The following is a 55,319-nucleotide window of genomic DNA, read 5'->3' as shown; positions in this document are numbered from 1 at the left end:
GCTATCTGGCGCGCTCGCGCAACGAGATTACCGACTTCGGTAAATTCTTGGACCCCATCGCCGACAAGCTGCTCGTGTTCTCGGCCTTGCTGCTGTTCTTGGACTTTGGCGCCGTGTCGGTTTGGTCCGTGTTCATCATCTTGTTCCGCGAGCTGTTGGTAAGCGCCCTGCGCATGGTTGCGAGTGCCGCCGGCGTGGTCGTTGCCGCCGATAAGCTTGGCAAGTACAAGACGGCGACCACGATGGTCTCCATCTGCGGTTACCTGTGCGTCTTTGCGATGGCCGGCTTGCACCTTGGCCCGCTGGTGCTGACGCTCGGCATCTACTCGGTGTCGCGCTTCCTGTATGCCGTTGCCGTTGTCCTGACCGTTATCTCGGGCGCCCAATACTTCTGGAACTGCCGCAAGATCGTCTTTTCGGTCTAGGTCCTGGTGGGTATGACGGACTCTTTTGAGCAGATTTCCGCACATAACGAGGAGCTGGCGCGTCATATTGTCGAGCGCGCGAGCGCTCGGGGCGTGACGGTTTCGACGGCTGAGTCGCTGACAGCGGGTATGATCGCCTCGACGATTGCCGATATCCCGGGCGCCTCGGCGGTGCTGCGTGGCGGTGCGGTGACCTACTGCGATGAGATCAAGCATCGCGTTTTGGGTGTTGATCAGGAGACGCTCGACCGCTATACCGCGGTGTCGCATCAGACCGCGCGCGAGATGGCGGCGGGTTCGCTGGAGCTGTACCAGAGCGATATTGCAGTGAGCGCAACGGGTTATGCCGGCCCCGGCGGCGGCACTGAGGACGATCCGGCTGGCACTTTCTATATTGGCTGGGCGTATCGCGCGGCTGATGGGGAAGTGCCGGTCGTGGACTCTGTGCGCTGCCACTATGAGGGCGACCGTTCGTGTGTTCGTGCCCATGCGGTCGCGGAGGCATTGGGACGCATTGCCCTTTTGTTCAACTCTATGGAATAGACGTGTTTTTCAGGGGCCTTAGGGCCCCTTAATTGTGGAGATAGGGACCCCTGACGAATTTAGCGTTTGCGCTGGTTATAGGTGTATTCTTGCCTTCTTTGTTCTTATTCGGCCCTTTGTGGTCAAGCATTTGGTCAGTGTTTGGTCGGCGTTTGGTTGGGTTTTGGAAAGACTGCCTGTATATGATTGGCCTGAACGGTTGACCACGAACAGCCGTTCGTTTACTATCAATGCAGGTTGTTAAGAGGAGGGCTATTCATGGCCAAGAATTCAGGTCCCGTACGTACCGTTCATGCTCGCACGACGGGTAAAGAGCGCGATGAGATGATCGCCACCACCAAGGCAGAGATCGAGAAGAAATTCGGCCAGGGTTCCATCATGAGGTACGGCGACGGTGGTCCCGAGCTCGAGGTCGAGGCCATTCCCACGGGCGCTCTGGCCCTCGATGCCGCTCTGGGTATCGGCGGTGTGCCGCGCGGCCGCATCGTCGAGATTTACGGTCCTGAGTCCTCCGGTAAGACGACGCTTTCGCTCGAGATCCTGGCCGAGGCCCAGGCTATGGGCGGCGTTGTGGCATTTATCGATGCCGAGCACGCGCTCGATCCCACGTATGCCGCGCGCATTGGCGTGGATATCGACGAGGTACTGATTTCCCAGCCCGATACGGGTGAGCAGGCGCTCGAGATCGTTGACATGCTCGTGCGTTCCGGCGCCATCGATGCCATCGTCGTCGACTCCGTCGCCGCGCTGACCCCGCGTGCCGAGATCGAGGGAGAGATCGGCGACACTACGGTCGGTCTTCAGGCTCGCCTGATGAGCCAGGCGCTCCGCAAGCTCGCCGGTTCGCTGTCCAAGTCCAACACGACGTGCATCTTCATTAACCAGCTGCGAGAGAAGATCGGCGTCATGTTCGGCAACCCCGAGACCACGACGGGCGGCCGCGCCCTTAAGTTCTTCTCTTCGGTGCGTATCGACATTCGCCGCATCGACAGCATTAAGCTTAAGGATGAGGTTATCGGTAACCGCGTGCGCGCCAAGGTCGTTAAGAACAAGGTGGCAGCTCCGTTCCGTTCTGCTGAGTTCGACATCATGTACGGTACGGGCATCTCTAAGGAGGGCTCGATTCTGGACATGGCTGTCGAGTGCGGCATTTGCAAGAAGATGGGCTCCTGGTTTGCCTATGGCGAGGACAAGCTCGGCAACGGTCGCGAGGCCGCCAAGGCGTTCCTGCGCGAACACCCCGATTGCGCCGACGAGATTGAGCATAAGGTCCGCCTTGCCTGCGGGCTTGAGTTTGATGACGATGCTCCGTCCGAGGTCGAGCTGACCGATCAGCCTGCGCCTGAGGAGTTTGACGAGCTTTACGCCATCGATGGTTCCGCCATGCTCGATGATGACGACGAGTAGCGGTTACGCTCATGTCGTATACGGTGACCGAGGCCACGGTCGTCTTTCCCGATAAGAAGGCGGCCTCCTCGTTCTCGAGCGGGTATGCGTCCAAAAAGCCTTGCGCACAGATCGATTGTGAGCTTGAGGGCGGTTTTGAGCGGTCCATTTGGATTCCCGTGCGGGTCGCGCGCCTGTATGTCAAAAATCGCCCCGATCTTCCCTGTGATTGGGATAACTTTCGTGAAGCGGTGCAGCTCATCGAGCGTAAATGTGCACTTACCATGGTGACCGAGATGCTATCGCGACGCGACCATGCGACGGGTGAGGTCCGTGACAAGTTGGCACGCTACGGCTTTCGCCAGCCCGCGATCGATTTCGCCGTCGAGCGCGCCACCGAGTATCGCTTTTTAGACGAGAACCGCTTTTGCTCGTACTTTATCGAGGAACGCAAGCGGCGCGGTTGGGGACAGCGTAAAATCGAGACCGAGCTCAAGCGCCGTCATGTCGTGCTCGATGACATTCCCGGTTATCCCGAGGATTATTTTGCCGTCGAAGACGATTTGGCGCGTGCGTCAGCCCTGCTCGCCAAGCGGCGTGTTCCAGAGACGCGCGGATTCGAAAAACTGGTTCGGTTTTTGATGGGCAAGGGCTTCTCGTATCACATCGCCGCCGATGCCGTTAAGGCACGTCTCGATGCCGAACGTGAGGAATGTGCGGTTTAGGCGTATGCGTTTTGTGGCCCTGCCGTTCACCGCGTTTTAGCCGCCGTGCTGGGGCCATTTATTTGACAGTTGTTGTGGTTCAACGTACGATAAACACTGTCATTTGCTTTGTGATATGTGCTCATCTGTGATGAGTTTGTTTATATGTTTATCTGTATCCGACCCGCATAAGCTGCGCCCATATTACTCAAATGTCGCGAGCCGTTCGTAAGGACGGTTCGCTTTGTTGTGTAACGAATCCATAAAAAGGAGTGAGCATGCCTATCATCGCAGCGCTCGTTGGCATCATTTTGGGTGCCATCGCCGCCATTGCCTACATGCGCACCGCCAAGCAGGGTAGTCTTCACGAGGCCGACGAAAAGATCCAGTCGGCACACGCACAGGCTGAGTCCCTGATCGGTGATGCTAAGCGTCAGGCCGAGACCCTCAAAAAAGAGGCTCTGCTCGAGGCTAAAGAGGAGATCATCAAGAACAAGCAGGCCGCCGAGGCCGAGGACAAGCAGCGTAAGAACGAGATTCGTACGCTCGAGAACCGCGTGATGCAGCGCGAGGAATCCCTCGATCGCCGCAACGACGCTCTCGACAAGCGCGAGCATCAGCTGTCCAGCCAGGCCGGTCAGGTCGAGAAGCGCTCCCGTGAGCTCGAGGAGCTCTGCGCAAAGCAGACCTCCGAGCTCGAGCGTATCGCCGACCTTACCCGCGAGGACGCCCACAAGGAGCTCCTCGATAAGGTTCGCGGCGAGGTCACCCACGAGGCCGCCACGATCATTCGCGAGTCCGAGCAGCAGGTTCGCGCCGAGTGCCACAAGACCGCCCAGGAGATTCTGTCTCTGGCGATTCAGCGCTGCGCTGCCGACCACACTGCCGAGGTCACCGTTACCTCCGTGCACATTCCCTCTGATGACCTCAAGGGCCGTATCATCGGTCGCGAGGGTCGCAACATCCGGACCTTCGAGCAGGTTTCCGGCGTCAACCTCGTGATCGACGACACGCCCGAGACCGTCGTTCTTTCGAGCTTCGACCCGGTCCGTCGTGAGACCGCCCGTGTCGCCCTCGAGAACCTAATCGCCGACGGCCGCATTCACCCTGCCCGTATCGAGGAGATGTATCACAAGGCCGCCGACCTGGTTCAGCAGCGCGTGCGCGAGGCTGGCGAGCAGGCTGCCTTCGATACCGGCATCCACGATCTGCACCCCGAGATCGTCAAGACCCTTGGTGCCCTGCGCTACCGTACCTCGTTTGGTCAGAACGTGCTTCAGCATTCCCTCGAGGTCTCTGATCTGTGCGGCGTGATGGCTTCCGAGCTTGGCCTGGACGTTGTGACCGCCAAGCGCGCCGGCCTGCTTCATGACCTGGGCAAGGCAATCGACCACGACGTCGAGGGCCCGCATGCCGTCATCGGCGCCGAGCTTGCCCGCCGTTATGGCGAGAAGCCCGTTATCGTCCACGCTATTGAGGCTCACCATGCCGATGTCGACCCCAACACGGTGCTCGATGTCCTGGTGCAGGCCGCCGATGCTGTCTCTGCCTCTCGCCCCGGTGCCCGTCGCGAGTCTGCCGAGAACTACATCAAGCGTCTTGAGAAGCTCGAGGAGATCGCCAACTCCCATGACGGCGTCGAACGTACCTATGCCATGCAGGCCGGTCGCGAGGTCCACGTCATGGTCCAGCCGGACAAGATCTCCGATGCCCAGTCCACGGTTCTGGCTCACGATATCGCCCATCAGATCGAGGAAGAGATGGAGTATCCCGGTCAGGTGCGCGTCGTCGTGATTCGCGAGAGCCGCGCTGTCGATATCGCTAAATAACATGAGCGACGCGAACGAGCTCATCTCATTTATCGCGTCGATGTCGGGGGAGGGCAACCTTCGCGTCGAGGAGAACCTTGGCGAGGGGTATGTCCGCCTCCGCGTTTCGGAGGCCGAGCGGCGCCAGGCTAAGCACGACATTCAGCATGTCGAGGACATCGTCATCGAAATGCTCCGTAATGCTCGCGATGCCGGCGCCGACAAGGTCTATCTCGCCACGACCAAGGAAGATGGCGTCCGCACGCTTGTCTTTCTGGATAACGGTTCTGGCGTTCCGCAGGATATGCAAGAGCGAATCTTTGATGCCCGCGTTACCTCCAAGCTCGAGAGCATGAAGATGGACCGTTGGGGCGTTCACGGTCGTGGCATGGCATTGTTTTCGATTAAGCAGAACACCGACGAGGCCCGTGTGGTCACGTCCGGCGTCGATCTTGGTTCAGCCTTCAAGGTGAGCGTTGCGGTCGACCGCCTCAGTGAGCGTGCCGATCAGTCCAGCTGGCCCCAGGCCGTCAAGGATGAGGATGGACGTTATGTCTGTGCTCGCGGTCCGCATAATATTATTCGCGCTGCATGTGAGTTTGCGCTCGAGGAGTTGCGTGGTTGCGATGTCTATCTTGGTTCTCCGTCTGAGATTGCCGCGACCCTTTATGCTCAGGCGTCAAGCCGGCTTGATACGTCTCGTCTCCTGTTCATTGATGACGAGAGCGAGCTTCCGGTTGTCGATCGTTTAGGCCTTGCTTCTGATGCCGAGGACTTTATCCGTATCTGTTCGGGTTTGGGTCTTGAGATGTCCGAGCGCACGGCCCATCGCATTTTGGCAGGGCAGATTAAGCCCGTTCGCGGTGTGACCGCGCGCCTGCTGCGCGAGCGTGATTCGTCCTCGCATGTGCCGGCTCCTGTCGATCTCGCGAAGGATCGTCGCGGGCTACGTATTGCCAAGGATGACATGGCACAGTTTTCGCGTGCTGTGGAGCGCGACTTTAATGACCTTGCTGCCCGGTACTATCTCAACCTTTGCGGCGACCCAAAGATTCGCGTTTCGCGTGATCGAATCACAGTGACCTTCGATCTTGCCAAAGAGGAATAGTGCCTTTACCGAGTCCACTCGGTACGATACAGTTATTGCAGTTAAAACGTACTTTTAAATGCAGGAGTTTCTTCATGGATTGCCTGAAGGTATCAAGCAAATCATCGCCCGCGTCCGTTGCCGGCGCCATCGCCGGCATGGTCAAGGATGGTGTACCCGTCAACATCCAGTGTGTCGGCGCCGGCGCCGTCAACCAGGCCATTAAGGCCGTTGCTATCGCGCGCGGTTTTTTGATTCCAACCGGTTTTGATATTTCCTGCGCGCCAGTGTTCTCCGACATCCTCATTAACGGGGAGTCGCGCACGGCCATCCGCCTTTCTATCTACGTTCACCAGATCAATCGAGCTGCTATGGATAACGTCGTCATGGATGATGTTAAGCCTGTGGCATAGCTTCTGCTTGCCTTGTTTCGCTCCCCATCGTTAGGACTTATGCACATGGACCAGCGTTCCGTACGCGATATTCTTGCCGGTAAAACCTACTTTATCCGCACCTTTGGCTGCCAGATGAATCAGCACGACTCCGAGCGTGTGAGCGGTCTGCTTGATTCGTATGGCTGCCTCATGGCGCTCGATCCCGCGCATGCCGATATCGTTGTCTTCATGACGTGCTGCGTGCGCGAGGCCGCCGATACTCGCCTGTACGGTCAGTGCAATTCCTGCAAAAGCCTGCCGCCTTCGCCTTCGGGCAAGCGCGTGGTTGCCGTTGGCGGTTGCATCGCGCAGCGCGATGGCGAGGGCCTGCTCACCAACGTCGATAACGTCAATGTCATCTTTGGCACGCATTCCATTGCACATGTGGCCGAGCTCATTGCCGAGGCGTTCCTTGATGGTAAACGTCATATCCGCACCAATGAGCATGAGGATACGGACGCCATGAGCATGCCGTGGCATCGCGAGACCCAGTATCACGCCTGGGTGCCCATCATGACAGGCTGCAATAATTTCTGCACCTATTGCATCGTGCCGTACGTACGCGGTCGCGAAAAGAGCCGCCCCTTCGAGGAGATTGTCGACGAGGTGACCGGTCTGGTGCGCCAGGGCGTGCGTGAGATTACGCTGCTGGGCCAAAACGTTAACTCATATGGTCGCGATCTGTTTGGCAAGCCGCGTTTTGCCGATTTGCTGCGTGCCGTGGGCGATACGGGCGTGGAGCGCATCTTCTTTACGTCTTCGCATCCTAAGGACCTGCTGCCCGAGACCATCGACGCCATGGCCGAGACACCTGCCGTAATGCCGCAACTGCACCTGGCCGTCCAGTCAGGTTCGACGCGGATCCTCAAAGAGATGAATCGCCGTTATATACGCGAGGACTATCTGGGCCTGGTCGATCGCATTCGCAACCGCATGCCCGATATCGCGCTCTCGACCGACATTATCGTTGGCTTCCCGGGCGAGACTGAAGAAGACTTTGAGCAGACGCTCTCACTTGCCGAGACGGTCCGCTATGCTCAGGCCTATACCTTCATCTATTCCAAGCGCGCCGGTACCCCGGCCGCCGAGATTGACGATCCTACGCCGCATGAGGTTATTCTCGAGCGTTTCAATCGCCTGGTTAAGGTTATCGAGACCACGGCACACGAGTATAACCAGGGTGAGCTTCATACTGTGGTTCCCGCGCTCATTGAGGGAACGAGTAAAAAGAACGATGCGGTCCTGCTGGGCAAGAGTCCCAAGAATCAGACCGTGCATGCGCCTATCCCCGAGGGTTACAGCATCGATCAGCTTGTTGGCAAGATCGTTGATGTTAACGTTGACGTTGCCAAGACCTGGTATTTGTCCGGTTCCGTTGTGGGCGAGCCGCGCTAATGGTTTCTCCCGGGGCAGGCCTTTCCGCCGTTGCGATCGTCGGTCCGACGGCGGTTGGTAAGAGTGATGTTGCCGACCGTTTGGCAGCTCGTCTTTCGTCCGAAGTGCTGTCGTGCGATGCGATGCAAATCTATCGCGGCATGGACATCGGTACCGCAAAGATGGTGCCCGATGAGTGTACGGCGCCGCTGCGTCTCGTCGACATTGTAGAGCCGGGTGTAGCATATTCTGCTGCGCTTTATCAGGCTGACGCTCGCGCGCATGTTGAACGTCTCCTTGGTTCGGGTTGCCTGCCGGTTTTTTGCGGAGGTACGGGGCTGTATCTCAAGGCTGCCCTTGATGAGATGGACTTTCCCTCGGGTGAACTTGAGGACGATCGCCGTGCGGCCTATCAGGAGCTTGCCGAGCGTATTGGCGAGGAAGAACTGCATGCCCTGCTTGCCGAGCGCGATCCAGAATCGGCTGCTGTTATTCATCCCCATAACGTGCGCCGTGTGATTCGTGCGCTCGAGATGCATGATGATGGTATCTCCTATGCACAGCAAAAAAGTCAGTTTAGTGTTCCGCGCGAGCATTATCATGCCCTATGGTTTGGTCTGACGCGTAATCGCGAGGTGCTCTACGAGCGCATTAATCTGCGCGTCGATCTGATGTTTGAGCAGGGTCTTGTCGATGAGGTCCGCGGTCTTATGGCCCAGGGTCTGGGAGATGCCCTGACGTCGATGCAGGCAATTGGCTATAAAGAGATCATTGATGCTTTCAATGGCGTGATGAGCATGGATGAGGCCCGAGAACTCATTAAGATGCGTTCGCGTCGTTATGCCAAGCGTCAGCTTTCGTGGTTTAAGCGCGATGACCGTATCGTGTGGTTTGATATGGATGAATGTACGATCGATGAGGTCGTTGAGGATATCCTGCATCGTATTGAGGCTGCCTAATGGCCCGTTTCCCCCTTGTTCCCACGGCACCCGAGCCCGAGCGTGCCATTTTAGTTGGTGTTGAGTGGCGCGACAATGCATGGCCGCTCGATCGCTCGCTTGATGAGCTGAAGCGTCTTGCCCACACAGCTGGTGCCCGGTGCGTGGCACGCTTGTCGCAGCGTTTGGTAAAGCCGTATCCTAAATCGTTTATCGGTTCCGGTAAGGTTGAAGAGCTGTGCGGCCTGGTGCATCGCATGGATGCCGATGTCGTTATTTTTGACGACGACCTCACCCCCTCGCAGCAATCCTATTTGGAGAAAGCCGTGGGCGAGCCGGTAAAGATTATCGATCGTACAGCACTGATCCTGGATATCTTTGGCCTGCATGCTCAGACGCGTGAGGGACGCCTGCAGGTACAGCTGGCACAGCTTCAATATTTGCTGCCTCGCCTGCGTGGCATGTGGAGCCATCTCGCCAAGGAGCAAACGCGCGGCGGCATCGGCTCACGTTTTGGTCAGGGCGAAAGTCAGCTCGAGGTCGACCGTCGCCTCATTCGTAATAAGATCGCTGCGCTTCGTCGTGAGCTCAAGCAGGTTGAACGGCGTCGCGATGTTCAATCCAAGAGTCGCATTGAGTCACCGGCGTTTCGCGTCGCGTTAGCCGGTTATACCAATGCCGGTAAATCGACGTTACTCAATCGTCTGACCGGCTCTACGGTACTTTCGCAGGACAAGCTGTTTGCTACGCTCGACCCGACGACGCGTTCGTATCGTCTGCCCGGCGGTCGCGGCATGACGATTACCGATACCGTCGGCTTTATTCAAAAGCTGCCCCATGGTCTGGTCGATGCCTTTAAATCGACGCTGTCCGAGGTTTTGGGTGCCGATCTAATTCTCAAAGTCGTAGATGCGTCTGACGAGGACTATGAGCGGCAGCTGGAGGCTGTCGACCGCGTGCTTGATGAGATCGGCGCCGGAGAGCGTTTAACGCTGACCGTATTCAATAAAATCGATCTTCTCGATAGCGTCGATCGATTGAGTTTCCGTCGTCGCTATCCGGAGGCCGTTCTGTTCTCGGCCCAAACGGGCGAGGGGCTCGACGATCTCGTCGACCGGATTGCTCGCGAGGCAGCTGCCACCGATGTGTTGCTCTCCGCTGATATCCCGTATCGTGAGGGCGCTCTCATCACGCTGGTGCATGAGCAGGGAACCCTTCTGCATGAGGAATATCTCGAGGACGGCGTTCGCATTGTGGCGAAGTTGCCGGCTCGTATTGCACCGCGGCTCGAGCGTTATCGCACCGAGTAGACGAGCTCTAAAATGCCCAGAATGATGGGCTGATGCAGCAGATAAAAGGGGAGAGCGTGACGTCCAAGGCTGGCGAGCGCCGGCAGGGGGTTGGCGTAGGCCCAGCTAGGGACGGTCTTATCGATTCCCTGCGCTATGTGTGCGGCGAAGTATCCTGCAAGATACATAAAGATAAACGGGATGATGGGGTAGTAATCACCTGAGATAAACCCAGGGCTCGGAAATCCCAGCCACGCCAGGTAGGGGACAGGGTAGATCGTTTTGGGGATGCTCAAGGTGATTGCGAACAACATAAGGCATAGGGGCATGCCCCATCTCGCCGTTATCTTCTTAAGGACGGGATCGGTCAACGCTACGATGCCGGTGCATGCGGCCATGCAGTAGATGATGCCAAAATTAACCGAATCGTCGACTGAGACAAGTGTTGTTGCCAACCAGACAACGAGTGCTGCTAAGGCGTATTTGGCGGCACGTTTGAAATTGTTGCGCGAAAGGGTGCACATCCAACCGGCGATAAACAAAAATACCCAGCTGATGCTGGCGCGCCAGATGTCTTGAAAGACTGACTGGGTAAACCAGGGCATATCCCAGCCGTACAGGTAGGCGAGATCATAGCAAGCGTGAAAACCTGCCATAGAAATCATCGTAAACCCGCGGACGGTATCAAAGATGGTTATGCGTTTTTGCATTACGAGAACCGGCGCATCAAGCCGACGACTTTGCCCAGGATAACGGGATTCGGTGCATAGATAGGTTCCATGGTGTCGTTCTCGGGCTGCAAGCGCACACGCCCCTGCTCCTTGTAGAACGTCTTGACGGTCGCCGAACCATCAATCATGGCCACGACAATTTCGCCGTTCATGGCACTCTTTTGTTCACGGACGATGATGTAATCGCCATTGAAGATGCCGACATTGATCATTGAGCTCCCATGCACCTCAAGGATAAAGGAACCCTGATCAGTGGCGATTTCGGTCGGGATAGTAAACGTGTCTTCGATATTCTGCTCGGCCAGAATGGGAATCCCAGCCGCGACGCGACCAACGAGCGGTAGCGAGACCGTTCCGCGAGGTGCGGTGGGCTCGTCAGATTTAGAAATTGAGACAGAGGAACCATCCTCGTTAAAGAGTTCCAGGGCGCGCGGTTTGGTGGCATCGCGCTTGAGTAGCCCGCGCGCCTCCAGGGCAGAGAGATGGGCGTGCACGGTGCTGGGGGAGGAAAGGCCCACGGCAGAAGCCATCTCGCGCACGCTGGGCGGATAACCCTTCTCCTGCTGATATTCCTTGATGAAGTCGTAAATTTGCTGCTGACGCTTGGTAATTTTGCGAGCCATCAGGGCATCCTCTCTACCCATGTCAAACAAATGTTCGAATTTTGCTTGACAGGAACAACTGTTCGAAGATAATAATAACCGAACATTCGTTCTCGCGCTAGACATTTTTGTCCGCGCGGCTTGATAAAACTGTTCTCAGCAAAACACGCGAGAGGAGAACATGATGAACGTAACGAATATGGTCCAGGGAAACCTCGCCCTTAAGCTCGAGACGCCTGCAGAACCCACTTTTACGGTTGTTCAGGGTGGCCGCTCCGGCTTTCAGCCTTTGACCGTAAAGCCTGCGCGCAATCAGCAGGCTGTAGTCGCGCCGGCCCGCGTTGCCCCGAAGGTTCCGACGATTGTCGCCGTCGCCGTTGCGCTTACGCTCTTCTTTGTCCTCGCTATGTCGGTCTTTAGCGCTCGTCACGCCGCGTATGCCGAGTCCGTTTCCAACATTACCTACGAGACCATTCGCGTTCAGCCTGGCGATTCTCTTTGGTCGCTTGCCGAAGAATATCCAATCGAAGGCCTTTCCACGCAAGAGACTTCCGACATGATCCGTAGCGTCAATCATCTGGAGCATGGTTCGCTCGCCGCCGGTGCGCATCTTAAGGTTCCTGATCGTTCGTAATCATTATCGCGCTGCGCATGGTACCCTTATTATCGTTTAAGAGGAGGTACCATGCGCTGTCCCAAATGCGGCAAGGCACATACCCGCGTCGTTGATTCCCGTATGCAGGAGTCAAATAACACCATTAAGCGCCGTCGCGAATGTTGCTCGTGTAACTACCGCTTTACAACGTTTGAGCGATGCGAGGACCCTATCGAGGTCATTAAGTCAGATGGAACCAAGCAGCGGTTCGATCGCAATAAGCTTCTTGTCGGCTTGATGCGCGCCACCATCAAACGCGATATTGACACTAAGAAGCTCAATGAGATTATCGACGACATCGAGGTCGAGTTGCGCTCTCGCACACTGACGGCCGTCACGTCCCATGAGTTGGGTGACATGGTGCTCAAGCGTTTGGCCAAGATTGACAAGGTGGCCTACATTCGCTTTGCCTCGGTCTACCGCGATTTCAAAGACGTCGATGAGTTTCTGCAAGAGCTCGACAAGCTAAGGTGATTCCATGTCCAACATTACCGTCAACATAAAGCGTCTCGATCCCACCGTTGAGCTTCCCAAATACGCCCATCCCACTGATGCCGGCTTGGATTTGCGCTCCAACGAGGACTGCGTCCTGAAGCCCTTCGAACGCCGTCTGGTCTCTACTGGGCTGGCCATCGCTCTGCCCGATGGCTACGCCGGCTTCGTCCAGCCCCGCAGCGGCTTGGCCATCAAGCAGGGCCTGTCTATAGTCAACACGCCGGGCCTCATCGACGCTCACTACCGAGGAGAACTCAAGGTTATCCTCATCAACCTGGATCCCTCCAATAACATTCAAATCAATAAAGGCGACCGCATAGCCCAACTCGTCATCCAAGAAGTCCCCACGGTCAATCTCATAGAAGTAGAAGAACTAGACGAAACCGACCGAGGCAAAGGAGGCTTCGGCTCCAGCGGCATCGCCTAGGGCGCCCGTATCCCTCCCGCCCGGGGCTTACCTATATCATTCCATGCTCAACCATTCTCGCGTCGCTTCGCTCGCTGCGAAACTGCGCGTGGAACGATATAGGTAAGCCCCGGGCGGGCGGCTACTCGCTTGAAACAATATTTACTTTTCTAGTAAGTCGATGCGATGAAGGGACGCCTCCTTTGTCGCATCGACTTACTGTATTTATATTTTCTGGTTCCCCTCTGCAGATTCTACTGGTGGGGAATCTGGTATAGCCGCTGGTACGTTAACGCAGCTTACCTGCGGGAGGCCCCTATATATCGTCCCGCGCGCAGTTTCGCAGCGAAGCGAGAATGTTTGAGCACGGGATGATATATAGGGGCCTCCCACAGGAAAGCGGACATTAAGACGCTACCTGATATGCGCAGGTTTTTCGCCCCAGTAGAAGCGGCAGAAGGCTCGTTTGCGCTTTTGGGGTTTGCCTACGAGCTCCATGGTTGCGATGGCTATGTCTTCGGCTGCGTGGGGGCGGCGTAGTACTTCGCCGTTGATGAGCAGTGCCTTGAGCGACTCAGGATGATCGTGGAGATGACGCAACGTCACGATGAGCTCTCGTGCGGTGGTGACATGCATGCTGGCGCCCATGCCGGTGAGCATGGTGGTGTTGGCCTTTTCCTGGCCATAGGACTTGCCCAGCAGGATCATCGGCAGGTGTGCGCACAGGCATTCGGTGACGGTGAGTCCGCCCGATTTGAGAATTGCCAGGTCGCAGCCGTGCATGAGGGCCGCCATGTCGTCGACATAGTCCAGCACCGTGACATTTTCGAGCTTCATGGCATCGAAGAGTGTCTTGAGGCGGGCGGCGTATTCCTTATCCTTGCCCGGCAAAAAGACAAAGTGCATGTCTTCGAAGCTGCGTAGGAAGGGGAGGGTGCGGTCCATCTCCGCGCGAAAGCGAACGTACGGTTGAGGCAAGCTGGCACCGGCCATTACCAGCACGACGGTCTTGTCGGTGGGGAGGTTGAACTTAGCTAGCTCTTCTTCGCGATCATAATCCGTGTCGAATCCGGCGCGAATAGGAATGCCGGTAATGCGAATCTTTGTTTCGAGCACCTTGCGCGGACGCAGCGTTTCGGCCATAAATTCGTTGGCAACACAGAATAAATCGGTGTCCTTGTGGGGCCACCATCCCTCGACTTCGTAGTCGGTCGGTACGCAGATGACCGGATAATCGATACCCGTAATTACGCGGGCGCCCACGGCAACATTGGCTGCTGTGATGTGCGTTGCAACCACGGCTATGGGCCTGCGGCTACGAATATATTCGTTGAAGGCGGGGAACATAATTCGCGACCATGCCGTTCCGCCACCCCAGAGAAGATGTCCCGTAAGCGTATATCGCCAGGTCAGGTCGTAAATGGGGCGCGTGGCTCCCGTAAAAGAAGCCGCGGTCTTATTGCCGTCGAATTTAATACGTCCAAAATCAAGGATATCGAGCACTTCAATCTCAATATCCTCGGGGATGCCATTGGTGCCGCGGATGAGGTCGAATGCCTGCGCAATCGCATTTGCGGCGGCCTTGTGGCCCGAGCCAACGGAGGCGTGCACGATGGTCACGAGAGGTTTTTGCTGAGCCAGGAGCGTGGTTTGCTCCGATTGGGGAGTGCTGTGCGTGAGCAGGGGAGCGTCGTCACTCGTCTGCGCCTGGTCCATCGATAACTCCCCTTCAGCTTTGTAATACGGATTTATCATTGTAGTGCATGAGTGTCACGTTCACGTAAATTTGGGTATGAGCGCAAAGAACGACAACGTTTCGACGAAAGGACGCTTCATGACTACCGATAAGCCGATCGATGTTGCGATTATCGGTGGCGGCCCCGCGGGCTATGCTGCCGCCATTTATGCTGCGCGTGCTAACCTGACGACGACCGTGATTGAGCAGGGCATGTCGGGAGGGCAGATCGCCACAACCAATGAGGTCGAGAACTATCCGGGTATCTCGCTCCTGAGTGGCGCCGAACTCGGCGAGCGTTTTCAGCAGCATGCAGAGGGCCTGGGAGCACAGGTTGCATGGAGCATGGTTACGGGTGTCGATTACGATGCCGATGCAGCGTTGTTTACGGTGCATCACGATATGGGCGATACGCTGGCCCCGAGCGTTATCGCTTGCATGGGTGCCACGCCGCGTCCGGCAGGTTTCGCAGGCGAGGATACGTATCGCGGTCGTGGCGTTTCATATTGCGCAACATGTGACGGCATGTTTTTCCGCGGCAAGCAGGTTTTTGTAATCGGTGGTGGCAATTCGGCATGCGAAGAGGCTCTGTTCCTGTCCGACATTGCCAACAGTGTGACCATCGTGCTGCGCCGCGACCAGTTCCGTGCGCCCGATGGTGTTGTTCAGAAAGTACTCGCAAAGGACAATATTACAGTTAGGTACCAAACTAGTATTGTGGAGCTATCGGGCGAAGCCATGCCAACGACGATTACCTTTAAGGACAATGCATCCGGCGAGACTCATACCGAGTCATTTGAGCCCGGCTCGTTTGGCATCTTTGTTTTTACCGGAACGCAGCCCCATACCGAGCTTGTTGAGCATCTAGTCGATCTGGCGCCTGATGGCGGCATTGTCACCGACGATTCGATGGCCACCCGTACACCTGGTCTATTTGCCGCTGGCGACATCCGTTCCAAGCGCTTACGCCAGGTTGTGACCGCCGTTTCTGATGGAGCCATAGCGGCAACGAGCGCATACGCGTTTCTCCGTGGATAAGTACGATAATATATCTTATGTAAGGTTGCTATCTTTAAACATAGTGGTTGGACAGTGCATCAATGTGCCGTCCAACCACTTTTACTTTGCGGCTATGTAGTATGCAAAACTATATAACCTAGAATACAATATAGAAAACGAACGGGGGCCTCTTATGAACCATGCTAAACATGTTATCCCGATGTCCGATACGTCGGTCAGCATTAAGCCTGAGGATATTCAGCCGACGGTTCTGCCGGATGCATTTATTCAGTCCGATATGGTGGGTAAACTCAACGCGTTGAGCCTGCCACGCTATGACCAGCTGCCCAACGTAACGCTCTATCGCGATCAGGTTATTGAATATGTTGCGCTGTGGATGGAGCCGCTTTCGATTTGCGTAGAGCAACCCGTTATCACGCCATCGATGATCAATAACTACGTAAAGGTCGGCCTCGTTCCTGCTCCGGTTAAAAAGCAGTATGGCCGTGAGCAGATTGCGCGTCTCATCGCCATTTGTATCTTTAAGCAGGTGCTGCCCATCGCTGCGGTTCAGGCGCTCTTTAATATTCAGCGCTTGAGCTACGACGCTCCCACGGCTTTCGATTATGTTGTCGATCAGCTCGAGGCATCGATTCGTGCGGCGTTTTCTGTTGAGCAGACTCCCGTGCCCGATACCGCACATCAGGTTACGCGCGAATCGTTGCTCGTGCGCAGTGCGGTATCGTCCTTCGTTTCGAAGGCGTATCTGATGAGCTATCTCAAGTTCAATGGGTTTAATAGCTAACCGAGGTATAAGATGGGCGGGATAAAGAGCCAATGGCTCCTTATCCCGCCCATACGTTTGTCTAGTTGGATATTATCGGCCCGACGCCACGCCCATACCGTAGCCGATAATGAGGCCGTGCATCTCGGCATAGTATGAATCTAGCCCGTTACAGGGCATGATAATCGTCTTGGAGCCGGGCCAATGCTCCACAATGCGGCTGGCAAGTGCTTGGGCGCCCGCCTCATTCTCGACATGGTCGATAACGACCTCGCCGCCGGTAAAGCCTGCGGCCTCCATGGTGTCGACAATCTTGGTGAGCATCTTCTTTTCGCCGCGGGTGTGCCCAACGAGTTCAATTTTGCCCGCTTCGCTCGCCGTGCCCAAAATGCGGATATTGAGCTTGTTGGCAATGACGCCGGCTGCCTTAGGGATACGTCCGGCTTTGGCCAGGTTTTCGTAATTGCACAAGCTGAAGAGGATTTTGCTGTTCTGCTCAAGGCTATTGAAGTATGCGCAAGCGTCCTCGAATGAGACATCCGGATTGCTTGCAAGATACCGGTCGAACAGCAGTAAGATCAGGTCCATTTTGCCGCCGGCTCCGCGTGAATTGACCAAATGAATTTGACGGTTCGGCTCCTCGGCAAGAACCAAATCGCGTGCCGTGGCGGCGGCGTTATAGCTCCCCGATACGCCCTCCGAGATGGGCATACAAATCGTCTTGTCGGCAAGCCTAAAGAGTTCGGTCCACTCGCCTACGCTCGGACAGGCGCTCGAAGAAGCGCTCGACTCCGCCTGCACGGCGCAATTGAGTTCGTGAACGTCGAGCGTGAGGTCATCGACGAACTCGCGCTCCCCCACTCGAATTTTGAGGGGTGCAAATGCAAAGGTGGTATGGGGCGCGGTCGGTTGCCAATCGCGGAGGTTACAGCTCGAATCGGAGATAAGTGCCCAGCTCATAGAGGGTCCTTTCTATATGCTTCTCAATCATTATAGCTATATTGCTCACCGATGAAGCGTGCATCTAGTATTGAAAACTAGCACATTAGGATCATGTATGGAGCACGGTCATAAATAAATGAACCTCGCAGCTCAAAGGCCACGAGGTTCACCTTCGTTCGCTATACAGAGTGACTTAGTAGCGCACGAAAATGTAGTTGTTGTTCATACCGGCTGCGACGGAACTGATGATGACGCCCGTTTTGTAGTCGGAAGCATGGATCATCTGACCATTACCGATATAGATGCCGGTATGGTAGGAGTTAACCACAACATCGCCGGGTTGCGGATCGGACACACGGGTCCAACCCATGAAGTCGACCGTGGTGCCCAGACGGCAGTAGCGTCCCGTGAGGCAATAGCCTACAAAACCGGAGCAGTCAAAGCTGTTCGGCCCAATGCCACCCCAAGAGTAAGCGTATCCGAGCTTGCTATAGGCACGCGAAACAACGGAACCGCCGTCAACGGACTGGCTCGGTGCGGAAGGCGTCGGAGCCGGAGCCGGAGCCGGAGCGGGCGTCGGGGGCTGCGGAGTGGGAGCGGGCGCGGGCGTGTTTCCGCCGCCGTCGTTGGTCGTACCGCCACCCTTGTTGGTGTTCTCGCTCGTACCGGCGGTGTCGTTGCTCACCGTGGCCTTTTCGGCGGTGCTAGCATTTATGCCAGCCTGCAGCGCGGCGTTGGCCTGGGCCTCGGCAGCAAGCTCGGCCTGCAACTGTGAATCCAGGGAGTTCACGACACTCTGGGCTTCAGCCTGCTGGGCGTTAAGCTCATCGACCTTCTTTTGCGTGGTGGCGACGTTCTTCTCCTGCTCGGCCTGCTTATCGGTGAGCTGCTGCTTAAGCTCCTTGACCTCTTGAATGGTCTGAGCCTGCTTATCGGAAACTTTGCCGTAGTAGAACAGACGGTTGAGCATATCGCTCAGGTCATCGACGCCGGTCAGAACCTGAAGCAGGCTCAGACCGCCGGTTTTGTACTCGCCGGCGACATAGGTCGAGAGCTTGGCCTGACCGTCAGCGATCTCCTGCTGCTTTTGCGTGATCTCGCCAGCAGTCTGATCGAGCGCCTGCGTCTGCGTGGCGAGATCATCGTAAATCTGCTGGGTTTGGGTACCGATCTGCTCGAGCTTCGTACGAGCAGCGGCAAGGTCGGATGCGGTATCGGCGTAGGCAGGAGCCGCGAGGCCCAAGCCCAAAACACAAGCGAGGGTTGCCGTAGCAGCGCAGCGTGCCATGTTTTTGTGCGTGTTTGCTGTGCGCATGTAGCTTCCTTTCCAGTAACTAAGGGTAACGGCTAGTCCACCGTCACCAGGCTAAAGAGCTCAACATCGTCGTCAGTCGGCGTGAGCTTCTCGCGCGGGTTGAGAAACGCAAGCTCAAGGATACACCCGTAGCCCACAAGCTTTGCGCCCATATCTCGCACAAGTTTACCTGTTGCCTCGACGGTTCCGCCCGTCGCGACCAAGTCGTCCAGAATCAACACGGTATCTTTAGAGGTAATGGCATCGGCATGGATCTCGATAGAGTCGGTGCCGTATTCGAGCTCATAGCTCTGGCTCACCGTCTTGCGGGGTAGCTTGCCCGGTTTACGTGCGGGAACAAAGCCGGCACCAAGGGCCACAGCCACCGGTACGCCAACCATAAAGCCACGGGCCTCGGGACCCACGACCTTGGTGATCCCCATGCCGGCAAAGTGCTCGGCGAGGGCATCGGTCATGGCTTTGAGCGCCTCGGGATTGCCAAAGAGCGGCGTAATGTCTTTGAAGATGACTCCGGGCTCGGGATAGTCGGGGATGTCGACGATTTGAGATTCGAAGTCGTACATTGCATGACCTTTCAATGGGTTGCCGGATAAGCGGTAGCTGTTATTTGCCCGCGGTGACAGTGTCGGATTGCGAAGGGGCGACAACCTTGAGCGGCTTTACGAGAGAATCCTCGTGTGAAGCCGGCGCGGCAGTTTCTTCGTTTTTGGCCTTGGTGGACTCGGAGCGAGCGATTTCTTCATCGAGTGCATCGATGTCGGCATCCTCGACCACGGCGTTGAGCGACTCAAAAACGCGGTTCTTGAGCAGTGCCGTATGCACACCCTCGGTGAGGTCGTGAAGCTTCTTAAACGCACGCTCGAGCTTGGCGTCGCGCTCGTCATCGGAGGTATCCATTCCGAGCATGCTCACGAGCACCTGCTCAAACATCGAGGACTCGCGGTTGGCGGAAGACACGTACTGACGCAGGTTGCGCGGCTCGATATGGAAGCGTGACAGCTCGGAGCAGTAGCGGATGATTGGAAAATCGCGACCATCGACGAGCTCACGGTTCTGCGGACTCTTGATGATGCGAATGAGGTCGTTCTCGGCGAGCGAGCGGATAAACGAGATCTCGACGCCCAACATATCGGGAATGGTCTCGATGGGATGCAGCTTTTGTTTAGTCTCCTTGGGCTCCGTCTTGAGCGGAACATCGGACAGCAAGCCCACCTCGTAGGCGAGCGTTGACAGGTCCGTGGCGTTTTCCAAGCGCTGCTTAATCACGTTGAGCGGCATGTAGCGAGTCTTCTGCAGGTGCAGAATGACCTCCAGGCGATCAACGTCCTCCTTGGAGTACTGACGGTATCCCTTAGGCGTACGATGAGGGGTAATGAGCCCCTCATCTTCTAGAAATCTAATTTTTGAGTTCGAAAGATCGGGGTATGCGCCTCGAAGTAGGTTGACGACTTGGCCGATACTCAGATAGTTGCGTTCGGCCATGCCCTACTCACCGGTTTCGATGCGCTCCGGCGTGCTCTCGTGGTAGATGAGCGTAAACGTACCGATCTGAACGGAAGAACCGTCGTGCAGCGGGGCCGCGTTGACAATGGCACCGTCGACCCAGGTGCCATTGAGCGAGCCCAGGTCCTCGATGCGGGCGCCGAGGCCCTCGCGAATAATGCGCGCGTGGCTGCGCGAAACGGTCATGTCATTGAGGAAGATGCCGTTCGCAGGATCGCGGCCGATGGTGGTCACGTCGTCCTCGAGTTCAAAGGCGGCACCAGTCTGCGGACCCTTGACGATGGACAGAACGGGGGCGGTGATGCGCACGTTGGCCATGAGGTCGGGAACGGTGACGTCGCTTGAAGGCACGCGGAATACGCAGGTAGCGTCAGCAGTCTTATCATTCTGAGGCATATTGTTAACCATGTTGTCCATGACAACCCCTAACTTATCGCGGACGTGCCGCAAATAATGAACCGTACGTAATCATACCCCAACGAATCAGTCTTCGATTTCGGGGTTCAGAAAGTCGATGTCCTCGTCCTCGGGATGCGCGAGAGCCTGTTTAATGGCCACTCCGCCCTTAATGGAATAGATGACAGCCGTGAGCATGGAGAAGATCACGCCGCCGTACACAAAGAAGATGCCGAGGGGCACCGAGCTTCCGTTGAGGCCCGGGAAGGCCGTAAGGGTTGAAGGTAAAAGATGCAGGCCGTCAATAACGGGGAACCCGAGCAGCATGAGCGAGAAGCCGGTCATGAGCAGTGCAGTGGCAATCTTTCCGGGAAAGACGACATCGATGGGGCGACGGTGATAATGACGCACGATAAGCGTGCCAATGCCCAGATAGATGTCGCGGCCAATAATGAGCACGCAGACCCAGATGGGCAGCTCTCCGCGGACCACCAGCCCCAAGACGCCGGTGAACAGCAGCGCGCGGTCACAAATGGGATCCATGACCTTGCCGAGCCATGAGACCGTTTTGGTCATGCGGGCAATCTGACCGTCCATCCAGTCGGTGGAGGCCGCGATGGCATAGATGACAATGGCGACGACACGGTTGTTGTCCGTCACAAACAGGTACAGGAAGACGAGCGTGAGGATCAGGCGCGTAAAGGTGATGAAATTGGAGACCGTAAAGATCTTATTCGACGGGTAATCGGAAGTGCCGATAAGCTCCTTTTTGATCTTCTTTTTGATGCCCACAGGACTCCCCCGCTGGTTAACGACAAAACTTTCGATACTATACCCGTTCCGGCGATGTCTATCCAGCGTAAGCATAGAGAGTCCAGACATGTGGAGGGCGCTTATGGGCGGCGGGGATTTTCGCATTCGTGTACATCAGTCTCCAAACATGTCGAAAAATGTCGTTTTTGGAGGTTGACGTACACGTTTTGATTCGGTGATTACATCGATCGGGAAAGTTGTTGCCTCAAGCAAATTAATCATGATGTGCGGGTCGAGAAGAGTTTGCGCCAAAAGAACCCAACGGCCGTTACGGATTCGTTAGAAACGCGTCCCACCATGGATGGTGAACCCGAAAGGTAAGGCGCGCGGGCACGGCGATTCGGCCCGCGCGCCCGGAAGAGAAAGGACGAACCCATGGGTTACATGCTCGAGACGCGCGGGCTCACCAAGCGCTTCGGCCGCGGCGACCAGGCGCAGGACGCCGTGGCCGACGTGAGCCTTCATATCCGCGAGGGCGAGGTGTACGGGCTGCTCGGCCCCAACGGCGCCGGCAAGTCGACAACGCTCAAGATGATCTGCGGGATGCTGCGGCCGACGGCCGGGGAGATCCTCTTTGCCGGGCACGCCTGGCGCCGCGAGGACCTCTACGCAATCGGCAGCCTCATCGAGGAGGCGCCGCTCTACCCCAACCTCACCGCGCGCGAGAACCTGCGCGTGCGCACCACGCTGCTGGGCCTTCCCGAGAGCCGCATAGATGAGGTGCTCGCCGCCGTGGACCTCGCGGACACCGGGAAGAAGCGCACCGGGCGCTTCTCGATGGGCATGCGGCAGCGCCTGGGGCTCGCGCTGGCGCTGATCGCCCGGCCACGCCTGCTCGTGCTCGATGAGCCCACCAACGGTCTCGACCCCATCGGCATCGAGGAGCTGCGCGACCAGATCCGCGGCTTCGCGGCGGCGGGTACGACGGTGATCGTCTCGAGCCACATCCTCTCCGAGGTGCAGCAGATGGCGGACACCATCGGCATCATCTGCGGGGGGCGCCTCGCCTACGAGGATGCGCTTCGTCCCGGGCAGGACCTCGAGGAACTCTTCATGAGCTTCTGCCGGGAAGGGCGACGAGCGCGCGGGGAGGTGGCGGCATGACGGGCGAGAAAGGCGGCCTGCTCGCGGGCCTGCGCGCCGAGGCCCTGAAGTCGCGCCACGCGGCACCGGTTCGCCTGGCCGTGCTCATGGCGCTGCCGATGCCGCTGCTCGGCGCGATGCCCTACCGGGGCGTGCAGATCTTTAGCGCGTGGAACTACTGGTACGCGCTCTTCCTGCCCGTGTCTCTCTCGCTTGTGGTGGCGTGCGTCGCGCGGGCGGACGCTCGCACGCGGATGCGGGGGCTTCTGGGCCTGGGCTTCCCGCTCGGGCGAGCCTGGTGGGCCAAGGCGCTCTGGTGCCTCGCTCTTTGCACGCTCTCGAACCTCGTGGTCTTTGGCATCTACCTCGCGGGATCGGCGTTCTCCTCGCAGGGTCTCACGGCCGCGGGCACGCTCACGATGCTCCTCTGCGCGCTCGCCAACACGGTGACCGCGGCGTGGATGATCCCCGCAGGGCTCTTCCTCACGGCGCGGCTCGGCATGCTCGCGGGCATCTTCTGCCCGCTCGCCGCGCAACTCGTAGGTGGGTTCGCCTGGTCGTTGGTGCCGCTGCCGCAGCTCTTTCCGCCGTCGGCGAACATGGTCATCCCCACGAGCTTCATCCCCGTGCTGCCGAGCGGCGAGCCGCTCGCGGCGGACATGGCGCTCGGCGGGGCGCTCGCGGCGGACGGCATGCTCACGCTGGCGGGCCTTGCGGTCTGCGCGCTCGCGTTCGCCGCGCTCACGGCGGCGGGCGCTGCCTGGTTCGCGCGCTCCGAGGAGAGGTGATGGCCATGACACGACTCTCCGACCCGACGCCGCGCATGACTCTCTCGCGGGCCCTGCTCTCCGAGGCCCTGCGCCTGGCGCGCTCCCCGCTCTCGGCGGTGCACCTCGCCTGCGGCCTGGCAGCCGGTCTTGCCTGCGGCGAGTACTTCTCCGTAACCCGATGGGACCCGGCGCTGGGCGCGGACGCCTACGCCCAGTTCCTCGGCGCCCTCATGCCGCTCATGTCCGCCATCGTCTGCGGGCTCGCCGTGGACGAGGAGCGCGCTGCCGGGCGCCTCACCAACCTCACGGCGGTCCCCTCGCGAGGGCGCGCCGTCGCGGCGAAGCTGCTCGCCCTTGCGGCGCTCGGCGCGGGCGCGCTGGCCGTGGCGCTCAGCGTGTTCGGGGGCGCGCTCGCCGTCGCCGGACGCCTGCCGCTCGGGCCCGCTCCGCTTGCGGCCGCCTGGGCGGGCATCGTGCTGGGCAGCTTGCCCCTCTACGCGCTGGGGCTCGGCGTGGCCCTGCGCCTCGGCCGCAACGCCGCCATCGGCGGCGGCGCGGCGGGGACGCTCCTCGCGTTCTTCTCGGTGGGCGGACTTGCGCACGGCCTCATGACCGGCGAGCTCACCGGTGCCCTGGTGACGCCCCTGAGCTGGGTGCCGCTCGCCTGGCCCGCGCGCCTGGGGTCGCTCGGGGTTGAGGCCTTCATCGACGCCGTACGCGCGGCGGGCCCACTCCTCACGACTGCGCTCGCTGGCCTCGTGCTCACCCTGGCAGCCGACGCCGTCCTTCTCGCCTGGTTCTGCCGCTTCGAGGACGGGAGGGCAGATGCGTAGGAGGCCGCTCGCCGCCATGCTCGCCCTCCTCTCCGCAGCGCTCCTTCTGGGCGGGAATGCCCTGCTCGACGCCGGCTGGGGGTCGGCGCTGCGCTCGATCGCAGACCGCGTGCTGCCCAACCCTGAGATCGCCATGTGGGCGCCCGCGGCTGCGCGCAGGGCTCTGGACCGCTGAGCGCGGCGCTAGTACAATTCCGACGAGAGTTTCAGGAGGTCAACATGGCGAGGATACTGGCAGTGGATGATGAACGGGCGATCCTCGATGCGCTCGCGCGCGTCCTCGGCCGCGACGGCCATGAGGTCGTCAGGGCGGCGGACCCGACGGCGGTCCCGGGGATGGACCTCTCGCGCTTCGACCTCGTGCTCTGCGACGTCATGATGCCGGGGCTTGACGGCTTCGAGCTCGTGCGGCAGATACGCCCGGACTTCGACGGCCCCATCGTCTTCCTGACCGCGCGCGTGGCTGAGGAGGATGCCGTGGCCGCCTACGGCCTGGGCGCCGACGACTACGTCCGCAAGCCCTTCGGGGCCGCGGAACTGCGCGCCAAGGTCGCGGCCCATCTACGCCGTGAGCGCCGGCCGCGCTCGCACGCCCTCTCCTTCGGGGAGGTGCGGATCGACCTCGGGGCGCGCGGCCTCGCCGTGGGCGGCGAGGCCGTGCCGCTCACGCCCACCGAGTACGCCATCTGCGAGTACCTCGCCCGCCACCCCGGGCAGGTCATGAGCCGCGCGCAGATACGCGAGGCGGTGCTCGGCTGGGAGAGCGACGCCGACGACGCGGCCATATCCATGCAGGTCAGCCGCGCCCGGAGGAAACTCTCCGAGGCCGGCGCCGATCCGATCGCGACCGTCTGGGGGATGGGGTACAAGTGGCAGCTCTGAAGATCGGAGCGCGAGGTCGCGGGGGCATGCCGCTCTCCTTCGTCATCGCGCGCTACTTCGCCTACGCGTTCGCGGCGGTCGCCACGGCGTGGCTCGCCTCGTTCATGGTGCTCTCCGTGGCGATCAGCGCGGGCTTCGTCTACGAGGCAAGCTGGGGGCCGGCCAATGCGCGCGAGGTCGCGGAGGGCCTGGCACGCGACGGCGTCTGCGGGCAGCAGGACGTGCCGACGGCCTACCGCTACCTCATCCTGAACAAGGACGGATACGTGCTGATGACAGACCTCGAGGGCACGCGGCTCGAGGATGCGACGGAAATGGCCAGTACGGCACTCGCCGCGGATCCGGGCACAGTGGAGATCGAGGGCGGGGGCTCGGGCTTCACCTACGCTGCGTTCCCGCTCAAGGGCGGCGGGGCCTGCGCACTCGTCAGCGAGTACCTGCCGCAGTGGGTCTCGCGCGATCTCGCCAGCCTGCTTCCCAACCCGCAGAACCTCATGCTCGTCGGCGCCGCTGTGGGAAGCGCGCTCGCGCTCGCGCTCGTGGCGCGTCGTGCGAGCCGCGTGATCTCGCGCAAGATGGCGCCGCTCGCGGAGGCGGCGGGGCGCGTCGGCGCGGGAGAGCTCGACTTCGCGGTCGGCAGCACCAATGTGCGCGAGGTGAACGACGTCCTCGCCGCGATGGACGCCATGCGGGCCTCCCTCGCCGAGTCGCTCGAGGCCCGCTGGGCCGCGGAGCGGGGGCAGCGCGAGCAGATGACGTCGATCGCCCACGACCTCAAGACGCCGCTTACTGTGCTGCGCGCCAACGCCGACTTCGTGGCGGAGGAGCTGGAAGACGAGAAAGACGCCGACCTCGCGGCCGCCGCGAGCGACATAGCCGGCAGTGTCGAAAGGCTCGACGACTACGTGCGCCTGCTCATCGAGGCCTCGCGCGGGTCCGGCGGGGCGGAGAGGGCCCCCATGCGGCCGGCCGAGCTCTGCGAACAGGTCCTCGCCGAGGCCGCCCAGATCGCCCGGGCGCGAGGCGTGACGCTCAACGCGGCCACGGGCCCCGCTGTCGCGGGCGCGCCCGAGGCCCTACTCGACCGAACCGCCCTGGCGCGAGCCGCCGCGAACCTCGTGGCCAACGCCGCCGAGCACGCGCGCTCGCGCGTGGCGGTCTCCTGCGACGTCGCGGGCGGACACCTCGTCATCGAGGTGGCCGACGACGGACCGGGCTTTTCTCCCGCCGCCCTCGAACGCGGCTGCGAGCGCCTCTTCACAGACGACTCGTCCCGCTCCTCGCGCGACGGAGGCCGCCACTACGGGCTCGGCCTCCACGTCGCCTCCGAGGCCGCGAGCGCCCACGGGGGCTCCGTCTTGCTCGCCAACAGCCCCTCGGGCGGCGCGGTGGTCACCATCGCGGTCCCCCTGTGCGGGATCTGACGATTTCCTCGATGTCTACCTCGACTGCGATATGTCGCTCGCCGAGGCCGCGACGAGATGGTGTTGCGTCTGCCCCATTTGGTGCTTCTAGCTCAAATTTGATCTGATGTAAGGCCCGTGCAATCCTGCATGGGCCTTTCTTTTGGCAATTGCTCGACCGATTCGTGGCTTCAAACACAAATTATCGAGTTAAGGAGACATGGGGTCACACAGCGGCTCTCAGAGCGCCCACCGCACTCCCCCGCCATTACCCTGCGGCGTCCTCGTATAGAGCCCATCCCGCTTGGCGTTTCGTTGCAACGGCCCACTTGTCCACCGATCAAGTGAACTACTGGAATAAATACAGCGACATGCTTGTCCGTTATAGTCGCTATATCTGTGTTAATCGCCGCGATAAATACAGCCTGTACTCGGCTGCATACCAGCTACGCGTATGTAGATTCATATCGCGTTAATAAATCGGCTCAAGCGCGTGCAAAACGCGCAAGTAGCCGCAAAAGGCGATTATCGCGTAGGTAGATTTTTGGCACCCTGTTGCTTACTGAAAATTAAGCAATTGCTTAAAACAAAAAAGGTCAGGCACTAAATGCCTGACCTGCAAACTTCTGGTCGGGACGACTGGATTCGAACCAGCGACCCCTTGACCCCCAGTCAAGTGCGCTACCAAGCTGCGCCACGTCCCGAAGCTTTTGTTTGTTGCTCTGCTTTCGCTCGCAACAGGGAGTATATTAACCCGAAACTTTGTCCTTGTGCAAGAACTTTTTTACAAATTTTGAAGCAAGTCCAAAATTGTATCTGCGAGCTGGGGCTTTGTTAGTACGGGTAGTTCTTGCGTACCCGCTATGCTCACGATCCAAGCCTTGTTGGTGTCGGTTCCAAAGCCCGAATCGGCGCGTGAGACATCGTTGGCGATAATGGCATCGCAGCCTTTGCGGGTCAATTTGCGCTCGGCGTACTCGACGACGTTATCAGTCTCGGCTGCAAAGCCGATTACGAGGCGATCGCCCTTTTGGCGTGAAAGTTCGGCCAAGATGTCAACGGTCTCGACGAGCTCGATTCGATCCAGGCGATCGTTGGCCTTTTTGAGCTTATGGTCCGCTGGGGCCGCCGGCGTGTAGTCGGCGACGGCGGCGGCGCAAATGGCCGCGTCGGCCGTCTGGAAGGCGCTCAGCGCTGCCTTGAGCATTTCTGAGGCGGTCTGTACGTGCACGCACTCCACACCGCGGGGAACGTCGAGCGATGTCGGTCCCAGCACGAGCGTGACGGCGGCACCGCGACGTGCGGCCTCCCCCGCCAGGGCGATACCCATCTTGCCCGAAGAACGGTTGCCAATGAATCGCACCGGGTCGATCGGCTCGTGCGTGGGGCCGGCGGTGATGACGATGCGCTTGCCCGTCAGGTCTTGCGGCACGGGGTTGAGCACCTCACAGACAGCCTCGACGATGTCCTCGGGCTCGCTCATGCGCCCCGTGTCCACGTCGCCGCAGGCAAGGTAGCCGCTGCCGGGTCCCACCACATGGACACCGTGCTCGCGCAGCGTGGCCATGTTGGCCTGCGTTGCCGGCGCCTTCCACATGCCGTTGTTCATAGCGGGTGCGATCACGATGGGTCGCGGCGTTGCCAGCAGCGTGGTGGAGATGAGGTCATCGGCGATGCCGTTGGCCATCTTGGCGATAATATTGGCCGTCGCGGGCGCCACGACCACCAGATCGGGCTCCTGCGCCAGCGAAATGTGGTGGATGGGGTCGGAAGGATCGTCGAATAGCCCAACCGCGACCGGCTCGTTGGTGAGCGCGCGGAAGGTAAGCGGCCCCACAAACTCCGTGGCATGCTCGCTCATAACGACTTTGACACGTGCGCCGCGCTTTTGCAGCAGGCGCACGATATTGCACGACTTATAGGCGGCGATCCCGCCGGTAATGCCCAGCAGGATCGTTTTTCCCTCAAGTTGCATTGAATTGTTGGGTGCCGCCGTCATCGTTAAGCTTCCTTGCTAGGGAGCACGAGCAGGCGGTGGCAGTACGGGCAGTGCGTAATCTCACTGCCGTCGTGGTTGAGGTCGCTCATGGACGATGCCTGCAGCGCGGTGTGGCAGACCGTGGGGATGTTGCCCTGGATGGTCTCGACGGCCAAGCCGCGGAACTGCTTGAGCAGACGCTCGTAGTCGGTGAGCACGTCGGCCGGCAGCGTGGCGGCCAGCGCGGTGCGCTCCTTAGTGGCGGCTTCGATCTGAGCCTGCAGGTCGGCAGCCTTGGCGCGGGCGGCCTTGGTATCGGCCTTCACGCCCTCTTCGAACTTGGCGATGATTGCCTGCGCGCGGGTCTCGCGGTCGAGCGCCTCTTTGTGGGCGACAACGACGTCCTTGCGGGTGTGCTCAATCTTGTCCAGACGCTTGGCCAGGGTGGCGAGCTCGTTCTCCAGGTCCTGAACCTCGCGATAGTCAGAGCCGTCAACGTGGCGCTTCTTGGCGGCCTCGATGGCGTTATTGGTCTTGATCTCGGTGGTGTTGAGATCGTCGAGCTCAATATCCAGGTCCTTGCGTTGGGCGTAGAGCCTGGTCATTTCGGCTTTGAGCTTAACGTAGGTCTTGCGCTTGGAAGCGAGCTCCTTGAGCTCCGGCATATTGGCAAGTTCGCTCTTGTTGCGGGCGAGCTCCAAATCGATCTGTTGCAGCTTGAGTAGCGTAGCGCCGGCGCTCATAAGTTCTCTCCTTTTGTCACAGTCCACCATTGGCAAGGGTTCAGTATTTTAATCGCATGACGGGGGTCGGCCCCGGCGTCAACTGCAGAGTTCATCAATATATCAACGAACGGCTCCTCGGAGCGGTCGTGGCCGAGCAAGATCACCGGCAGCCCGCGCAAGGCAAGGTCTTGCGCCACGTGGTAGCCCGCCTCGCCCGTCACGATGACATTCGCACCGGCGGCGATGGCAAGCACGCCAAAGTCACCCAGCGAACCGCCCAAAATTGCGATGGTTCGGCACGGGTGATCGGCCTCGCCCCACACGCGCGGGTCGCTGCCAAACGCCGCTGCGGCGCGTGCGGCAAGGTTGCGCAGGCTGCAGGGGTCGTGGAGGGTCGCGAGCACGCCCAGTCCGCAGGCCTCGGGGTCGTCCACGTGCTCCAACGAGCTTGCGGGCGCGGCGTCCAAAAGCCTACTTAGGCAGATACGTGCCTCGTGCGAGCGGTCCAGGTTGGTGTGGAGCGAGATAATGCTCACGCCGCAACGGGCTGCCTCGTAGAGCGCCGCGCTGCATTGGGGGCGCGTCGCACCGGGCGGGCAAAACGCCTCGGGCGCCTTGATATAGACGGGATGATGCGTTAGCAGCACGTTGGCGCCGGCCTCCTGGGCGCGGTGCACATTGGCTTCGGTCGCATCGAGTGCGCAGGCAACACCGGTAATCTCCGCGGCAGGGTCGCCGACGGAGAGTCCTACATGGTCCCAACTCTCGGCATTGGTCTTGGGATAGCGTGCCAGTAGCGCGCGCTCGAGCTCGGCGACGATCATGCGGCACCTGCGATCGAGAGCAGCGTCTGGGCAAACTCGTCCAGATCGTCCGGATTCACGCGGTCGTCAAAGGAAATGCGCAGTGCACCTAGTGCCTGCTCGCGACCAATGCCCATGGCGCTGAGCACATGGCTCGGGTCCATGCTGCCGCTCGAGCACGCCGAGCCGGCCGAAACCTCAAAGCCGGCGGCATCGAGCTTGACGATGAGCTCCTCGGAGTCCATGCCATCAACGTAGATCGACACCATGCCCGGCAGGCGATCGGCCTGTGCGTAGTCGCCCATGGTGGCATGAATACGCGGATGAGCCGTAAGCGTGGCGTAGAGCTTGTCGGAAAGGGCTTGCAGCTTCGCGCGCTCCTGAGCCACATGGGGCGTCAGAGACGAGGCGGCAGCGGCAAAGGCGAGCTGCGTTCGCAGGTCTTGCGTGCCGGCACGACGACCGGCCTCCTGTCCGCCGCCAAAGATGCGCGGGCGCAGCGGCGTGCGGCTCTTAAGGTAGAGTGCGCCAGATGCCACGGGACCGCCAATCTTGTGGGCTGCGACGGACATGGCGTCGACGCCCAGCTCGGTGACATCGAGCGGAATGTGCAGATACCCCTGGATGGCATCGGTGTGGAACGGGGCGCCAACGGTATGCGTGGCCGCGGCAAGCTCGCGGATGGGCTGCACCACGCCGGTCTCGTTGTTGGCAACCATGATGCTCACGAGCGCCACGTCGTCGCCTAGCAGCTCGACAAGCGTGGCAGGCTCAATGTAGCCCATGCGGCAGGGCTGCACCAGGTCGACGGTAAAGCCGGCGGCACGCAGCAATGGCAGGTTGTCCAGAATTGAATCGTGCTCGATGGCAGATACGATCACGCGGTTGCGTTTACGGTCGCGTTGACGGGCGCCCTCGGCAAGACCGAGCAGCGCCAGCTGGTTTGCCTCGGTGCCGCCGTTGGTCAGTACAATCTCGGACGGGCGGACGCGCGCGCCAAAGCTGCGGGCGATCTCGCGACGTGCAACCTCCAGACGCGCGGCAGCCTTGCGGCCGAGCGAATGCAGCGAGTTGGGGTTGACGCCGGCAAGCTCGCTGTCGTCGTACTCGCGCTGCGCAAGGAGCGCCTCGGCGCGCATGGGCGTCGAGGCGGCATAGTCAAGATTCACGGGTATGCGGTTTTGACCTGCGGTCATAAGGGTTTATGCCTCCTGTGCGGCCTCGTTGCCCAGCTTCTGCAGCAGCGCAACCTCGGCAGCGGGATCTTCGGACTTAAATACGGCAGAACCGGCCACGAGCACGTTGGCGCCGGCCTTGACGACCTCGACAATGTTCTTGGAAGAAATGCCACCGTCGACCTCGATGAGGGGCGAAACGCCGTGACGCTCGCACATGGCCCTGAGCTCGTGGAGCTTAGCGATGGTGCCCGGGATAAAGCTCTGACCGCCAAAGCCCGGGTTCACGCTCATGAGCAGCACCATATCGACGACGTCGATGATGCTCTCGAGCACGCACACAGGGGTGGCGGGGTTGAGCACCACGCCGGCCTTAACGCCGCGCTGCTGCAGATGGGTGAGCGTGCGGTGCAGGTGCGTGGAGGCCTCGTAGTGTACGGTGATCATATCGGCACCGGCGTCGGCGTACCAATCGACCGTCTCGTCGGGGTTCGACACCATCAGGTGCGCATCGACCGGGACGTTGGTGGAACGCTTGACGGCCTTGAGGATGTCAACGCCAAAGGTGAGGTTGCCGGTAAAGTGACCGTCCATAACGTCGAAGTGCACGTAGTCGGCGCCGGCGATCTTGTCGAGTTCGCCCTTGAGGTTGGCCATGTCGGCCGAAAGGACGGACGGAGCGATTTTGATGGAACCCATGGTAGAAGCCTTTCTGCGCTAGTCGGTGAGTCCGTAGAACTCTTGAGAAGGGACGCGATCAGTAAGAATCTCGAGCGCCCTATCCAAAGTAACACCGTTGTAGAGCGTTTGCTCCACGGCAAAGGTGAGCGGAATGTCTACGCCCAGTGAACGGGCGAGCTCGCTGACGCTGCGGGCCGCGACGGCGCCCTCGACCACCATATGCGTACGTGCCTGGTACTCGTCGAGCGACACGCCGTGGGCAAACTCGTAGCCAAAGGTGCGGTTGCGCGAATGCTCGGAGGTGCAGGTGGCAATGAGGTCGCCCATGCCGGCAAGCCCCATGCAGGTCATAGCTTGACCGCCTCGGGCGTGCACCAGACGGCTGATCTCGGCCAGGCCGCGCGTCATGATAAGGGCAAGCGTGTTGTCGCCCGCACCAGAACCGGCGGAAATGCCGCACACGATGGCGATGACGTTTTTCATGGCGCCGCAAACCTCGACGCCGGTCATGTCCTGCGACAGGTAGATGCGGAAGGCCGTGGATAGGAGCAGGTCCTTAAAGGTCTCCCCTACCTGCGGATCTTTGCTGGCGATGACGGCGGCAGAAAGCCCGCCGCGGCAGATCTCCTCGGCATGGTTGGGGCCCGAGAGCGCCGCGACACGCGACTCGTTGCCGATCTCACTGGCGATGACCTCGCTCATAAGCAGGCCGGATTCGGGCTCAATACCCTTGGTGAGGCAGAGCACCGGGGTATCGGCGGCGATGAAGGGTGCTGCCCGATGGCACACGTCGCGCAAGTGCGTGGAGGGCACGGCAAAGATGATGGCGTCGGCGGCGTCGAGCGCTTGCGCCAGGTCCGTCGTGGCGACGACGTTGCCGGGCAGCTCGTAGTCCACCAGATACCGGGGGTTGCAGTGCTCGCCATTGATGCCGGTGGCCGTCTGCTCACTATGGGCCCACATGGTCACGCGCTCGGCTCGCGCGGCGGCAAGGCCGGCGACGGCGGTTCCCCAGGAGCCGGAACCAATCAGCGCAACATTCATGACTCTCTCCTACTTATCGTCGGGCTCGGTGACGCGCTTGGTAAACGAGAGCTTGGACTCCTTACCGCACGTGAGCTTTTTGATATTCGCGCGATGGGCCCACACCACGGTGATGCCGATCATCGCCATGCAAAACTTAAGGCCCAGGCTGCTGTACGGAAAGACCGCGCAGGCGGCGATGGGAAGGCCGATGGCCGCGGCAAGCGAGCCCACCGACACAAACTTGGTGATGGCAACGGCCACGATAAACATGCCCAGCAGCGATAGTCCGATGGGCCAGTACCAGGCGAGGATGACACCCAAGCCCACGGCGATACCCTTGCCGCCATGGAAGTTGAGGTAGGGCGAGAAGATATGGCCCCACACCGCTGCCAGGCAAATGACGCCGAGCATCCAATCGCCGGGGGCTCCGGGCGCCATGATGCTTACGGGGAAGCCATAGCCCAAGTCGGCAATGAGCGGACGCGCGATAAGGACGCAGATGGCGCCCTTAAGGCAGTCGAGCAACAACGTGAGCGCGGCCACCTTAGGGCCGGCCACGCGCAGCGCATTGGTTGTGCCGATGTTGCCGGAGCCCGCCTTGCGAATGTCCGTGTGGTTGAACACACGGCCCAAGATCAGGCCAAACGGAATCGCCCCGATGAAGAACGAGACCACGGCGCAGATGGCGGTCAGCAGAATCGGATTATGCATCCTTCTGTTCCTTCTTCCTAAAGAAGAGTCGAATGGGCGTGCCGGCAAAATCGAAGGTCGAGCGCATGCGGTTCTCCACGTAGCGCTGGTAGGTGTCGTTGACCAGGTCGCTGTGGTTGACGAAGAACGTGAACGTCGGCGGGTTGACGCCCGTCTGGGTCACGTAGTGCATGCGCAGGCGACGCTTGCCGTCTACCACGGTGTGGCCAAACTCGCGCAGGTCGGTGAGGAACGTATTGAGGCGCGAAGTGCTGATCTTTTGCGAGCGCGTCTTTTCGGCGGCGTCGACCATCGCCCAGATCTTCTCGACGCTGCGGCCGGTCAGGGCCGAGATGCGCAGATACTGGGCCCAGGGAGCCATGACGCCCAGACGGCGGTCGATGGTCTCCATGCAGGCCTCGCGCTTACGGTCGTCGTCGAGCAGGTCCCACTTGTTGAGCAGCACCACGATGGCGCAGCCGCGCTCGATGGCAAGACCCATGACCTTCTGGTCCTGTTCGGTAACGCCCACGGAGGCGTCGACGACGAGCAGCGCCACGTCGGCGCGGTCGATGGCGCGCAGGCCGCGGAACATCGAGTAGTACTCGATGTTCTCGTACACGGTGCTCTTCTTGCGGATGCCCGCGGTGTCGACCATGCGGTAGTGCTTGCCGTTGCGCTCCACGACGGTGTCGATGGCGTCGCGCGTCGTGCCGGCAATGTTGGACACGATAGAGCGGTCGGCGCCCAGGATGCGGTTGAACAGCGAGGACTTACCGGCGTTGGGGCGGCCGATGATGGCCACGTTCAGCGCATCGGGGAACTCATCGGCGACCTCGTCCTCCTCCTCGGGCAACAGGGCCACGATGTCGTCGAGCAGGTCGCCCGTGCCGTGGCCATGCAGGGCCGAGAGCGGCGTGGGCTCGCCGATGCCGAGCGAATAGAACTCCCAGATACTGTCGTTCTCGCGATCGGGGTTGTCGAGCTTGTTCACCAGCAGAAAGACCGGCTTGTCGCAGCGCTTGAGCATGCGGGCGACCGACTCGTCCTCCTCGGTGACACCGGTGCGGCCGTCGACCACAAACAGGATGACGGCGGCTTCCTCGGCGGCGGCGAGCGCCTGGTCGCGGATGGACGTTGCAAAGACGTCATCGCTCTTGAGCGGCTCGATGCCGCCCGTGTCGACGATGGTGAACTCGCGGCCGTTCCAATCGGCCGTGTGATACGAGCGGTCGCGCGTGACGCCGCGGGACTCGTGGACGATGGCGTCCGAGGTCTGGGCCAGGCGGTTAACGAGCGTGGACTTGCCCACGTTGGGGCGTCCGACGACGGCGACGATAGGTTTCATCTGCTCTCCTTTAATGGGTAGGGTCAGTGGAAATGTTAGAGTCCGCGGACACAATGCCAAGGATATGCTCCAGGGTATCGAGCAACTCATGCGGCATGGTCGACACCACATGAACCTCGGCACCGCGACTGGTAAGGCTTGCGAGTAAATCGTCACGATGATACTCGTCAAGCGTCATGCCGTCAGCGTTGAACATGAGCTTAGGCACAAAGAGCATAACCCCCGACAGATCTTGGGGCAGCTGCTCCAGAATGTCACACGCGACGATGAGGCCGGTCACGTCCACGTTGCCGCCAAAGTAGCGGTTCTTGATGGCCGTGACAGTGCCGGCGAGTCCCTGGGGCGACTCCACAAAGCGGGCCACCGTGTCGCGTGCGCTGGCACCCGAGAGGCACAGCAGGTGCTGGCTGCGGGCGGCGATGGCCTCGCGGACGCGGGCCAGACGCTCGGCGTCGGCAGCAAGCACGTCGTCGGTCTCGTCCAGATACGAGCGGATCATGCCAATGCCGTCGTAGTACTGCGGGTAACCGTCGTAAAAGTCCGCCTCGGGAGGATCGATGCCGGCGTCCAGATAGAACTCGTCGCTCATCTGGAAGGTGTGGCGGCCAAAGCGCTCGTAGGCTCGATCCTGGTAAGGACGGATCATGGCAATGGTCTCGCGCGCTAGCTCGGGCTCGTCGCTGTAGGACCAGCTAAAACGGTTTTGATGCTTGGTAAAACCGAGCGGCACAATGCCCAGACTTGTGATTTGCTCGTGCTCCTCGCAAAAGCGCAGAGTCTTTTCCAGCTCCTCGCCGTCGTTCATGCCGGGGCACAGCACAATCTGCGCATGAATCTCAATGCCGGCGGCCATGATGGCTTCGAGTACGTCCATGCCGCGCTGGGCGTTGCGGCCCATCATGCGGCGGCGGACGTCGGGGCTTACGGCATGGACCGACACGTTCATGGGGCTCATGTTGCGTTGGATGACGTTTTGAACATCTTTGTCGGTGAGGTTCGTGAGCGTGACAAAGTTGCCCTGTAAAAAGCTTAGGCGATAGTCGTCGTCGCGAATGTAGAGCGTGGAACGGCCGCCCTTGGGCAGCATGGTCATAAAGCAGAACACGCAGGCGTTCACGCAGGTGCGCATGCCATCGAAGATGGGGCCATCGAACTCAAGGCCCCAGTCCTCGCCGGGAAAACGATCGAGCTCAACGGGGGTGACGGTGCCGTCGCGCGGATCGAATACCTCCAGCTCAACGGTGTCGTCGTCGGCTTCCCAAAGCCATACGATCATGTCGGTGAGCTGCTCGCCGTTGACCGTGAGCACGCGCATGCCCGGCTCGATACCCACATCCCACGCGGGCGATTCGGGACGCACGTTCTTTACGAGCGCGCCTTCACCCGGCTCGGGGTCGCGGCTGCGCCCGTAATCGGCCACCTCGGCGGCGTATGCGGGTACGGTCTGGTCCATGATTAGCGGCAAAGCTCCTTGATGCGCGCGACGGCGCGTTCGATGTGTTCTTGCGGGGTGGAGGCTCCGGCGGTGATGCCGATGTGGTGAGCGTCGGTAAACCACGCGGCCTGGAGCTCGGAAGCTTCCTCGATGTGATACGTGCGCTCGCAGGCGTCTGCGCAAATCTGCGCCAGGCGGCGGGTGTTGCCCGAGTTCTTGCCGCCCACCACGACCATGCAGTCGCAGCGGTTGGCAAGCGTGGCTGCCGCCTGTTGTCGCTCGCTCGTGGCGGCGCAGATGGTGTTGATCACACGAAGCTCTTGTACGCGCGGGGTGATAGCGGCCACGACCTCGGCGAGGTTCTGCGCGGTCTGGGTGGTCTGTACAACCAGGCCCACCTTGCCCTTGAGCGACAAGGCGGTGGCGTCGGCAGCACAGCTCACGACCTGCGCGTCATTGCCGGCGTGGCCCAGAATACCCTCGACCTCGGGGTGACCCGGCTCGCCTACGACCACCACGCGGTAGCCCTCGCGCACCAGGCGCTCGGCGGCCACATGAACCTTCTTCACGTAGGGGCAGGTGGCGTCGACGACGTTAAGGTCGCGCTTGCGGGCAGCATCGATCACCTGCGGCACTACGCCGTGTGCGCGGATGATAACGGTGCCTGATGCGGCGTCGTCCAAGGTGTCGGCCAAGCCAACGCCCGCCTCAGCGAGCTCGCGTACCACGATGGGGTTATGGATGAGCGGACCCAGGGTGTGGACCTGAGTGCTCTCCCCTGCCTGGGGCGCGGCGGCAAGCGCCATGTCGAGCGCGCGCTGTACGCCGTAGCAGGTGCCGGCGTGAGCTGCAATCTCGATGGTGGGCGCGCCGTCCTGGTCGGACGCAGTCGCGGCGGTGTTCGTCACGTTCTCGCTCATGGCTAGAACCTGCCCGGATGCTCGGCGCACAGTTCGTCGCGCATGGCGTATACGCGGCTCATGGCCTCGGACTCAAACCAAGCCAAGCGCTCCTTGCGCTTGAGCTCGGCCGGTGCATCGGAAAGCGAGACGGCCTTGCCGGCACGAATCCAGCACTTCTTGGGACGCATGAGCCTTTTGCCCGCGGGCGTGATGTCGGACCAGCCGCAGATGGCGAGCGGGTTGACGGGCGCCTTGCCCATCTGAGCGATGAGCGCAAAGCCGCCGTGGACCTCGGGCTTGATCTCGCGCGAGCGGATGCGCGTGCCCTCGGGGAAGATCAGGACGTCCTCGCCGCGCTGCAGCGCATGCTGGGCGGCGCGCAGGCACTTCATATCGGCAGTGCCGCGCTCCACGGGGATGCCGCCAACGCGGCTAAAGGCCCAGCGCACAATCTTGCTCTTGGCGAACTCGGACTTAAAGATGGGACGAATGCGACGGCCCCCAAAGAACAGCGCCGTCTCCACGGCCAAGAGCTCGGCCATCGAGGTGTGGTTGCAGATGACCACGCTGCCGCGGCCTTCCTGGCGCTCAAACAGCAGGTCAGCGTCCTCGACCTTCCAACGCCACATGAGCTTGGAGAAGGCCCACAGGATGCCCATGACCACGGCGACGATGCCGCGGATGAGCGCCGGGAACTCGGCATAGGGGGCGTTGTAGTAATCCTCGGGCGTCTGCTTTAACAGGCGCATGGGCTACCTCCTTTGGTTGATGAGGTCCTCGATAATGCGGACGACCTCATCGATGGTGTGGGCGGTGGAGTCGACGTGCACGGCGTCCTCGGCTGGCACGAGCGGCGCGACCTCGCGGCTGCTGTCGAGCTTGTCGCGCTGCTTAAGGGCGTCGAGGGTCTCGTCGACCTCGGCCTCGAGCTGCTCGGAGGTGAGCGGCTGGGCATCGTTTTGGTGACGCTGCAGCACGCGGCGGCGGGCACGCTCGCGCGGGTCGGCGGTCAGAAAGACCTTGACCTGTGCGTTGGGGAACACGACGGTGCCGATGTCGCGACCCTCGGCCACGATATCGCGATCCTCGGCGGCGCGGCGCTGATGGATGAGCATGGCGGCGCGCACGCCCGGGTAGGCCGAGACCTTGGACACGTTGGCGTCGACCTGCGGGGTGCGAATGGCAGCCGAAGCGTCCTGCCCGTCAATGGTCAGGCGCGTGTCCTCGCCGGTACCGTTGGTAAAGCGAATCTCGATTTGCTCGGCGAGGGCGTCGATAGCCGCCTCGTCGTCCAGATCGATGCCGCGGTCGAGCGCGGCGAAGGTGACGGCGCGATACATGGCGCCCGTGTCGAGCTTATTAAAGCCCAGCTGGCGGGCGATCTCCTTGGCGATGGTGGACTTGCCGGAACCGGCGGGGCCGTCGATGGCGACGATCATGCAATGCTTCCTTTCGATGGTTGACGTGCTGGTATGGTTCGCGGGTGCTGGGGCGCGGCGGGTTGCCTAGCCTGTGTAGCGCTCGCGGTAGGTGTTGCGCTTGGGTGCGGAGCCGTGGCTGCCGTGGTGACGCGTGCGGGTCGCGGCGTTGGTCGCCGCCGCGCCGGCGCGCTTGCCGACGGCCTGCTTGGGCGGGATGCCACCGGCCTTGAGGATCTGCACCTCGCGGTCGGTGAGCTCGCGCCACGAGCCCTTGGCCACGCCCTCGAGCTCAAGGCCGGCAAAGTTGCAGCGGTGCAGGCGGATCACCGGATGGTGAATCTTGCTCAGCATGCGCTTGACCTGGTTCTTGCGCCCCTCGCGGATGATGACCTCCACGGCGGTGGTGCCGGGCTTGATGCCTTGGGGAGCTACGGCCTCGGCCTCGCGCGCGTTGATGACGCGGCAGATCGCCGGCTGGCACAGGCCGTCGTCGAGCTCGATGCCACGGCGGAGTGGGTCTAGATCGCGGTCGGACAGCTGGCCGTCAACGAGTGCCTGGTAGGTCTTGTAGACGTGCTTGCTGGGGTGCAGCAGGTCCTGCGACAGGTCGCCGTCGGTGGTAAAGAGCAAAAGGCCCGTGGTGTCGCGGTCCAGGCGGCCCACCGGGAAAAGTCCCGGAAAGCGGTCGCGGGGGACCAGGTCGGCCACGCAAGGGCGCTCCTGCGGATCGCTCATGGTGGTGAGGTAGCCGGTCGGCTTGTAGAGCATCAGGTACACGGCGCCCTGGTTGAGCTTGACGGGCATGCCGTCGACCTCGATATGGTCGCGGTCGACGTCGACCTTGGTACCTAGTTCGGTCGCGACCTGGCCGTTGACGGTCACGCGGCCGGCGGTCATCAGGTCCTCCGAGCCGCGGCGGCTCGCCACGCCCGCACGCGCCAAAAAGCGCTGCAGGCGCATGGTGTGCGGATAGACGGGCTGGGTGTCGGTTGCGGGTATTGCGTTGCCCATGGCGCGCGTCTCCCCTACTTCGTTAGTCCTCGTCATGCAAATCCTCCGAGGTCTCGTCGACGACCAGGGTCTCCAAGTTCTCGACTGCCTCAACATCTTCAACATCGGTATCGAGCAGTTCGCGCTCTTCGTCCAGGTCCTCAGCCTGCTCTTCGAGCGTGGACTGAATACTGCGGCCGCTCAGGCGCTCGCGGATAAACTGACGCGACTGTTCGTCGGGGGCAAACTGCTCCAGGTCGGGCAGGTCGCGGGTGGAGCGCAGACCGAACTTTTCCAAGAAGGCGTTGGTCGTGCCGTAGATAATGGCTTGACCGCGCTGGGGGTCGCGGCCGAGCTCGCGCACCAGGCCCTTGTCGACGAGCGACGCGATGACGCCGTCGGAATTGACGCCGCGGATGCCCTTGACCGCCTCGCGCGTCACAGGCTGGTGGTATGCGATGACGGCCAGGGTTTCGAGCGCCGCTTGCGACAGCTTTTGCGTGTCCCAGCTCAACACATAGGCCTCGACTACGTCGTGGTAGGCGGGGTGCGTAAACAGGCGCCAGCCGCCGGCGACCTCGCGCAGCTGAAAGCCGCGGTTGGCCTCCTCGTACTCAACCTTGAGCTCGGCGAGCAGCGACGCGCATTCGCCGGGGGCGATATCCAGCGCACCTGCCAGCGCGGGCGCGCTCACCGGGTCGCTCGACACCAGTAGCAGCGCCTCGAGGGCGCCTTTGAGGCTGTTTGCCTCCAGCGTTGAAAGGGTTGACATGGTTGCGGCTCCTATTCGGTGAGCTCGGGGCCCTTGCCGGGCACGTATGCCTCGGCGCCCTCGACTCGGTTGATGCAGATGGTTCCGAAGATCTCGTCCTGGCTCAGCGTGAGCGAGCCGCGCTTGGCGAGCTCGAGCATGGCCAGGAAGGTGACGACGAGCTGCTCGGTGGTGGCGTCGCCGTCCAGCAGCTCACGGAAGGTGCAGGTTTGGTGTGCCATGGTAAAGCGATCGACCGAGGCCACGGTCAGGTCGAGCGGCACACGATGCGGCGCCACGTGCTCGGCTTCCAGCAAGAAGGTCTGTCGCTTGCCGTCAAGGTCGGCACAGATGACGGCCAGACCGCGTAGGGTGATGCCGGCCAGGTAGTCGGGCATGAGCCCCAGGAACTCGGGGTCGGGGCCGGCCACACGCGGGTGCATGCGGCTTTCGGCCTGCATGCGGGCACCGAGGGCCGCAGCCGCGCCTTTAAACTGCTTGTAGGCGATCAGGCGCTGGATCAGGACCTCGCGTAGGGCGTCCCCGTCGAGCGCGCTAAGTTCTTCGAGGTCATCGTCGATCTCGTCATCGTCATCGGCTTTGCGCGGGGCCTCTTGCGGCACCAACGAGGCGGCCTTGATGTCCAAAAGGGTTGCTGCGACCAGCAAAAAATCGCTCGCCACGTCCAGGTCCAGCGCTTCGATGCGCTCGGCCTCGGCAAGGTACTGCTCGGCCACCTCGCTGATGGAGATGGCGCCGATATCTACTTTTTGGCGGGTTACCAGCTGCAGCAGCAGGTCGAACGGTCCGCTGTAGACCTGCGTCGACACGCGATACGACATCTTCGACCTCCTTTGACGGCGCCTTCGCGGCGCGGTTTGGGTGCATGTTACGACCGTTTTGCACGGTCGACCTGTAAGTTTACCTTAGATGCCGGCGATTGCGAAGTTGAGCAGCTGCTCAGCGAGCGGATACACGGTAACGTCGAAATAGCGGCCGATCACGTCGATGCCGGTCCACATGGGCAGCAGATACAGAACCATGATGAGGATGGGCATGGCGTATTGCTGCAGGTGGTAGTAGTTGTTGAGCGCCTTGCCTTTGAGGAGCGGCACGATGATCGACGAGCCATCGAGCGGCGGGATCGGGATGAGGTTGAAGAATGCGAGTGACAGGTTAACCACGATAAACGTGGCGCCGAAGTTCATGATCTGCGACGCCAGGGCAAAGGACATGCTGGTGTAGAGGCTGCCGTACGTTGCGTGCATGAGGGCGGCCGCGAGGCACGCGAGTGCGATGTTCGACGCGGGGCCGGCCGCGCTCACCAGGACCTCGTCGCGCTTGGGGTGCTTGAGGTTGTTGAGGTAGACGGGCACGGGTTTGGCGAAGGCGAACACTGGGCCGCCGGCCGCGAGCATGAGCAGCGGCAGGATGATGGTGCCAAACGGGTCGATATGGTTAAGCGGGTTGAGCGACACGCGGCCGCGCGAACGGGCCGTCTTGTCGCCGAGCGCCCAGGCCGCGGCGGCGTGTGCGCTCTCGTGGATCACGATGCCCACGATGACGGCAACGGCGCTGGCGAGCAGGTTCATGAGGTAGCTGCTGGACATGGTGCTCCTCTAGCGGACGCGACGCGAGGCGCCCGTGAGCAGGTAGTCGGCTACAAACAGAATTACGGCCACGATGGCGTAATCCAGGCGGAACACGCCGCCAAAGGGCGATGTGATGACGCCGTAGCCGGCGATGGCGCTCGGCAGCGCGCGCGAAAGCTCAACGACAAAGCCCACGATCTGCAGCTTAGCGGTGAGGCCGCTAAAGCACAGCAGCACGGTCATCGCGCTCATAAAGATGCCGCAGATGCGACAGGCGATGGCGATGATGCTCATTGCCACGGCAGCGGCCTTACGAGAGTTCACGCGCGGTCTCCTCTTCGATCTGGGTGGAAAGCTCCAGCCATTCGTCCTCGAGCTTGGGTAGCTCTTGCTTAAGGCCGTTATATTCCCCCAGCGCGGCGTTGAACTTGTCCTGATCGGCATAAAGCTCTTCGCTTGCCATCAATTCCATAAGCTCGTCATAGCGGGCGCGCTTTTTGTCGAGCTCCGCCTCGATCTTTTTGAGCTGGTTGCGCACGCCCTTGAGCTTTTTGTTGAGCGCGGCGCGAGCCTGGGCCTCGGCGCGCTTTTGCTCCTTGGTCTTTTTGCCCTCGGCAGGCTTGGGGGCCGCGGCGGGGGTGTCGGGCTGGGCGGCGCTGGCTTTGGTGGACTTGGCCGCCGCAGGCGCGCTCTCCGTGGACGCCTCGGCGGCGGCGCGGGCTGCGAGGTCCTCGCGCTTGTAGAGGTAGTAGTCGTAGTCGCCGTCGTAGACCGTGACTTGTCCGTCGCGGATGTCGATGACGCGGTTGGCCACGGCGCGCACCAGGTGCTCGTCGTGGCTGATCAGCACGATGGTGCCGGGGAAGTTTTGCAGGGCGTTCTCGAGCATGTCCACCGAGTCGATGTCTAGGTGGTTGGTGGGCTCGTCCAGGCACAGGAGCGCCTCGGGGGCCACGAGCATCTTGGCCAGGGCCAGACGCGCTTTTTCGCCGCCGGAGAGGACGCGAACCTGCTTCTCGATGGAATCGTTGTCGCTAAACAGGAAGGCGCCCAGTAGGCTGCGCTGCTGCGGCACGGTCCACTTGGGCGTGACGGTGTCGATCTCTTGCAGGACGGTGTTGGACTCGGTCATGCCCTCGAGCGCGTGCTGGGCGTAATAGGCCACGCCCACGTTGGTGCCCAGGTCGCGGGTGCCGGTGGTGGGCGGCTCCAGGCCGGCGAGGATCTTCATGAGCGTGGACTTGCCGGCACCGTTGGGGCCGACGAGCGCCACATGCTCGCCGCGGTAGAGCTTGAGGTCGATATCGCTGTAGATGTGTTTGTTGCCGTAGGACTTGGAGACGCCCTCCAGGCCCACGACCATATCGCCGGAGCGCGGTGGGTCAGGGAACTTAAAGTCGATGTGCTTGTGGCCCTCGGGCAGGATGACGAGCTCCTTTTTGATCTGCTCGATCTTGCGGATGCGCTCCTGAGCCTGGGCAGCCTTGGTGGGCTTGTAGCGGAACTTGTCAACGAAGACCTGCATATGGGCGATGTCGCGCTCCTGGGCGGCGCGCTTGGCGCGCATCTGCTCCAGGTTGTCCTCGCGCTGCTTGAGGTAGCTGCTGTAATTGCCGGTGTAAGTGGTCACGCGACGGTTTTCGAGTGCGGCGACGTGGTCGACGCAGGCGTCCATGAAGGCGCGGTCGTGGCTGACGATGAGGACGGCGCCGTCGTAGTTGGCGATAAAGCCGCGCAGCCACTGGACGCTCTCGAGGTCCAGGTGGTTGGTGGGCTCGTCCAGAAGGAGCAGGTCGGGGTGACGCAGGAAGAGCTTGGCCAGCGCGATGCGCATCTGCCAGCCGCCCGAGAACTCGGAGCACGGGCGCTCAAAGTCGGTGACTTTAAAGCCCAAGCCGGACAGGATCTTGCGGGCGTTGCTTTCGAGCTCGTAGCCGCCCAGATGCTCAAAGCGGTCCTGGACCTGGCCGTACTCGTTGAGGAGGGCGTCGACGTCCTTGCCCTGCTCGGAGAGCTCGGTGATCTGGGCCTGCAGCTCGTTGGCACGCTCGCCCATGCGGCGGATTTCCTTGGCGGCGGCCATGACCTCGGCGAGGATGGTGGTGTCCTTTTGCTCCAGGTTGGTTTCCTGCTCTAGGTAGCCTACCTGGCAGTCCTTGGCGTACTGGACCTGGCCGGAGTCGGGACTGTCGATGCCCATGATGATCTTGAGCATGGTGGTTTTGCCGGCGCCGTTGGGGCCCACGAGCGCGAAGCGCTCGCCGGGGTTGATCTGGAAGGACGCGCCGCTAAAGAGGACGCGTGCGCCGAAGCTTTTTTCGATCTTGTCGACCAGGAGGATCATGGTGCCGCCTTTGACCTTGTGTGCCAATATGAAAAAAGGCCCCAACTTGCGTTGGAGCCTCATTCAATGCTCGGGTGGAGACGAGGGGGATCGAACCCCTGACCTCTTGACTGCCAGTCAAGCGCTCTCCCAGCTGAGCTACGCCCCCGTGCGAAGAAATACTATACGGGAACTCGGACGGCGATGCAAGGACAATTTTGAAAAAAACTTTCGCGAGTGCCGGCGCGCTCGGGACCGCGCCAACCCGCGGGGCGCCTGGCCCCCGCACGGCCCGTACGCCGGCCGACTTGGCGCGTGGAACACGACGCGCCCCGTTCAACAGGGTTTTCCGTGCGCCTCCAGTCCCATTATCGGGTCCGATTGCGAAGCGCCCCTCCCCAGCGCCCCAGAACCATGCCGGTTTACTACGATAAATCAGAAATGTCCGACCACACACGCCTTTTCGTGCAACCGGCGGACTACCTACCTGCGGTTTTGCAAACGGAGAACACACGGTGCTCGGGGGTCGCCGATTCGTCGTAGTAAACCGGCATGGTTTTGAAATGGCATCAGGTTGATTTCACGCAAAAGTGTGTTGGAGCCCTGAATTAAAGGCCTTAACTTATTTAGATCGCTTCTATTCTGCGACGCGCCTAGATTAGCTGTTGTTTAGCATCGGACTTGATCTTGCGTTGTGCGACTTGCTCGTGCATGGTAGTATTTCACGACGTGAAGCGAAGAAATTAGGTCTGAGTTGCCTTTGTTAGAATTGCATTCACCGTTCATAAGGGCTCTTGGCGCAACGGTTAGCGCAGGGGACTCATAATCCCTGGGTTCTGGGTTCGAATCCCGGAGGGCCCACCAGAATCGTTCGAGGCCGGGCATGCTGCCCGGCCTCTTTACATTACGGTGATACTAAATTTTTCCCTACATAGACGTGAAACACTTTTAATCATTCCTCTTTGCAATTTAGGATAGATTTTCGCCAAGCAGCCACTGGGCAAAGGCATATTATTGGCCTATCAAAATGAAAAAAGGCCCCAACTTGCGTTGGAGCCTCATTCAATGCTCGGGTGGAGACGAGGGGGATCGAACCCCTGACCTCTTGACTGCCAGTCAAGCGCTCTCCCAGCTGAGCTACGCCCCCGTGCGTAGAAGTACTATACGGGAACTCCCCCGCCGATGCAAGGACAATTTTGGACAATTTTGCGTCGCGTGGAACGGGTGTGGGGCCGAAAGGACGCACGATGCCCGATCCATCCTGTCGCTTCAAAAACAGACCGGTTTACTACGCTGATTCCTGGATTTCTGACCTGACGCTTACTTTCGCATAACGGGCAGGCGATCTACCTGCGGTTTTACGAGCGGCGAATTCGGTGTGCTCAGCCACACTCAATCCAACGTAGTAAACCGGCATGGTTTTAAAATGGCACTTAAATACTAACAGCATATAAAGTATTAAAATTGCTCACATTGAAATTATTACTTACTAATACCAAGCCAATTGCACAGAACGTTGGCCCGCAATCTGGTCTCAGCGCATCTCATCGCCTCGGTTTTTGGTTTGTAGCACAACTCCAATCGCTCACACACACTGTGAATGATGGCATCAAGCTGATCGTGATCATTGAGCATGTCATGGGTTACAAGAAATACGTCGTATCCCATGCTTTGCAATGCTGTCATTCGGGTGGCATCGTGGTCAAGCACAGCGCCCGATCCATGAATAACCTCACCTTGAAGTTCGATAATCACGGCCTTCATTGTTATTGGGTTTACGATGACGATATCGCCGTAACAGATTTTCTGACCTGCGATTTTCCGAGCTGAATTCGACAGCGGTGTTAGGTCGTTGACGAATATGTTTTTAAACTCCGCTCCGCCGGCACGCCTCGGATGACTCAGCAACATGATTCCAGCAACTTCTAGCGGGGATGCAGCAATACCCATTACCTGCTGTGCGGCTTCGCAGAATTGCTTTCCCCACATCTCGCCCTTAACCTTCGCCGCAAATCTATGTAATTCTTCTATTTCAATAAGAGGCTTTCTCATCCAAAGCGATGTGCCCTTTCCGTTAGTTTTATTTCCGAATCCGTCATCCCGCTGCCTCCTTTGATCATGCTCGCTGTCCTTCTGGTGCACCCGAGCATAGACTCGCTTCCATGGGGCCTCGTCTTGGTTTTCGTCTAGTTCAAACAGACTTTCTGTGGTGTACTGCTCTTCTTCTGATTTTGCCCGCTCAAGTGCCATGTCAACCGCGGGCGATGGTTTAAAAACCGAGAACCATCCGCAAAATTCGTACATAGCCAGAACCAGATCGCATGAAGAAACGCTTCGAGTCATGGTGAATAGCGTATTAAGAGGGTCTGTGACGCTAAAGCCCATGCCCGTGTCGATGGAAACCTTCTCCGTATAGGCGTTGTTCCATCGGATGGTCCGTCTTGTCTTGGAATGCAGGTTGCTTCGTGTTGATGCTGCTGTGATGACTGGCGTCTTGAGAACTTCGGTTACAAAAGGGGCATGGGATAGAGCTCGCCAGCCATCTTCGGAGCTAGGTAAGCGCGGGTAGAGGTCGCGCACCTGCGGTGGGCAGCGCCAATAGCGGAATGCAGTATTTGCGCAGACGATTTCGTCCATTTGCGCCTCCCCTGGTTTACGGCCTCGGGCCGTGCGGATTGCGGGTAAGGTCGATTATCTACTGGCACATCATGCGGGTAAGTACGGGAAGCTGACCAAACACTGACCAAAAGCTTGACGCAATCCGTTGAAAAGCCGCCATAGGCATGAACGCGCTGGTACAAGCTGTGAGCCAGTGGTCTCTGTCTCCACAATTGCACATAGATTACGCAGGGAATTCAATGAATGAACACAGACGCATTTTGCAAAACGCGCAATGACGACACCTAAGGTGAATTGCGTAACATATAACGCCTTAAGTGACTTCGCTTCGATTTTAGTGTCAAAAAGAAAAAGGCCAGAAGCTTAACACCTCTGACCTGCGCTTTTGATGGTGGGCGATACAAGATTCGAACTTGTGACCCCATCCGTGTGAAGGATATGCTCTACCCCTGAGCCAATCGCCCGTCGCCTTTCGACAAAAGAGATACTAACATAGCCGCGCGAGGTTTTCCAAGAACTTTTTGCCCCCGATTTTAAATTCGTGCGCGTCAGCCGCGCCATGGCAAACGCCGTAACCACTAAAATCGCAGCTCAACACTGCTTTACAGCTTGAACCACGACGTCTCGGGGTGGCAGCTTCGTCGATCAAGGCGATGCTGTCCAGATCATCGGGTAAAGTACGGGGTGCTTTCGGCACGATAGGGTCGGTTGCGTCTTCTGTACAGTTGTCAAAAGTCATGCTTTCAGGATAATTGCTGCAACAACTATCAGGGCATGTCGTTGCATTTAACGTTTTCATCACGCCGTCCTTCTGCTGACTGAATCCGTGCGTTTAACCCGGGCATTTCGACCATGCAACCTAAATTGATATTCTTGAGGCAATCAATCATCGCTGTCCAAGCGTCTAGATGTCAGGTCGAAAACCTTGACCTTGTCCCTTGCACCTATTGCGATGATTTGAACTACTTCGACGTGCCCGTCGCGGATGCGATAAATTACGCGAATGCCATCAGTACGAAACTTAAGTTCCCTACAACCTGCAAGAAGACCCGAAAGCGGCTTGCCAATTTCATCGGCCCGAAGTGCAAGGCGCGCAATACCTTTGTCCGCCATAGCGCGAACCGAGCCATCGAGTGACAGATGCTCTTTCTCGGCAGTCTTGTCGTAAAACTCAACCTTAAACCTAGCCACGCTCACTCGAACAGCTCCTCGTCGGAAATGGGATCGGTTGCCTCGGCTTCTAGCATGGCCTCGAACCTCTCACGTCCCGCGGTATCGGAGAACGGAATGCCCTTGCGATTCGAATCAGTGTCGCCCTGCGCGAGCCTTGCAGCGGCTATAGCGTGCAGGCGCTCCTCTCGGAGCTGTTCGAGTTCGACCGCCATCGCTTCGAACTCGTCGAAGCCAACGATAACAGTATCGATGCCATCGTTCCTGTCTGAGACAAATTGCGGTTCTCTTCGAGCGCGACGTCTCGCTTCGCCAAAATTTTTGCTTGCCTGCGTCGAAGTCAGCACCTGTTCGCGTCCGAAAACGAGTTTCTTGTCTATCACGGCAACCATAGCAACCTCCTTTAAAATCTGTCTCTAATACGTATTATAGTTTCATTTAAATACGTACGTAAAGGAAAGTTAAACAGCAATATTCTTACTATTGATTGTTTCGGATGAACAGGGTTTCGAATCGTACTCCAGAGCAACCGGTTGCCTGACAGGGTCTTCGATGGCGCAGTTTAGGGTCTTTGCGAGCGCTAATGCCGAAGAGAGCGAGGCACGGCGTAGGTCGAGTCGGATCTGCCCGTAGAGCTGTATAGCGCGAAGTAAACCCCCGATTGGGTGGCGAGCTATTTTTGCGTTAGACCGGCTGGGCTTTCCCGTGGCTATCAACGCATCCCCATCGCGGATGGCCTTTAGGCTCTCAACGTTGAGTACATCGGGAGGATCAGATAGCAGGATGATATTCGCAAACTCATCGTCCCGCACATGTTGCTTCATAGACACGCACCTCATCTTGCTCGATGCTTTTGCGGAATGCCGGGCGCATGTACTCTGGTGGGTTGGTGACGATATCAACCTTTCGCCCAAGTTCCCTCTCGAGCTCATGGGAGAGTTCGTAAAGCGTGCCGAACGTCATGGTGTTGCCGCAGACTAGGCGCAAGTCAATATCGCTATTGGGCGTTTGCTCGCCTCGGGCAAACGAACCAAATAAATAGGCTTCTCTGACGTCGTATTGAGCCAGCACGCGGGAGGCGACGGTGGATATGTCTGTAGGCGAAATCATGTGTTATTTGCCGTTCAACAGTAGAACGTCAGGGGGCCAGCGCCGAAACCGCCGATCCGGTTTTTTGCCGTTCTGCAAGTTCGAAGATAAATGGGGCGTTTGATCTAACGAACTCGGTCAAAAAATCCAGATCGTCAGTAGAAAAACCTTCGACATTGAACCAATTAACCGCAGGCAAGAAGCATTCTGCATGGTCAAAGCCAAAGTCAACCGGACGCTCGACGGGTACGCGAACGGTCCCGTCATCTCGTGTTTCTGAGTAGGCAAACTGAGCGCCGTCATCTAGCTGAACATAGCTCAAAAGCATTGCTGCCTCCTTAGTGTATACATCCAGGTATAAACAACCGCTTAGAAGCAACGCGATGCGAATAAAATTATTCCCATAAGACCTGAACTGCTGATTATTTGTATTAGCGAGACTCGAACCACCTCACACTTCAGTGTCCTTTTGACATGGAAAACTGTCGTTGTGCGTTGGTTGGGCTTTATGTCATGGATCGTGTCTAGATTCGAGCGCCTGCATGCTTAACAGCTTGCAGGCGCTCGAACAGCTCAAGAAGACCGGCGTCTATTACTTTCTTGGCAGCGTCAACTGTATGATCCGATTCGTGGTTCATGTTAGATAAATCCTGAGCAATTTTGCTTTTAGGTGGGTCGATCTTAAATTTTATACCTGGTTATCTTCTTCCATTCGGCTGGGAACCCCATGGCTTCAAGGAGGCGCTCCTCGCCGATGCTCTCATCCAATGACAAGTATCCGTTAACGCACTTGACGAGCTTAGCCTTGAATGCCTTGAACTCGTCGTCGCGCAGGAGGTATCGAAGGGTGATCACTGCCGAGAAGACGTCTACCTTGCCGCAAACGTAATCCGGCCCAATCTTTTCGATGCCGAGCTTGGCGTGCAAGGCCGTGTCAGGAATCTCAACGTGGCACCTGTGAGAGAAGAGGCGCTCGCCATGCGCGCAGACGTTCCTGTAGAGGGCGAGCACGCGGATAAACGAAGAGAGTTCCTTTGGATTTCCGACCCCGAATCTCTTGGCAATCTTGGCTTTCTCGGTGTCCCTAAGTGCCGTGAGCATTTTCGAAATCTGCCCGAAGGTCATGGCGTTCACAGCGACCCACAGTGGCACGTTCTTATATGCCCTGCGGTAGTAGGCGAGGTATTCATGGCTGGTATCCTTGTTGGCGATATAATCAAGCATGTTCAGTAGCTTCGGGAGAACACGCTTCGCGCCCTTAGATGTCGCGTAGCAGCGGGCGTCTAGATACTTACTCTGGGACTCGCCGTATGCAGCGCAGAACTCGTAGGCCAGCGCCGACCTGATCTTCGCCTCGACCTTGAGCAGTGCATCGAGCATTATCTCCCTGAGCTCTACGTCGAACTCGTAAAGCGCTAAAATGTCTCCAAAAGTGGCGCCTTCGCGGTATACCCGGGTGCTCGGGTCTCGGAAAAACGACTGGTAACCGTTCACGACCGGGAAATAGCCGATGTCCGCAAGGACCCTCCGGCAAACCTCTTCGTCCTCGATTCTGAGGCCGGAGCTTCTGAGCTTCTTCATCTGCTGCTGGTAGGTGAGGAATTCTTTGGGCATCGTCGCTCTTCCCGAAAAATAAAAGGGGAACCCGCAGGCTCCCCTCCGGTTCCAGGCATCGAAAGTTTCTGGACCCTAATCACTGTCATAATAGTATCTTCAAACTTGGGCCTCGTCAAACCCACGCTCTGAGTATCCACACTTATTGATGACCGCGCATATCCACAATTCCAAATTACCCTAGACAGCTAACATGTCATCAAGCCCAATCATGTCATCATGCCCAATCGCGCTACCGCGTATATCGCAAACAATAGTTACCATGAAAGTCTCCATTGCCCTTGGCTTTCGCGAACAAGCAGCAGGGCGTCAGCTCCGCTTTGCCACGTCGTCGGCGTCGAGTCCTTCAGCCTTCTTGGCGATATCAGCCAGACCCGGATTCATCTTTTCGCAAGCGCCGTCCACGATCTTCTTCAAGCTTTCAAAGAAAGAGAAGGCTTTGCGATCCTGTTTAAGTTCAGTCGTGGGCTCGAGGGAAATCGTCGTAGGTTCGTCGATTCCAGCGAAAAGGGCCGAGTACAACTTCCCTACGTTCAGCTTCGGGTCTTCGACATCAATGGAAAAGCCGTCAACACCCTCGATCGCGATCTTCCCATCCTTCAGCCCGACCTTATATGCCTTCTGAGCCATAGCGTTTGAGTCGTTTCCTGACAACGTCAGCGCCTCCTTCAACGGTCTTGGCCACAAGGTCGAGCACCTTGTAGTCGTCGCATTCGTATTCCAAAGCCCCACTCTTCACGTCAATTATTCCATTTTTGTCGCGTGCGAGAACGATGACGTTATCGACATCGAGGTTTACGACAAAGAGCGGGTTGTGCGTAATCATCAGCACCTGCCGGTTGGCGCTCATCCTCTTAAAGGCGCCAAGGACGTGCTCCTTAATCGCTACTTGCGAGATCTGATCCTCCGGCTGGTCGATAATATAGACCCCTGGTTTAGCGTCCTCCTCCGCCAAAAGGTCGAAGTACAGGGTCCCGTACAGGCCAGGCGACGGTTCGGCGTCGATGCCTATGGACTTGTTGGTGATTTTCCTTCTCTCGGTTACGCGGTCAACCACCGCATGAAGCTTGTTGCGAATCTGATCGTAGCACGTCGCCATGGAAGGTTTTTCACCTGTTACCGCTGCAGCTATTTCCTCCGTAGTCAGCTCAGTCTCGGACTGAATGCCATTCAGCAGAAGCGATAGCTTAGGCTTGTTAAACACCTCCCTAAAGACCTCATTGCAGTAGCTTATGTCGGTACTACCAGAAGTGAGTTCGGAGACAAATATGAATTTCCCCATAGGATTGGGAACCCTAATGTCAACAGGAACGGCATACTCGAGCTTCCTGTCGCAGCGCTTTGCGGCAAGCAACACTGCGTTGGCAATTTTCGCAGAGACCTCGTCAAGGGTCGCCGAATAATCATCGATAGTTTTTTGCTCGTCAGTCTTTCTCTTCGAAAGAACTCTGCGTTCCTCGCTCGCGGCGTCCTTGACTGCTTGGGTTTTCGCGTCATTGCGTTTGTAGACCAGCCTTTGCTTCTCGAGAAGTTTGAGAAGCCTATCCATCGCCTCCATTGCATCGGCATGGGCCTCGGCGGCTTCAAGCCCCATCTCTTTGAAAAGTTTCGAGTAATCTATTATTGCGTTGGCAAGATCGCTCCTGCAGGAGAGCAATTTAGAGCAGAGATCATCGATGTCCTTAAAAGAGATCGTCTTCGAAAATCGGGAGATGGTAAGCTTCTCAGACTTTGGCAGGTCCCGCAAAACCACCTCATGCTTATCAAGTCGACGGCGTGCATCGTTGAAGCGCGCTTTCGACTCTAGGGCGACAACGCACTCGTCAAAGAAGCGCTTGAGCGACTCTTTGATTGAGCTGACATCAACGTGGGATTGAAAATACTTACCGAAATAATCGTCTTGCCCCTGCCCCGAATGCAGCTCTTCGAGGGTTTTACGAACGCTGTCTTGGTCGTCAAACTTGAACTCAGCCGCATCTGGGAGAAGAGTATCGACGCTTATGCCCTCTTTCGCGCAATAGGCCTCGTATCCGTCGACCAACTTGGAATCGCCTACATGCCGGCAACCGGTTATGCGGTGAATCATCATCGACTTGCCTATGGAGTTGTCGCCGATAATCGCGTTGATTCCGGGCGAAAGCGGTATGTCAAAGCACTTGCCGTCAATTGAGAGTTCAAGCGAGTCGAGCTTCGAAGAGCTGGCGCTGAAGAACGAGCAGTCGCCGACCTTGATTCTCGAAGGATCGGTGACCGCCATGAGCAAGCCTTCGAAGGTCGGCAGGCATTTCAGGCTGGAGAACGAAATCTCACCGCCTTCTCTCCCTGGATAGGTCGCCCAATCATGGCAATCGCTCCCGACAACAAACGGAACGGCATCTTTGGGATAGGTCTCGATGAGCCTCTTGATGTCGAGTTCTCGCCGCTTGTTGCGAATTTCGACCGCGTCGACAAACTCGGTCAAAATTACTTCGCTGGCGTAATTCGCTCCGAGACTGCTCACGTCCCGCTTCGCTTCCTGGCCGGCCGATTTTTCGTGCCCGATGAGGACGGCGTTGAGGCCGATGTCCCTCAGGACCTTGGCGAAACCGTCTTCGGTGAAAGCGCCATTATTGAGATCGTCGTAGCGCGGTTTCCCGTTCTCATCACAGACGACATCGGCGATGCCGTCAATCAGATCGGGGTGCCGGTCGTCGAAGATGGCAACGATATGGACGACGGTCGGCTTCTTGCCATCGGCGCGAATGGACACGCTGAACTCAATACCAGGAAGCACTTTGTTTAGGCAGCCATCCCCCTCCCTCTCCTTCAAAGCGAAGTAAAGGTCTTTGTCAAAGCAATCGTGGTCAGTGATTGCGCACATGTTGATGCCATGAGCCTCCAAACCGCGAAGCAGCACGTTAACATGGTCTTTGTCGCAATCGGAAAGTTCCTTCTTGCCTTTGTCCTTTGTGACGACACTTGCAGCAGAATGGATATGGAGATCGATTTTGGTCGGCTTCGTGACTATGCGTTCCAATTGCACCTCCTATGCTGTCCGGGCGATTTGCCTATCGCCCAACATTGATATTACAAGGCCGATTGTCCATCTTGGACGATAGGCCGGTTATATGAACCTCTCATGCAAAACTCCTTCGTCCCTATGATAATCCCGTCCCTCGATGCGGATAAGATACTAATCGGCCTTTAGCCTCATTGTTGACAAGCTCGTTGATACCGGCCTCCGCCTTTGATGTCAACTTCATTCGACGGCTCCCTCAATGGTCTCCAAGCAAGTGCGAATGCCACCCATGCGGTTCCATGCGTCCCAGAATCTCACAGTACCTAAAAGTGCAAGTTAGCGCCGGTTCGGAAGAAAGGTTTTGGGGTGATCATATTTTGAAGAAAGGTACTCTGCTTCATTCACAGCGCGAAAACGCATATGGCTAGTACGTCAGATGTTGCATGCGCGAAAAGGGCAACGCTCCCTATCCGGAAGTGTTGCCCTCAAAGCTTCAACAGAGTTCTTGTATTGCAGCTAAGTGCGTTGCGCCGCCTCAGCAGCGATATGCGGCGGCTAGAAGCGTTGTTCCAAGCAAGAAAAACGTAAAGGAGGCTGCGATCCAGTTGCTGTCGCCGGTCTTGGGGAGTGTCACAGTGGCAGCCTAGGGCTTGGGGACTTTGGCGATCGTGGTCTTGGTTGCTGTCGTTGTTGTTTTGGTTGTCGTGGCCGCGGGTTTCAGCGAGGGATTTGCCGTGGGTCCTGCGGTGGGCTCTCCGGCAGCGGGGCTAGCATCGGTGGGTGACTTTTCCGCGCTATTGCCCGGTACCTCGCCACCGTCGGTCTCCCCCGCCGGCGGCGTGGCGACATCGGGCTCAACCACCACATGCGGTGCCACCGCACCGGAGGCATCCACCACGCTACCCGCACCAAAGACCCCACCAGCAGGCGCCACAAACCGCGCAGACACAAGCGACCCGCCCGTGCACGCAACCCCGCCGTCGGCACCGGTCGCATCGAGCCACGAGGCGTCGACGGAAAGACGACAGCCGGCCGCGCCATCGCCAAGGCCCGCATCTTGCAGATACACGCCGTAGACGCGCACGCCCGCTCCGGCCCCGGCGCCCGCAGCAACGACGCGCCCACCGCCGCACACGGCCATGTCGCTGGCGATCACGCCGGCGACCGCCTCGTCCGTAATATCGGCCCCGTCCGCCCGGGCGTCGACGGTGCATCCGTCTACCACAAGCGCCTGCGAAACGTGGATTCCGCACTGCGAGCCCGTCGCCGTCAGGGTCCCGGTGCCGCGAAGCGTCAGGTTGCCCCACACCTCCATACCGCACAGCGTGATGTCCGCATCGGGCGCATGCGACTCCGTCACGGAGTTTTGCCCGGCAAGCGTCAGCACCAGGTCGCCCTCGGCGCCGATGGCCTCGCCCTCGTAGCCGTTAAGCTCCAGGTGGTCGGCGTCGGTCCAGGACCAGCCAGGGCCCGAGGCGCCCGGCTCGCAGTACGTCGCGCCCGCGATGATGAGGCTCTCCGCGCCCGCGGCATAAGAAGGCCCGCCCAGCAAAACGCATAGGCAGGCCATGGCAACAATCGCAATGTAATGACGGCTGGTGTAGGACTCGGCAGCAAACATACCCGCTCCGATCTTCGCAGGAGCCAATAGAAT

Annotated in this window: 59 protein-coding genes and 5 tRNA genes (1 of these 64 only partly in view); 22 read left to right on the top strand and 42 right to left on the bottom strand. The window is 59.3% G+C overall.

The genetic code is table 11. The features are described from left to right. From pgsA to hflX, 10 genes are all read left to right on the top strand, one after another. Positions 1–425, top strand: the 3' portion of a protein-coding gene (pgsA, locus tag DW003_RS05145; RefSeq protein ID WP_233545522.1) for a CDP-diacylglycerol--glycerol-3-phosphate 3-phosphatidyltransferase. It extends 124 nt beyond the left edge of the window; 425 of the gene's 549 nt are visible here — the last part of the coding sequence; the start codon falls outside the window, past its left edge; the stop codon is at positions 423–425. Between the two features lie 12 nt (positions 426–437). Then, positions 438–968: a CinA family protein gene (locus DW003_RS05140; RefSeq protein ID WP_118387929.1), complete on the top strand. Its 531-nt coding sequence runs from the start codon at positions 438–440 to the stop codon at positions 966–968. A 258-nt stretch (positions 969–1,226) separates the two neighbouring features. Continuing rightward, positions 1,227–2,375, top strand: coding sequence for a recombinase RecA (gene recA, locus DW003_RS05135; RefSeq protein ID WP_022094695.1), 1,149 nt, complete (start codon positions 1,227–1,229; stop codon positions 2,373–2,375). A gap of 11 nt (positions 2,376–2,386) precedes the next feature. Then, positions 2,387–3,079 (top strand): regulatory protein RecX, encoded by a 693-nt coding sequence (locus DW003_RS05130; protein WP_118259733.1) that lies wholly within the window; start codon positions 2,387–2,389, stop codon positions 3,077–3,079. A gap of 257 nt (positions 3,080–3,336) precedes the next feature. Continuing rightward, positions 3,337–4,887 carry a ribonuclease Y gene (rny, locus tag DW003_RS05125; protein WP_117629182.1) on the top strand — a complete coding sequence of 517 codons (1,551 nt, stop codon included), beginning with the start codon at positions 3,337–3,339 and terminating at the stop codon, positions 4,885–4,887. A 1-nt stretch (position 4,888) separates the two neighbouring features. Then, entirely contained in the window at positions 4,889–5,974 is a 1,086-nt protein-coding gene (locus DW003_RS05120; RefSeq protein ID WP_118387927.1) for an ATP-binding protein, read from the top strand. Between the two features lie 74 nt (positions 5,975–6,048). Then, positions 6,049–6,366, top strand: a complete 318-nt coding sequence (locus DW003_RS05115) for a stage V sporulation protein S (protein WP_006235982.1) — start codon at positions 6,049–6,051, stop codon at positions 6,364–6,366. Positions 6,367–6,411: 45 nt separating this feature from the next. Then, positions 6,412–7,782, top strand: a complete 1,371-nt coding sequence (gene miaB / locus DW003_RS05110; RefSeq protein WP_118387925.1) for a tRNA (N6-isopentenyl adenosine(37)-C2)-methylthiotransferase MiaB — start codon at positions 6,412–6,414, stop codon at positions 7,780–7,782. Next, positions 7,782–8,720 carry a tRNA (adenosine(37)-N6)-dimethylallyltransferase MiaA gene (miaA, locus tag DW003_RS05105; RefSeq protein ID WP_118387923.1) on the top strand — a complete coding sequence of 313 codons (939 nt, stop codon included), beginning with the start codon at positions 7,782–7,784 and terminating at the stop codon, positions 8,718–8,720. Before miaB ends, miaA begins: the two co-directional genes overlap by 1 nt. Beyond that, on the top strand, positions 8,720–10,009 hold the full coding sequence (hflX, locus tag DW003_RS05100) for a GTPase HflX (RefSeq protein WP_118334521.1): 1,290 nt from the start codon (positions 8,720–8,722) through the stop codon (positions 10,007–10,009). The genes miaA and hflX overlap by 1 nt, the downstream gene beginning before the upstream one ends. On the opposite strand, the gene DW003_RS05095 is transcribed toward hflX, so the two are convergent. Together DW003_RS05095 and lexA are read right to left on the bottom strand one after the other, a co-directional pair. Then, positions 9,994–10,698 (bottom strand): heparan-alpha-glucosaminide N-acetyltransferase, encoded by a 705-nt coding sequence (locus tag DW003_RS05095; protein WP_118387921.1) that lies wholly within the window; start codon positions 10,696–10,698, stop codon positions 9,994–9,996. The genes hflX and DW003_RS05095 overlap by 16 nt on opposite strands. After that, complete coding sequence (lexA, locus tag DW003_RS05090) at positions 10,698–11,342, bottom strand: transcriptional repressor LexA (RefSeq protein ID WP_147330835.1); 645 nt, start codon at positions 11,340–11,342, stop codon at positions 10,698–10,700. Before lexA ends, DW003_RS05095 begins: the two co-directional genes overlap by 1 nt. A gap of 163 nt (positions 11,343–11,505) precedes the next feature. On the opposite strand from lexA, the gene DW003_RS05085 reads away from it, so the two are divergent. The 3 genes from DW003_RS05085 to dut are packed head-to-tail and all read left to right on the top strand — an operon-like array spanning position 11,506 to position 12,898. Next, positions 11,506–11,955, top strand: a complete 450-nt coding sequence (locus DW003_RS05085) for a LysM peptidoglycan-binding domain-containing protein (protein WP_158551612.1) — start codon at positions 11,506–11,508, stop codon at positions 11,953–11,955. Positions 11,956–12,006: 51 nt separating this feature from the next. After that, entirely contained in the window at positions 12,007–12,450 is a 444-nt protein-coding gene (nrdR, locus tag DW003_RS05080) for a transcriptional regulator NrdR (RefSeq protein ID WP_022093781.1), read from the top strand. Between the two features lie 4 nt (positions 12,451–12,454). Then, complete coding sequence (dut, locus tag DW003_RS05075) at positions 12,455–12,898, top strand: dUTP diphosphatase (protein ID WP_117877489.1); 444 nt, start codon at positions 12,455–12,457, stop codon at positions 12,896–12,898. A gap of 393 nt (positions 12,899–13,291) precedes the next feature. Here the strand turns inward: dut and DW003_RS05070 are convergent, their stop codons facing one another. Then, positions 13,292–14,593, bottom strand: a complete 1,302-nt coding sequence (locus DW003_RS05070) for a glycosyltransferase (protein WP_118267298.1) — start codon at positions 14,591–14,593, stop codon at positions 13,292–13,294. 118 nt (positions 14,594–14,711) lie between these two features. On the opposite strand from DW003_RS05070, the gene DW003_RS05065 reads away from it, so the two are divergent. Continuing rightward, complete coding sequence (locus DW003_RS05065; RefSeq protein ID WP_118387919.1) at positions 14,712–15,650, top strand: NAD(P)/FAD-dependent oxidoreductase; 939 nt, start codon at positions 14,712–14,714, stop codon at positions 15,648–15,650. A 154-nt stretch (positions 15,651–15,804) separates the two neighbouring features. Beyond that, a complete protein-coding gene (locus DW003_RS05060; RefSeq protein WP_187361898.1) occupies positions 15,805–16,416 on the top strand; it encodes a DUF1836 domain-containing protein in 612 nt (203 codons plus the stop codon). A gap of 72 nt (positions 16,417–16,488) precedes the next feature. On the opposite strand, the gene DW003_RS05055 is transcribed toward DW003_RS05060, so the two are convergent. From DW003_RS05055 to DW003_RS05030, 6 genes are all read right to left on the bottom strand, one after another. Further along, a complete protein-coding gene (locus DW003_RS05055) occupies positions 16,489–17,355 on the bottom strand; it encodes a DegV family protein (protein WP_118387917.1) in 867 nt (288 codons plus the stop codon). A gap of 175 nt (positions 17,356–17,530) precedes the next feature. Next, positions 17,531–18,652: an NlpC/P60 family protein gene (locus DW003_RS05050; protein ID WP_118387916.1), complete on the bottom strand. Its 1,122-nt coding sequence runs from the start codon at positions 18,650–18,652 to the stop codon at positions 17,531–17,533. 32 nt (positions 18,653–18,684) lie between these two features. Further along, positions 18,685–19,215 (bottom strand): adenine phosphoribosyltransferase, encoded by a 531-nt coding sequence (locus tag DW003_RS05045; protein ID WP_117757798.1) that lies wholly within the window; start codon positions 19,213–19,215, stop codon positions 18,685–18,687. Between the two features lie 40 nt (positions 19,216–19,255). Next, positions 19,256–20,134: a MerR family transcriptional regulator gene (locus DW003_RS05040; RefSeq protein WP_117757797.1), complete on the bottom strand. Its 879-nt coding sequence runs from the start codon at positions 20,132–20,134 to the stop codon at positions 19,256–19,258. Positions 20,135–20,137: 3 nt separating this feature from the next. After that, the gene (locus DW003_RS05035; RefSeq protein ID WP_006236002.1) at positions 20,138–20,572 is read right to left on the bottom strand and encodes an FHA domain-containing protein; all 435 of its coding nucleotides are present in this window, start codon (positions 20,570–20,572) and stop codon (positions 20,138–20,140) included. Positions 20,573–20,638: 66 nt separating this feature from the next. Continuing rightward, positions 20,639–21,343, bottom strand: a complete 705-nt coding sequence (locus tag DW003_RS05030; protein WP_118387914.1) for a CDP-alcohol phosphatidyltransferase family protein — start codon at positions 21,341–21,343, stop codon at positions 20,639–20,641. Positions 21,344–21,739: 396 nt separating this feature from the next. On the opposite strand from DW003_RS05030, the gene DW003_RS05025 reads away from it, so the two are divergent. From DW003_RS05025 to DW003_RS05000, 6 genes are read left to right on the top strand one after another with little or no spacing between them, the layout of a single operon-like run. Continuing rightward, positions 21,740–22,468 (top strand): lantibiotic protection ABC transporter ATP-binding protein, encoded by a 729-nt coding sequence (locus tag DW003_RS05025; protein ID WP_118387912.1) that lies wholly within the window; start codon positions 21,740–21,742, stop codon positions 22,466–22,468. Next, positions 22,465–23,235 (top strand): hypothetical protein, encoded by a 771-nt coding sequence (locus DW003_RS05020; protein WP_117797797.1) that lies wholly within the window; start codon positions 22,465–22,467, stop codon positions 23,233–23,235. Before DW003_RS05025 ends, DW003_RS05020 begins: the two co-directional genes overlap by 4 nt. Further along, complete coding sequence (locus DW003_RS05015; RefSeq protein WP_118387910.1) at positions 23,235–24,050, top strand: lantibiotic ABC transporter permease; 816 nt, start codon at positions 23,235–23,237, stop codon at positions 24,048–24,050. Before DW003_RS05020 ends, DW003_RS05015 begins: the two co-directional genes overlap by 1 nt. Positions 24,051–24,066: 16 nt before the next feature. Continuing rightward, a complete protein-coding gene (locus tag DW003_RS09930) occupies positions 24,067–24,225 on the top strand; it encodes a hypothetical protein (protein ID WP_158573185.1) in 159 nt (52 codons plus the stop codon). A gap of 44 nt (positions 24,226–24,269) precedes the next feature. Continuing rightward, entirely contained in the window at positions 24,270–24,932 is a 663-nt protein-coding gene (locus tag DW003_RS05005; protein ID WP_117770652.1) for a response regulator transcription factor, read from the top strand. Then, positions 24,920–26,356 carry a sensor histidine kinase KdpD gene (locus DW003_RS05000; RefSeq protein WP_118387906.1) on the top strand — a complete coding sequence of 479 codons (1,437 nt, stop codon included), beginning with the start codon at positions 24,920–24,922 and terminating at the stop codon, positions 26,354–26,356. The genes DW003_RS05005 and DW003_RS05000 overlap by 13 nt, the downstream gene beginning before the upstream one ends. Positions 26,357–26,962: 606 nt before the next feature. Here the strand turns inward: DW003_RS05000 and DW003_RS04995 are convergent. The 20 genes from DW003_RS04995 to DW003_RS04900 all read right to left on the bottom strand — a co-directional run bounded on the left by DW003_RS04995 (position 26,963) and on the right by DW003_RS04900 (position 44,344). Further along, positions 26,963–27,039: transfer RNA gene (locus tag DW003_RS04995), tRNA-Pro, on the bottom strand. Between the two features lie 80 nt (positions 27,040–27,119). Further along, a complete protein-coding gene (coaBC, locus tag DW003_RS04990) occupies positions 27,120–28,334 on the bottom strand; it encodes a bifunctional phosphopantothenoylcysteine decarboxylase/phosphopantothenate--cysteine ligase CoaBC (RefSeq protein WP_233545516.1) in 1,215 nt (404 codons plus the stop codon). Between the two features lie 2 nt (positions 28,335–28,336). Next, positions 28,337–29,056 (bottom strand): zinc ribbon domain-containing protein, encoded by a 720-nt coding sequence (locus DW003_RS04985; protein WP_118387904.1) that lies wholly within the window; start codon positions 29,054–29,056, stop codon positions 28,337–28,339. Then, positions 29,053–29,862: a Nif3-like dinuclear metal center hexameric protein gene (locus tag DW003_RS04980; RefSeq protein ID WP_118387902.1), complete on the bottom strand. Its 810-nt coding sequence runs from the start codon at positions 29,860–29,862 to the stop codon at positions 29,053–29,055. Before DW003_RS04980 ends, DW003_RS04985 begins: the two co-directional genes overlap by 4 nt. Next, entirely contained in the window at positions 29,859–31,037 is a 1,179-nt protein-coding gene (locus DW003_RS04975) for a cysteine desulfurase family protein (protein WP_118387900.1), read from the bottom strand. The genes DW003_RS04980 and DW003_RS04975 overlap by 4 nt, the downstream gene beginning before the upstream one ends. A gap of 6 nt (positions 31,038–31,043) precedes the next feature. Then, positions 31,044–31,715: a ribulose-phosphate 3-epimerase gene (gene rpe, locus DW003_RS04970; protein WP_117583169.1), complete on the bottom strand. Its 672-nt coding sequence runs from the start codon at positions 31,713–31,715 to the stop codon at positions 31,044–31,046. Between the two features lie 18 nt (positions 31,716–31,733). Further along, positions 31,734–32,741 (bottom strand): NAD(P)H-dependent glycerol-3-phosphate dehydrogenase, encoded by a 1,008-nt coding sequence (locus tag DW003_RS04965; RefSeq protein ID WP_118387898.1) that lies wholly within the window; start codon positions 32,739–32,741, stop codon positions 31,734–31,736. 9 nt (positions 32,742–32,750) lie between these two features. Beyond that, complete coding sequence (gene plsY, locus DW003_RS04960; protein ID WP_118387896.1) at positions 32,751–33,434, bottom strand: glycerol-3-phosphate 1-O-acyltransferase PlsY; 684 nt, start codon at positions 33,432–33,434, stop codon at positions 32,751–32,753. After that, positions 33,427–34,761 carry a ribosome biogenesis GTPase Der gene (gene der / locus DW003_RS04955; protein ID WP_118387894.1) on the bottom strand — a complete coding sequence of 445 codons (1,335 nt, stop codon included), beginning with the start codon at positions 34,759–34,761 and terminating at the stop codon, positions 33,427–33,429. The genes plsY and der overlap by 8 nt, the downstream gene beginning before the upstream one ends. 10 nt (positions 34,762–34,771) lie before the next feature. Further along, positions 34,772–36,214, bottom strand: coding sequence for a DUF512 domain-containing protein (locus tag DW003_RS04950; RefSeq protein ID WP_118387892.1), 1,443 nt, complete (start codon positions 36,212–36,214; stop codon positions 34,772–34,774). Positions 36,215–36,216: 2 nt separating this feature from the next. After that, on the bottom strand, positions 36,217–37,116 hold the full coding sequence (locus tag DW003_RS04945) for a 4-hydroxy-3-methylbut-2-enyl diphosphate reductase (RefSeq protein ID WP_118387890.1): 900 nt from the start codon (positions 37,114–37,116) through the stop codon (positions 36,217–36,219). A gap of 2 nt (positions 37,117–37,118) precedes the next feature. Beyond that, entirely contained in the window at positions 37,119–37,847 is a 729-nt protein-coding gene (locus DW003_RS04940) for a lysophospholipid acyltransferase family protein (protein ID WP_118387888.1), read from the bottom strand. A 3-nt stretch (positions 37,848–37,850) separates the two neighbouring features. Beyond that, entirely contained in the window at positions 37,851–38,537 is a 687-nt protein-coding gene (gene cmk / locus DW003_RS04935; RefSeq protein ID WP_006236034.1) for a (d)CMP kinase, read from the bottom strand. A 66-nt stretch (positions 38,538–38,603) separates the two neighbouring features. Continuing rightward, positions 38,604–39,566, bottom strand: a complete 963-nt coding sequence (locus tag DW003_RS04930; protein ID WP_187361897.1) for a pseudouridine synthase — start codon at positions 39,564–39,566, stop codon at positions 38,604–38,606. After that, positions 39,553–40,281, bottom strand: a complete 729-nt coding sequence (gene scpB, locus DW003_RS04925) for an SMC-Scp complex subunit ScpB (RefSeq protein WP_118387884.1) — start codon at positions 40,279–40,281, stop codon at positions 39,553–39,555. The genes DW003_RS04930 and scpB overlap by 14 nt, the downstream gene beginning before the upstream one ends. Positions 40,282–40,292: 11 nt before the next feature. Further along, entirely contained in the window at positions 40,293–41,102 is an 810-nt protein-coding gene (locus DW003_RS04920; RefSeq protein ID WP_117806921.1) for a ScpA family protein, read from the bottom strand. A gap of 84 nt (positions 41,103–41,186) precedes the next feature. Next, a complete protein-coding gene (locus DW003_RS04915; protein WP_118387882.1) occupies positions 41,187–41,870 on the bottom strand; it encodes a site-2 protease family protein in 684 nt (227 codons plus the stop codon). Between the two features lie 9 nt (positions 41,871–41,879). Beyond that, positions 41,880–42,176: a hypothetical protein gene (locus DW003_RS04910; protein ID WP_118387880.1), complete on the bottom strand. Its 297-nt coding sequence runs from the start codon at positions 42,174–42,176 to the stop codon at positions 41,880–41,882. Continuing rightward, positions 42,163–44,196 carry an ABC-F family ATP-binding cassette domain-containing protein gene (locus tag DW003_RS04905; protein WP_118387878.1) on the bottom strand — a complete coding sequence of 678 codons (2,034 nt, stop codon included), beginning with the start codon at positions 44,194–44,196 and terminating at the stop codon, positions 42,163–42,165. The genes DW003_RS04910 and DW003_RS04905 overlap by 14 nt, the downstream gene beginning before the upstream one ends. 75 nt (positions 44,197–44,271) lie before the next feature. Further along, positions 44,272–44,344 (bottom strand) — tRNA-Ala (locus DW003_RS04900). A 619-nt stretch (positions 44,345–44,963) separates the two neighbouring features. On the opposite strand from DW003_RS04900, the gene DW003_RS04895 reads away from it, so the two are divergent. After that, a tRNA-Ile gene (locus tag DW003_RS04895) sits at positions 44,964–45,039 on the top strand. A 210-nt stretch (positions 45,040–45,249) separates the two neighbouring features. On the opposite strand, the gene DW003_RS04890 is transcribed toward DW003_RS04895, so the two are convergent. From DW003_RS04890 to DW003_RS04830, 13 genes are all read right to left on the bottom strand, one after another. Continuing rightward, positions 45,250–45,322: transfer RNA gene (locus tag DW003_RS04890), tRNA-Ala, on the bottom strand. A gap of 335 nt (positions 45,323–45,657) precedes the next feature. Further along, positions 45,658–46,812, bottom strand: a complete 1,155-nt coding sequence (locus DW003_RS04885; RefSeq protein WP_147352183.1) for a hypothetical protein — start codon at positions 46,810–46,812, stop codon at positions 45,658–45,660. A gap of 371 nt (positions 46,813–47,183) precedes the next feature. Beyond that, positions 47,184–47,258, bottom strand: a tRNA-Val gene (locus tag DW003_RS04880). A 23-nt stretch (positions 47,259–47,281) separates the two neighbouring features. Beyond that, positions 47,282–47,593 (bottom strand): hypothetical protein, encoded by a 312-nt coding sequence (locus DW003_RS09870; protein WP_147352182.1) that lies wholly within the window; start codon positions 47,591–47,593, stop codon positions 47,282–47,284. Positions 47,594–47,676: 83 nt separating this feature from the next. Beyond that, positions 47,677–47,985 (bottom strand): type II toxin-antitoxin system RelE/ParE family toxin, encoded by a 309-nt coding sequence (locus DW003_RS04875; RefSeq protein WP_147352181.1) that lies wholly within the window; start codon positions 47,983–47,985, stop codon positions 47,677–47,679. Positions 47,986–47,987: 2 nt separating this feature from the next. Then, positions 47,988–48,356 (bottom strand): hypothetical protein, encoded by a 369-nt coding sequence (locus DW003_RS04870; protein ID WP_117839792.1) that lies wholly within the window; start codon positions 48,354–48,356, stop codon positions 47,988–47,990. A gap of 69 nt (positions 48,357–48,425) precedes the next feature. Continuing rightward, complete coding sequence (locus DW003_RS04865) at positions 48,426–48,788, bottom strand: hypothetical protein (RefSeq protein WP_118387872.1); 363 nt, start codon at positions 48,786–48,788, stop codon at positions 48,426–48,428. After that, a complete protein-coding gene (locus tag DW003_RS04860) occupies positions 48,763–49,074 on the bottom strand; it encodes a nucleotidyltransferase family protein (protein WP_118387871.1) in 312 nt (103 codons plus the stop codon). Before DW003_RS04860 ends, DW003_RS04865 begins: the two co-directional genes overlap by 26 nt. 28 nt (positions 49,075–49,102) lie before the next feature. Further along, entirely contained in the window at positions 49,103–49,381 is a 279-nt protein-coding gene (locus tag DW003_RS04855) for a hypothetical protein (RefSeq protein ID WP_117839789.1), read from the bottom strand. A gap of 353 nt (positions 49,382–49,734) precedes the next feature. After that, a complete protein-coding gene (locus tag DW003_RS04850) occupies positions 49,735–50,667 on the bottom strand; it encodes an Abi family protein (RefSeq protein WP_118387869.1) in 933 nt (310 codons plus the stop codon). 309 nt (positions 50,668–50,976) lie between these two features. Next, entirely contained in the window at positions 50,977–51,297 is a 321-nt protein-coding gene (locus tag DW003_RS04845; protein WP_118387867.1) for a hypothetical protein, read from the bottom strand. Then, positions 51,278–53,683 carry a PHP domain-containing protein gene (locus DW003_RS04840; protein ID WP_118387865.1) on the bottom strand — a complete coding sequence of 802 codons (2,406 nt, stop codon included), beginning with the start codon at positions 53,681–53,683 and terminating at the stop codon, positions 51,278–51,280. Before DW003_RS04840 ends, DW003_RS04845 begins: the two co-directional genes overlap by 20 nt. A gap of 625 nt (positions 53,684–54,308) precedes the next feature. Further along, a partial coding sequence (locus tag DW003_RS04830) for a hypothetical protein (protein ID WP_222847413.1) occupies positions 54,309–55,319 on the bottom strand: 1,011 nt, incomplete at its 5' end.

This window comes from Collinsella sp. AF36-3AT (assembly GCF_003475205.1).
Taxonomy (GTDB): Bacteria; Actinomycetota; Coriobacteriia; order Coriobacteriales; family Coriobacteriaceae; genus Collinsella; species Collinsella aerofaciens_AF.
This window is presented reverse-complemented; position numbering and strand designations above follow the sequence as displayed.

Coding starts and splice junctions, on each gene's coding strand:
- rny (WP_117629182.1), top strand. CDS start 3,337: ATGCCTATCATCGCAGCGCTCGTTGGCATCATTTTGGGTGCCATCGCC.
- DW003_RS05140 (WP_118387929.1), top strand. CDS start 438: ATGACGGACTCTTTTGAGCAGATTTCCGCACATAACGAGGAGCTGGCG.
- DW003_RS04985 (WP_118387904.1), bottom strand. CDS start 29,056: ATGAGCGCCGGCGCTACGCTACTCAAGCTGCAACAGATCGATTTGGAG.
- DW003_RS04905 (WP_118387878.1), bottom strand. CDS start 44,196: ATGATCCTCCTGGTCGACAAGATCGAAAAAAGCTTCGGCGCACGCGTC.
- DW003_RS04855 (WP_117839789.1), bottom strand. CDS start 49,381: ATGCTTTTGAGCTATGTTCAGCTAGATGACGGCGCTCAGTTTGCCTAC.
- miaB (WP_118387925.1), top strand. CDS start 6,412: ATGGACCAGCGTTCCGTACGCGATATTCTTGCCGGTAAAACCTACTTT.
- DW003_RS05025 (WP_118387912.1), top strand. CDS start 21,740: ATGGGTTACATGCTCGAGACGCGCGGGCTCACCAAGCGCTTCGGCCGC.
- DW003_RS05045 (WP_117757798.1), bottom strand. CDS start 19,215: ATGTACGACTTCGAATCTCAAATCGTCGACATCCCCGACTATCCCGAG.
- DW003_RS04845 (WP_118387867.1), bottom strand. CDS start 51,297: ATGGCTCAGAAGGCATATAAGGTCGGGCTGAAGGATGGGAAGATCGCG.
- DW003_RS04975 (WP_118387900.1), bottom strand. CDS start 31,037: ATGACCGCAGGTCAAAACCGCATACCCGTGAATCTTGACTATGCCGCC.
- DW003_RS05065 (WP_118387919.1), top strand. CDS start 14,712: ATGACTACCGATAAGCCGATCGATGTTGCGATTATCGGTGGCGGCCCC.
- DW003_RS05120 (WP_118387927.1), top strand. CDS start 4,889: ATGAGCGACGCGAACGAGCTCATCTCATTTATCGCGTCGATGTCGGGG.
- DW003_RS04950 (WP_118387892.1), bottom strand. CDS start 36,214: ATGGACCAGACCGTACCCGCATACGCCGCCGAGGTGGCCGATTACGGG.
- DW003_RS05015 (WP_118387910.1), top strand. CDS start 23,235: ATGGCCATGACACGACTCTCCGACCCGACGCCGCGCATGACTCTCTCG.
- der (WP_118387894.1), bottom strand. CDS start 34,761: ATGAAACCTATCGTCGCCGTCGTCGGACGCCCCAACGTGGGCAAGTCC.
- DW003_RS05055 (WP_118387917.1), bottom strand. CDS start 17,355: ATGAGCTGGGCACTTATCTCCGATTCGAGCTGTAACCTCCGCGATTGG.
- rpe (WP_117583169.1), bottom strand. CDS start 31,715: ATGGGTTCCATCAAAATCGCTCCGTCCGTCCTTTCGGCCGACATGGCC.
- DW003_RS04965 (WP_118387898.1), bottom strand. CDS start 32,741: ATGAATGTTGCGCTGATTGGTTCCGGCTCCTGGGGAACCGCCGTCGCC.
- DW003_RS05070 (WP_118267298.1), bottom strand. CDS start 14,593: ATGGACCAGGCGCAGACGAGTGACGACGCTCCCCTGCTCACGCACAGC.
- DW003_RS04980 (WP_118387902.1), bottom strand. CDS start 29,862: ATGATCGTCGCCGAGCTCGAGCGCGCGCTACTGGCACGCTATCCCAAG.
- hflX (WP_118334521.1), top strand. CDS start 8,720: ATGGCCCGTTTCCCCCTTGTTCCCACGGCACCCGAGCCCGAGCGTGCC.
- DW003_RS04930 (WP_187361897.1), bottom strand. CDS start 39,566: ATGACGAGGACTAACGAAGTAGGGGAGACGCGCGCCATGGGCAACGCA.
- DW003_RS05115 (WP_006235982.1), top strand. CDS start 6,049: ATGGATTGCCTGAAGGTATCAAGCAAATCATCGCCCGCGTCCGTTGCC.
- DW003_RS05005 (WP_117770652.1), top strand. CDS start 24,270: ATGGCGAGGATACTGGCAGTGGATGATGAACGGGCGATCCTCGATGCG.
- DW003_RS05060 (WP_187361898.1), top strand. CDS start 15,805: ATGAACCATGCTAAACATGTTATCCCGATGTCCGATACGTCGGTCAGC.
- DW003_RS05095 (WP_118387921.1), bottom strand. CDS start 10,698: ATGCAAAAACGCATAACCATCTTTGATACCGTCCGCGGGTTTACGATG.
- nrdR (WP_022093781.1), top strand. CDS start 12,007: ATGCGCTGTCCCAAATGCGGCAAGGCACATACCCGCGTCGTTGATTCC.
- scpB (WP_118387884.1), bottom strand. CDS start 40,281: ATGTCAACCCTTTCAACGCTGGAGGCAAACAGCCTCAAAGGCGCCCTC.
- cmk (WP_006236034.1), bottom strand. CDS start 38,537: ATGATCGTCGCCATCGACGGCCCCGCCGGTTCCGGCAAGTCCACCATC.
- plsY (WP_118387896.1), bottom strand. CDS start 33,434: ATGCATAATCCGATTCTGCTGACCGCCATCTGCGCCGTGGTCTCGTTC.
- DW003_RS04945 (WP_118387890.1), bottom strand. CDS start 37,116: ATGAGCGAGAACGTGACGAACACCGCCGCGACTGCGTCCGACCAGGAC.
- DW003_RS04920 (WP_117806921.1), bottom strand. CDS start 41,102: ATGTCGTATCGCGTGTCGACGCAGGTCTACAGCGGACCGTTCGACCTG.
- DW003_RS04915 (WP_118387882.1), bottom strand. CDS start 41,870: ATGTCCAGCAGCTACCTCATGAACCTGCTCGCCAGCGCCGTTGCCGTC.
- DW003_RS04850 (WP_118387869.1), bottom strand. CDS start 50,667: ATGCCCAAAGAATTCCTCACCTACCAGCAGCAGATGAAGAAGCTCAGA.
- DW003_RS05085 (WP_158551612.1), top strand. CDS start 11,506: ATGAACGTAACGAATATGGTCCAGGGAAACCTCGCCCTTAAGCTCGAG.
- DW003_RS05020 (WP_117797797.1), top strand. CDS start 22,465: ATGACGGGCGAGAAAGGCGGCCTGCTCGCGGGCCTGCGCGCCGAGGCC.
- DW003_RS04940 (WP_118387888.1), bottom strand. CDS start 37,847: ATGCGCCTGTTAAAGCAGACGCCCGAGGATTACTACAACGCCCCCTAT.
- DW003_RS05130 (WP_118259733.1), top strand. CDS start 2,387: ATGTCGTATACGGTGACCGAGGCCACGGTCGTCTTTCCCGATAAGAAG.
- recA (WP_022094695.1), top strand. CDS start 1,227: ATGGCCAAGAATTCAGGTCCCGTACGTACCGTTCATGCTCGCACGACG.
- DW003_RS05050 (WP_118387916.1), bottom strand. CDS start 18,652: ATGCGCACAGCAAACACGCACAAAAACATGGCACGCTGCGCTGCTACG.
- DW003_RS05035 (WP_006236002.1), bottom strand. CDS start 20,572: ATGGACAACATGGTTAACAATATGCCTCAGAATGATAAGACTGCTGAC.
- miaA (WP_118387923.1), top strand. CDS start 7,782: ATGGTTTCTCCCGGGGCAGGCCTTTCCGCCGTTGCGATCGTCGGTCCG.
- DW003_RS04870 (WP_117839792.1), bottom strand. CDS start 48,356: ATGGTTGCCGTGATAGACAAGAAACTCGTTTTCGGACGCGAACAGGTG.
- lexA (WP_147330835.1), bottom strand. CDS start 11,342: ATGGCTCGCAAAATTACCAAGCGTCAGCAGCAAATTTACGACTTCATC.
- DW003_RS05040 (WP_117757797.1), bottom strand. CDS start 20,134: ATGGCCGAACGCAACTATCTGAGTATCGGCCAAGTCGTCAACCTACTT.
- DW003_RS04860 (WP_118387871.1), bottom strand. CDS start 49,074: ATGATTTCGCCTACAGACATATCCACCGTCGCCTCCCGCGTGCTGGCT.
- DW003_RS04885 (WP_147352183.1), bottom strand. CDS start 46,812: ATGGACGAAATCGTCTGCGCAAATACTGCATTCCGCTATTGGCGCTGC.
- coaBC (WP_233545516.1), bottom strand. CDS start 28,334: ATGACGGCGGCACCCAACAATTCAATGCAACTTGAGGGAAAAACGATC.
- DW003_RS04865 (WP_118387872.1), bottom strand. CDS start 48,788: ATGAAGCAACATGTGCGGGACGATGAGTTTGCGAATATCATCCTGCTA.
- DW003_RS09870 (WP_147352182.1), bottom strand. CDS start 47,593: ATGAAAACGTTAAATGCAACGACATGCCCTGATAGTTGTTGCAGCAAT.
- dut (WP_117877489.1), top strand. CDS start 12,455: ATGTCCAACATTACCGTCAACATAAAGCGTCTCGATCCCACCGTTGAG.
- DW003_RS09930 (WP_158573185.1), top strand. CDS start 24,067: ATGCTCGCCCTCCTCTCCGCAGCGCTCCTTCTGGGCGGGAATGCCCTG.